The sequence below is a fragment of the Microbacterium sp. GXF6406 genome (genome assembly GCF_054798215.1).
Map to the genome: position 1 here is coordinate 1 of NZ_JBSJZH010000017.1, position 56,330 is coordinate 56,330.

Consider the following 56,330-nt stretch of genomic DNA (forward strand, 5'->3'; position numbering starts at 1 on the left):
AGTTCGAGGCGAAACTAACCGAGCCGCTCACCCTCGCGGCCTAAACCCAACCTGTCACCGATCCGTTCCTCACGCCCTCTCGATCAGATGGCGCGCAGTCGTGGTGCCGTCGACTCGCCCGCATACAGGGCGTCGAGGCGTGCGGCGATGATCTGATCGGAGTCATCTGCGGCGTGCGCGTAGGTCTGCGCTGCGCGCATGGTGGTGTGGCCGAGGCGGCGTTGGACCTCGGGGACGGATGCGCCGGCGCGGTAGGCGAGGGTAGCGCCAGTGTGGCGCAGGTCGTGCCAGGTGAGATCCTCGCGGCCGGCGGCGGCGCGAGCTTTGCCGAATATCGCGGTACGGCGCGAGGCGGATAGCGGGCGCCCGGTGGAGGCCGTGAACACGAGCGCGTCAAGCTCGTCGGGGACGAACTCATCAAGGTGCGTGCGCAGCTCGGCCATCACGAATGCGGGCAGGGACACCTTGCGCCGGCTCTTTGCGGTCTTGGGAGTGCCGAACGTGATGGGCTGTCCGGGGAGGTCGACGAGGGCGCGCTCGACGGTTACTGTCTCGGCGGTGAAGTCGATATGACGGCGAGCGAGCGCGAACAGCTCCCCGGCGCGCAGACCAGACCACGCGGCCAGCAGGACGGCGACACGCAACCGGCGCGGCATATGCGCGGCGATGGTGGCGACCTCGGCGGGCGTGGCAGTGTTGCGCTCGGCGCCCTTGGACTCACCGGCGCCCTTGATCTGGCAGGGGTTGCGCTCGAGCATGCCGTCTGTGACTGCGACGTTCAGCAGAGTGCGCAGCAGTCGGTAGGCGCTCGTGACAGCCGCGCGGCCGGCATTCTCGGGCAGTGGTGTCGCCGGGGTCGGCAGCATCGGCGATCCGGCGCGCTCCCACTCGGCGACGATGCGCGGCGACAGGCGCCCGGTGTCCGCGACGGCGAGCCCCTGTGAACGGGCCCAGGCGCGGACGGGATCGCGCCGGCGTGAGGCGTCGGCGGCGTGCCGCTCGGCGAGGCGCGCTCGGGCGCTGGTGAGCGCTGCGGCGTACCAGGTGCGGACTGTAGCTGGCGTGATGTCGGCAACGTCCATGGTGCCCAGCTCGACACCGCGCGAGGTATCACCGGCGCCAATGCGGGGGAGAACCCAACGCGAGAGGGCGTGCTCGTAATGCGAGAGTGTCACCGGGGACAGGTCCGCGCGTGTCGCGAGCCAGTCGCGGGCGAACGTCCCGAGGTCGACGCGCCCGGCTGACGGATCGCGCCAAACACCGCGGGCGCGGTCGGCGAACTCGGCAGCGAGCCAGGCATCACCCTCGGCACGCGCGGCGAAGGTGGTCGGCGCGCTGAATTTGCGACCGTCGCGGCGATAGAACGCGCGCCAGCGGCCCGAGGGTAGCTGCTCGACGGTTCCCCATGCACCCGGCGTGCGTCGGGACACAGCAGCGGCGCGGCGCGTCATCGTCCGGCCTCGTCGTCGCGGCGCATGTCTTGGCACTCGGGACAGGTGCCATCCCAGCGCGAGTGCGTCTCGGGCCCGAACTCGTCGAGGTCGTCGGATTCCGCGGGGTTCCATCGGTCGTTGCAATGTCCGCAACGGTGATCGCCAGGGTGATCGGCCTCGAGCCGGCACCAGTGCTCGTAGTCCTCACCGGGGGAGAGGACGTCGTCACAGCGGACGGCGAGGGATGCGACCGAACGGCCAGAAAGGGATGCGGAGAGCGTAAGGGATGCCATCAGATGGTCTCTCATTTAGCCCGTGAGTCCACGGGAGTCCATGAGAGGGTCTGAACTCGCTCTCTACAGCTTCCACCTATTCGCCTGCGATCCCTTACGGGAGTAGGGCAATTAAATGGAGGGGCTGACGAGAATCGAACTCGCATCATCTGTTTGGAAGACAGAGGCTTTACCACTAAGCTACAGCCCCGAATCACACGCACAAGCGTTGATATCGGATGTTCAGTTGTCTGGAATTCCGGCTCAGGAACCCCGCTTGTAAAAGCATAGCGGACGTTTGGAGTGCTCCTGTCCGTTAGACTCGACGAGGCCGTTCCCGTGCGCGGGATTACGGGGCGTAGCTCAGCTTGGTAGAGCGCCCGCTTTGGGAGCGGGAAGTCGCAGGTTCAAATCCTGTCGCCCCGACCAGGGCCCTCAGACCTCAGGCCGCGCCGGAGCGCGGAAACCCAAAGGAGAACACAGAAGCATGGCGAACAGCACCGTTGAGAAGCTGACCCCGACCCGGGTCAAGCTCACCATCACGGTCACCCCGGAAGACCTCAAGCCGAGCATCGAGCACGCCTACGAGCACATCGCTCAGGACGTTCAGATCCCTGGTTTCCGCAAGGGCAAGGTCCCGGCTCCCATCATCGACCAGCGTATGGGCCGCGGCGCTGTCATCGAGCACGCCGTCAACGAGGCGCTCGACAAGTTCTTCCGCGAGGCGGCTGCTGAGCAGAAGATCCGCATCGTCGGCCGCCCGGCTGCTGACATCACGCAGTGGCCCAACGAGAAGGACTTCTCCGGCGACCTGATCGTCGACGTCGAGGTCGACGTGCGGCCCGAGATCGAGATTCCGGCCTTCGACACCGTCACGCTGACCGTCGACGCGCTCGAGGTCGATGAGGCCGCTGTCGACGCTGAGCTCGACAAGCTCCGCGCTCGTTTCGGCACGCTGATCCCCGTTGACCGTCCGGCCGCGAAGGGCGACTTCGTCGAACTCGACCTCGTCGCGACCATCGATGGTGCAGAGATCGACCGCGCCGAGGGCGTCTCCTACGAGCTCGGCTCGGGCGAGCTGCTCGAGGGCATCGACGACGCCGTCGAGTCGCTCACCGCCGGTGAAGACACCACGTTCCGCTCGAAGCTCGTCGGTGGCGACCACGCCGGTTCCGAGGCAGAGGTCGCGGTCAGCGTCAAGGGCGTCAAGGAGCGCGAGCTCCCCGAGGCCGACGACGACTTCGCGCAGATCGCCAGCGAGTTCGACACGATCGCCGAGCTGCGCGCCAGCCTGACCGAGCGCGTCAACGAGCAGGGCGTCTTCGCCCAGGGCTCGGCCGCACGCGACCAGCTCATCGAGACGCTGCTCGAGAAGATCGAGATCCCCGTCCCGCCGCAGCTGATCGAGGACGAGGTGAACAACCACCTCGAGGGCGAGAACCGCCTCGAGGATGACGAGCACCGCGCCGAGGTGACCGAGGCGAGCGAGAAGCAGTTCCGCACGCAGGTCCTCCTCGACACGATCGCCGAGCAGGCCGACGTCCAGGTCTCGCAGGAGGAGCTCTCGCAGTACCTCATCCAGTCGGCTGCGCAGTACGGCATGGCTCCGCAGGAGTTCGTCCAGGCGCTGCAGTCCTCCAACCAGCTCCCCGCTCTCGTCGGCGAGGTCGCCCGCAACAAGGCTCTGGCCATCGCGCTGGGCAAGGTCTCGGTCGTCGACTCGAAGGGTGCGGCCGTCGACCTGTCGAGCCTGCTCGCCGTCGAGGGCGACGAGACCGAGGCTCCGGCCGAGGAGAAGCCCGCGAAGAAGGCTCCCGCGAAGAAGGCCGCCGCCAAGAAGGCGGATGCCGACGAGAAGCCCGCTGCGAAGAAGGCTCCCGCCAAGAAGGCGGACGCTGACGAGAAGCCGGCCGCCAAGAAGCCCGCTGCCAAGAAGGCTCCGGCCAAGAAGGTAGCCGACTCGGCTGAGTGATCGCCCAGCGATACTGATCAAGAAGGCGGATGCTTCGGCATCCGCCTTCTTGCATATGCGGCATTCGATATGCCGACGGCGAACACGGCCGAGGCGCCGCGTGCGCGCCGGTAGATTCGAATCACCGAACACGGAAACAGGAGCGTGAAATGGCTGAACCGCTTGTCGCGACCAGCGTCTTCGACAGACTGCTGAAGGACCGCATCATCTGGCTGGGGTCAGAGGTGCGTGACGAGAACGCCAATGAGATCTGCGCGAAGATTCTTCTTCTCGCCGCAGAGGACTCTGAGAAGGACATCTACCTCTACATCAACTCGCCCGGTGGTTCTATCACCGCAGGCATGGCGATCTACGACACGATGCAGTTCGTCCCGAACGACATCGTCACGGTCGGCATCGGCATGGCGGCTTCCATGGGGCAGCTTCTGCTCACGGCCGGCACCAAGGGCAAGCGCTACATCACGCCGAACGCGCGCGTGCTGCTGCACCAGCCGCACGGCGGCTTCGGCGGAACGTCGAGCGACATCCAGACGCAGGCGCAGCTCATCGTCTCGATGAAGAACCGCCTCGCCCAGATCACCGCTGCACAGACGGGCAAGTCCGTCGAGCAGATCAACGAGGACGGCGACCGTGACCGCTGGTTCACGGCTGAGCAGGCACTCGAATACGGCTTCGTCGATCACATCCGCGAGTCCGCCACCGACGTCATTGGCGGCGGCGGCACCGACCAGGACAGCAAGTAAGCGGAAAGCGAGAGCACTCGAATGTACACACCCACCTTCCGCGCTGCCGGCGACATGCCTTCCAGCCGCTACATCCTGCCCCAGTTCGAAGAGCGCACGGCCTACGGGCTCAAGCGCCAGGACCCGTACAACAAGCTGTTCGAAGACCGTGTGATCTTCCTCGGCGTGCAGGTCGATGACGCATCCGCTGATGACGTCATGGCCCAGCTGTTGGTTCTCGAGAGCCAGGATGCCGAGCGCGACATCACCATGTACATCAACTCGCCCGGTGGCTCGTTCACGGCTATGACGGCGATCTACGACACGATGCAGTACGTCGCGCCGCAGATCCAGACCGTCGTGCTCGGTCAGGCGGCGTCCGCTGCCTCCGTGCTTCTCGCGGCCGGCGCCCCCGGCAAGCGTCTGGCGCTGCCGAACGCGCGTGTGCTGATCCACCAGCCCGCGGTCGGCGAGTCCGGTCACGGTCAGGCATCGGACATCGAGATCCAGGCGGCGGAGATCCTCCGTATGCGCACCTGGCTCGAGGAGACGATGGCGAAGCACACCGGCCGCCCGGTCGAGCAGATCAACAAGGACATCGATCGCGACAAGATCCTCTCGGCCGCTGAGGCGCTCGAGTACGGCCTCGTCGATCAGGTGCTCACCACGCGCAAGCGCGCCTGAGCATCTCGTGGGGCGTCGGCATCCACCGACGCCCCGCGATCCCGCATCCAGCACATTCCAGGAAGAACAGCCATGACCCAGAACCTCGCCCGTTACGCCGACCACACGCTCCTCAAGCCCGAGGCCACGCAGGAAGATGTGCGTGCGACGATCGCCGAAGCCGCGTCGCTGGGTGCGTACAGTGTGTGCCTGTCGCCGTCTGTTCTCCCCGTCGAGGTTCCTGACGCTCTCAAGCTCGCGGTCGTCATCGGCTTCCCCAGCGGAAAGCACCACTCGGCGATCAAGGCTGCCGAGGCGAAGCTCGCGGTCGAACAGGGCGCTGACGAACTCGACATGGTGATCGACATCGGCGCGGCCGTTGCGGGGGAGTACTCGCGAGTCGAGGATGACATCCGCGCGGTGCGTGAAGCAGCCCCGGCGCCGACCGTTCTCAAGGTGATCATCGAGTCCGCCGCGCTCAGCGACGAGGCGATCGTCGCCGTCAGCCGTGCGGCTGAGGCCGCCGGTGCCGACTTCGTCAAGACGTCGACCGGTTTCCACCCTGCGGGCGGCGCGACCGAGCACGCCGTCGAGCTCATGAAGCAGACCGTCGGCGACCGCCTCGAGGTCAAGGCTTCTGGAGGCATCCGCACGCGCGAGACCGCGGAGCAGATGATCGCGGCCGGTGCCACGCGACTGGGCGTCTCGAGCACGCGATCGATCGTCGAGGATGCCGAGCCGGCTGGCGATTACTGAGCGCCGGGCAGCGTGTCACGACCGCGCAATGCGGCGCAGTGTCCGCGGCCTCGGTTAGGCTCGAAGCAGTCTCTCAGACTCTTCAAGGAGGATGCGCATGGCCCGAATCGGTGAAAGCGCTGACCTGTTCAAGTGCTCTTTCTGCGGAAAGAGCCAGAAGCAGGTGCAGCAGCTGATCGCTGGACCCGGCGTCTACATCTGCGACGAGTGCGTCGAGTTGTGCAACGAGATCATCGAAGAGCGCATGGCGGAGTCGTCCGCCGAGGGAACGGCGGATTTCGAGCTGCCGAAGCCGCGTGAGATCTACGCCTTCCTTGAGGAGTACGTCGTCGGCCAGGAGCAGGCCAAGCGTTCGCTCTCGGTCGCCGTCTACAACCACTACAAGCGCGTTCGCGCACATGGAACGCTTCAGCTGGCCGAGCAGAAGGCCGAAGACGTCGAGATCGCCAAGAGCAACATCCTGATGATCGGTCCGACCGGTTGCGGCAAGACTTACCTGGCGCAGACTCTCGCCAAGCGGCTGAACGTGCCGTTCGCGGTCGCCGACGCCACAGCGCTGACCGAGGCCGGCTATGTCGGCGAAGACGTGGAGAACATTCTCCTCAAGCTCATCCAGGCCGCCGACTACGACGTCAAGCGCGCCGAGCAGGGCATCATATACATCGATGAGATCGACAAGATCGCGCGTAAGGCCGAGAACCCCTCGATCACCCGCGACGTCTCCGGCGAGGGCGTTCAGCAGGCGCTGCTGAAGATCCTCGAGGGAACGGTCGCCTCGGTGCCTCCGCAGGGCGGGCGCAAGCATCCGCACCAGGAGCTCCTGCAGATCGACACCACCAACGTGCTCTTCATCGTCGCCGGTGCATTCGCCGGCCTGGAAGAGATCGTTTCGGCCCGCGTCGGAAAGCACGGGGTCGGTTTCGGCGCCCCGCTGCATGACAAGTCGAAGGACCTCGATCTGTTCAGTGAGGTTCTTCCCGAAGACCTGCACAAGTTCGGTCTGATCCCGGAGTTCATCGGCCGGCTGCCGGTCGTGGCATCCGTCACCCCGCTCGACCAGGACGCCCTGATCGACATCCTCACGGGGCCGCGCAACGCGCTGGTCAAGCAGTATCAGCGCATGTTCGAGCTCGACGGCGTCGAACTCGAGTTCGACGACGATGCGCTGCGCTCTATCGCTGACCTCGCGGTCGAGCGCAAGACGGGAGCACGCGGTCTGCGCGCCATTCTCGAAGACGTACTCGGGCCGATCATGTTCGAGATCCCTTCCGCCGATGACGTGAAGAAGGTCGTTGTCACCCGTGCGTCTGTGGAAGAGGGTGCCGCCCCCACGGTGGTGATGGAGCGCAAACGCAAGAGCGCCTGATGAAAGGAGACTCCGATGACAGAGACGTCTTCGGGGAGCCGGGTGCGCGGATTGCGGCGGGCGGCGATCATCACAGCGATCGTCTCGCTCTCAGCGGCAGCACTGCTCGGGATCGCGATGATCCTCACGGGCGACTGGGCCGACATCAGCTGGCGTGTGATGTCCACAACCGCAGTCGTGGGAGCGTTCAGCATCCTGGTCCTCGCAGATTTGGCGATCGTCGACCGTGAGGTCGGAGGGATCGGATGGACGGGTGCGGGCGTTGCCACGGTCGCAGCGGTGCTCTCGGTCATCGCGATCTGGATCGATACGGGAATCCCCTCATGGATGCTGCGCATCATTCTCGTGACGGCGATCGTTGGCGTCGCCACCGCGGTCGCTTCCCTTCTCCTGCTGCTGGCGAGACGTCGACACAGCGCCGTACGGGTGCTGTTGCCGATAGAACTCGTTCTGATCGGCATCTCCACGCTGATGCTGGTGCTTCCGGCAGCGACAGATGGCGACATCCCGGGGTATCCCGCAGATGGCTATTGGCGGCTGTTCGCGGTGATCATGATCCTTGCGGTGCTCGGTGCCGTCGTACTCCCGGTCGTGGGGCTCATTCTGAAAGCGGGTGAGCCGATTGCCGAGGGCGGGCCGTCACCTCTGTCTCTGGACGTGCCCGGGGACCTCGCGGATCGACTGCGCGCTGAAGCCGCAGCGACCGGCCGCACCGTCGAGGACCTGGCCCTGGAGGCGTTGGCGGAACGATTCCGCTGAGCGTGTGGCAGACGGCTTGAGCCCGCTCAGCCGAGTCCGCGCCGGGCAAGCAGTGGGGCGATGCGCGCATCGCGCCCGCGGAAGTCTCGGTAGGCCTGGAGCGGATCCTTCGAACCGCCGACACCGAGCAATCGGGCACGGAAGCGGTCACCGTTCTCCCGCGTGAGGCCGCCGTTCTCACGGAACCATTCCACGGTGTCCGCATCGAGCACTTCGCTCCAGATGTACGAGTAGTACCCGGCGCTGTATCCGCCGGAGAACACGTGCGCGAAGTACGTCGATGCGTAGCGGGGCGGAACCGCGGGGTTGTCGAGTCCGATCTCGGCGAGCGCCGACGCCTCGAACGCCGCGACGTCATCTGGAGCCGCAGTCACGCGATGCCACGCCTGATCGAGCCAGGCGGCCGCCAGGTATTCGCTCGTCGCATGCCCCTGGTTGAAGGTCGCCGTCGAGCGCAGCCGGTCGAGGGTCGCCGCATCCAGCGATTCGCCGGTTTCTTGGTGCCGTGCGTACTCGTCGAGGACCTCGGGCCACAGGATCCACATCTCGTTGACCTGGCTGGGGAACTCGACGAAGTCGCGGAAGACATTGGTGCCGGCGAAGTGGGGGTAGTTCACGGTGGCGAACAGCCCGTGCAGGGCATGACCGAACTCGTGGAAGAGGGTGGTTACCTCGTCCAGCGTGAGCAGTGTCGGTTCGCCGTCGCCGGGACGCGCGACGTTGAGGTTGTTGACGACGACCGGCGCGGTCCCGCGCAGGGCGGACTGACTGACGATCGGGTTCATCCATGCCCCGCCGCGCTTGGAATCACGGGTGTACAGATCGAGGATGAAGAGGCCCAATGCTGAGCTGTCGGGATTGAATACTTCGAAGACGCGGGCGCCCGGGTGATAGGCGAGGAGGTCCTCGCGCTCGGTGAAGGTCACACCGTACAGCTTCGTCGCGGCCGCGAAGACTCCGTCGCGAAGAACGCGCTCGGCCTCGAACCAGGGGCGCAGCGCGGCCGTGTCGATGTCGTACTCGGCAGCACGGACCTTCTCGGTGTAGAAGGCCCAGTCGTGCGCTTCGAGAGGGAAGGGCTCGGTCTCGGTCTTGTCGATGATCGCCTGCAACGCCCGCTGCTCGGCGCGTGCGTTCGCTGCGGCGGCCGGGGCGAGTCGGCGCAGCAGATCGGCGACGGCCTCCGGTGTGCCCGCGGTCTCATCAGCCGTGATGTAGGCCGCGTGCGATTCATAGCCCAGCAGGGCCGCCCTCTCGGCGCGCAGCGCGACGATCTCGGTGAGCACGGGGCGATTGTCGTTGGCGCCGTCGCGGGCGCCGCGCGCCCGGGAGGCCTCCAAGATGCGCCGACGGCTTTCGCGAACGGTCAGCGAGGCGAGATACGGATGCCCCGTGAACAGGGGGAGGGTGATCAGGTATCCCGACTCGTGCCCGCGGTCGCGCGCGGCGCGGGCCGCGGCGGACAGCTCACCCGACCCGAGCCCGTCGAGCTCCTCCGCGGTCTCGAAGAGCACCGCGAGATCGTTCGTGTCGGCGAGGAGGTTCTTCTCGAACGTCGTGGTCAGGGCTGACAGGCGCTGATTCAGAGCTGTCAGGGACTCCTTCGCTTCAGCATCCAGTGCGGCGCCGGCATGCGTCATCTCACGGAAATGCCGTTCTACAAGATAACGGCTCTCGGGATCGAGACCGAGGGCATCGAGCTGGTCATGCAGGGTCTTCACCCGCCAGTACAGCTGCGCGTCCAGACGAATCGCATCGTCATGAGCGGCCATGAGAGGAGCGAGCTCCTCATCGATGGCCTGGATCTCTGCCGTGGCATCCGCGGAGCTCACCGTGTAAAAGGTGTGGGCGACCGATTCGAGCAGGGCGCCGGACTGCTCGAGCGGGATCATCGTGTTCTCGAAGGTCGGCATCGAGCGCACCCGGGTGATCGCCTGGATCTCGGCGAGATGACGGGTGAACGCCTCCTGGAAAGCCGGGAGGTAGTGTTCGGGCTCGATCGCCGCATAGTCCGGAAGGGCGTACGGCAGCTCAGACGGCGCGAGCAGCGGGTTCACAGCATCGGTCATGATCTGAGCCTACGGCGGTGAGAGGATCAGTCCTCGAACTCGCGGGCGATGATCTCGCCTGAGGCGTCTTGGAAGACTTCCCAACCGGCGTCGAGCTCGGCTATGGGGCGGCCCTCCAGCCACGTGAGGGTCCAATACCCCGACATGCCCCGCGCCTCGACCTCAGAGATCGCCGGGCGCAGGGCCGCGGGGACGGATGCCGGAGCATCCGTTCCCGCGGCCCAACGCGTACCGAGCTGCATCAGCCCTCCTCGACCTCGGCGAGTTCGATCTCGGTGACGGCGAGCTCGTCGCCGGTCACGATCTCGAGCTCGGCGATGCGGCCGACGGCGCTGAGGTCGCCGGCCGCAGCGCGGAGAGCCTCGATCGCGTCAGCCGGAGCGGCGATCACGGCGCGAGCGACAGGCGTCTTCTGCGAGGCCTTGGCCTCGGTCTTCGCCCGGCGGATGCCGATGAGGGCTGCGCTGGCGGCGGTGAGCACCGAGGCGTCGCCACCGGCGAGGTCTCCCGCGGTCGGCCATGCGGCAGTGTGCACGGAGCCCTCTTCGAACCAGCTCCACGCCTCTTCCGTGGCGAAGGAGACGACCGGGGCCAGAAGGCGCAGCAGCGTCGACAGGGCGATGCGCAGAGCCAGGGCGGCGGAGGGCTGTCCGACGTCGGTCTGGTCGTAGGCGCGCTCCTTGACGAGCTCGAGGTAGTCGTCGCAGAACGTCCAGAAGAACGACTCGGTGATCTCCAGTGCCCGTGCGTGGTCGAAAGCGTCGAAAGCGGCGGTCGCATCGGCGACGACCGTGTCGAGCGCCGCGAGCATCGAGGCGTCCAGCGCGTGGGTGACTTCTGCGTTCTCCGGAACGGGGAACGAGAGAACGAACTTCGCAGCATTGAGGATCTTGATCGCCAGGCGGCGGCCGATCTTCATCTGCGTCGGGTTCTGCGGGTCGAATGCGGCGTCGACGCCGAGGCGGCTGGAGGCCGCCCAGTAGCGCACAGCATCCGAACCGTGCTTGTCGAGAATGTCGGCCGGGGTGACGACATTGCCCTTCGACTTCGACATCTTCTTGCGGTCGGGGTCGACGATGAAGCCGGAGATCGACGTGTGCTTCCACGGCGAGCGCGCATCCTCGAGGGTCGAGCGCAGCATGGTCGAGAACAGCCAGGTGCGGATGATGTCCTGGCCCTGCGGGCGCACATCGAACGGGGCGACGAGGTTCCACAGCTCCTCATCGCGCTGCCAGCCGCCGGCCAGCTGCGGCGTCAGAGAAGACGTCGCCCAGGTGTCGAGGATGTCGACCTCGGCCTCGAAGCCGCCGGCCTGTCCGCGCTGCTCGGCCGTGTACCCGGCGGGGACGTCGATCGTCGGGTCGACGGGAAGCTGCTCGGGGGAGGCGACGATGACCCGGTCGTAGTCGCGTTCACCGTTCTCGTCGAGGCCGTACCAGACGGGCAGCGGCACGCCGAAGAAGCGCTGGCGCGAGACGAGCCAGTCGCCGGTGAGGCCACCGACCCAGTTCTCGTAGCGCACCCGCATGAAGTCGGGGTGCCACTGCAGCTCCTTGCCGTGGGCGATGAGCTGCTCGCGCAGCTCTGCGTCACGGGCGCCGTTGCGGATGTACCACTGGCGGGTCGAGACGATCTCGAGCGGGCGGTCGCCCTTCTCGAAGTACTTCACGGCGTGGCTGAACGGCTTGGAGACCTCCAGCAGCTCGCCGGACTCCTCGAGCAGCTCGGCGATGCGCTTCTTGGCGCTGAAGACGGTCTTGCCGGCGAGCTCGGCGTAGGCGGCCTTCCCGGCATCCGACACGATCGCCTCGGGGGCCTCGGCCATCACCCGGCCGTCGAGGCCGAGGATCGTGCGGTTGGGCAGGTCGAGCTCGCGCCACCAGACCATGTCGGTCACGTCGCCGAAGGTGCAGACCATCGCGATTCCGGAGCCCTTGTCCTGCTGGGCGAGGTGGTGGGCGAGCACCGGGACCTCGACGTCGAACAGCGGCGAGCGCACGGTCGAGCCGAAGTAGGGCTGGTAGCGCTCGTCGTCGGGGTGGGCGACGAGGGCGACGCAGGCGGGGAGGAGCTCGGGGCGGGTCGTCTCGATGAGGATGTCGCCGGAGCCGTCGGTCTTGTGGAAGGCGAGGCGGTGGTACGCGGCCTGCTGCTCACGGTCCTCGAGCTCGGCCTGCGCGATGGCGGAGCGGAAGTCGACGTCCCACAGGGTGGGGGCGAGGGCCTGGTAGGCCTCGCCGCGCTCGTGGTTGCGGACGAAGCCGAGCTGGCTCTGGCGCATCGACTCGTCGGAGATGGTGCGGTAGGTCTGGGTCCAATCGACGCTGAGGCCGAGCTGGCGGAAGACGTCCTCGAACTGCTTCTCGTCCTCGACGGTGAGACGCTCGCACAGCTCGATGAAGTTGCGGCGGCTGATGGGCTGCTGGTCCGCGGCCTTCAGGCTCTTCGCGTTGCCCTCGAACGGGGGGACGAAGTCGGCGTCGTAGGGGAGGGCCGGGTCGACGCGCACGCCGTAGAAGTTCTGCACGCGCCGCTCGGTGGGCAGGCCGTTGTCGTCCCACCCGATCGGGTAGAAGACGTTCTTGCCGCGCATGCGCTCGTAGCGGGCCTTGACGTCGGTGTGCGTGTACGAGAACACGTGACCGATGTGGAGGGAGCCGGATGCTGTGGGCGGGGGCGTGTCGATCGAGTAGACGCCGGCACGGCCGAGCTCAGCGGCGCGGATCCGGTCGAACAGGTACGTGCCGTGCTCGCTCCAGACGCCGTCCCACTTGGCTTCGAGACCTTCGAGTGCGGGCTTGTCGGGGATTGCTGACATGGAGGTCTCCTTGCGCGATGTATGCGGCACTGTGTGAGCGTGCCTGAGTGTGGGATGTCGGGCCAGTCTACCCGGGCGCCCCGGAGAACGTGGCATGTTAGATTGCTAGCATGCAAGCATCGGATGCCGCGGACAAGAAGGTGCAGTTCAACGTCTACCTGCCACCGGATCTCGTCCGCGCCGTCAAGCACCGCGCGATCGATGAGGGCACGAGCCTGTCCGCACTCGTCGAGAGTGCTCTGCGTCACCACCTGGAGAAATGAACATGACCGTCGTGCAGCAGATCCTGTACACCGGCGAGCCCAGAAGCTGGTGGCGTCTCGCTGATGCCCTCGGCTTGGTCGCCCCCGTCGAACCGGATGCCGAATGGGCCGAGTTCCACGGCGACGGTGTGCTCGCCATCCACCCCGTCACGCCGGAGCACGCCGCCGGCGATGTCGACATCCACCTCATCGTCGCCGATCTGGATGCCGCGGCATCCGCTCTTGACGCCTTCGACACCGAGACGCTCACGATGGACGGCATCGGAGAGATGATCGTCGTCCACGCGGCATCAGGCATCTCGATCTCCGTCTCCGACGGTGCAGCCCAGCGCGGGGTCGGCCGAATCGCCGTGCAGCCCCTGTGGTTCCAACAAGACCTGACCGAACCGCGGGCGATCCTCGAAGCCCTCGGGTTCCGCACCGGTATCCAGGCCGATAGCGGCGGATGGGCCGAGATGCTCTGCGACGGGGGAGTCATCGGCCTGCACATGGGAGAGCCGAGAATCGGACTGTCCTTCGAAGCCCGCGGAGACCTCGACGCGCTCGCCGCATCACTGCGGGGAGCCGGGATCGCGGCATCCATCGTCGACGAGGCGTTCACCCGCACGATCCGACTTCCCGACCCCGACGGCGGCGACGACGTCTGGATCAACGGCGTCCAGCACGACCTGCACGGCTACCACCGCTGATGGTCTTCGAACGCGACCTCGGGGACGGCCTCACCCTCGCGCTGAGAACACCTGTCCTCGCGCACACGGTGCACGCACTCGCCGCGGCGAACCTCGACCGGCTCAAGCTCTGGGAACCGTGGGCGCATGCCTTCGACCCCTCAGGGCCCGACGAGACCTGGGACCGGATGCAACTGCAGGAGTACATCGACAAGACCGCCATCCCCACCGTCGTCATGCGCAACGGGCGTCCCCTCGGAGCGGTTTCCGCGCGCATAGACCGCTACACCGGGACGGGCAGCATCGGATACTGGCTCGACGCCGCAGCCGAGGGGCAGGGCATCGCGCAGAGGGCCTGCCGCACGCTCATCGACGACATGCTCTCCGACGGCATCGCCCGTGTCGAGATCCGCACCGCAGCGCACAACGCCCGCAGCATCCGCCTCGCCGAACGCCTCGGCTTCGAGCGCGAGGGAACCCTCCGCAGCGCCCTGCCGGTGGGCGACGAGCGTCACGACCTCGCGGTGTACGGACTGGTCGCGTAGCCGCTTCCCGCGCTCGGAGATCGGAGATCGGAGATCGGAGCGATTCTCTCCAGGATGTCCGCACCGTACGCCATGATGTGTGCGGTGCGATGAGACGGAGGCCCCGTGGCGAGAAGGACCGATTCGACGATGACCGGGTGGGTGCTCTGGTTCGTGATCGTGGTGATGATCGCGATCCCGAGGCTGCTGTTCCGTCACGTCGCGCGACCGCTCTGGCGCGCCTGGAGCCGAATCTGGGACTGCCAGTCGCCCGCGGCCGCACGCTCGGCGCTGCTCATGCGCGTGCGGGATCTCCTCGCGATCGTGGCGCTGCTCGCCGCACACGGCATCTGGCGCTGGGGGTCGATCTCCGTGACCGACGAGATCAATGCGGGAGTCTCCGACCGCCTGCGGACCTTCGGGCTGCTGCTGATGGTCGTGTGCATCGTCGCCACCGTGTTCATCGCCATGGCCCGGCGCGGGCACCGGCTGGAGACGGCTGCGCTCATGCTCATCCCGCTGTGGATCATCATCACGCTGGCACTGGTCGTGATCCTCGCCCTCGTCCTGTTCCTTCCGCAGGGGCCGGGGGCGGCGCTCGTCGGCTGGCTGGACGGAACGCTGATCTGGACAGAGGGTGGATCGTCCTCGCTCAACATCCTGTACGCGCTGTGGCAGGCGGTGAAGGTGATCGGCGGGGTGCTGATCGTCGTATCGCTGGCGACCACCGCCGTCGCCGCCCTCGTGATGTGCGTGAGATCAATGTTCCGGGCGCGGGACGCGCATCCGCTCATGGAACCGGTCGTCGCCATCGCGCTCGCGATCATCGTCCTTGCCTTCGGCGTGACCGAATGGACCTCCGTCGACCCGGCCTTCCCCTGGTGGGTGGCGATCATCCTCACCTTCGTCGGTCCCCTCGTCGTCATCGCCCTGAGCGCGCTGCAGATCGCCGAACTCCGCGAAGCCGGTCATCGATTCCGGTCGCCCACTGCCCGCGCGTGCGACGACGTGATCTCCGCACGCGCGCTGCAGCTGTTCGAAGGCGTCGCAGGGCTGGGGTCCCGCGCGTTCCCTCAGCGCAGGAGCGCGGGGTAGAATCAACCCACACGCATCGATCCGGCATCACCGGGGAGCACTCGGAAGAACAGCCCTCGGGCCCAGTAGAACCGAGCGGGGCAGGCCCGTCATCGCCGCAGTGAGAGTGGATGCTCCCTCGACAGGGGAGGATCACGCGAGGTGGTACCGCGGCCCGGGAGGGTCGTCCTCGCAAGACGCCCACGACGACCACTGCGAGATGCGATGACCTACCCCCGCGAATCAGCCTTCGGCCCCGCCGCCTCCGTTCCCGCGAGCCCGCGCTTCCCCCAGATCGAGCAGGAGATCCTCGAGTTCTGGAAGAGCGACGACACCTTCCGCGCGTCGATCGACCAGCGCGAGGGCTCGGACGAGTGGGTCTTCTACGACGGCCCGCCGTTCGCCAACGGCCTGCCGCACTACGGGCACCTCCTCACCGGCTACGCGAAGGACCTGTTCCCGCGCTTCCAGACCATGCGCGGCAAGAAGGTCGACCGCGTGTTCGGCTGGGACACCCACGGCCTGCCCGCGGAGCTCGAGGCGATGAAGCAGCTCGGCATCACCGAGAAGGCCGAGATCGAGTCGATGGGCATCGACGTCTTCAACGACAAGGCCCGCAGCTCCGTCCTCGCCTACACCGAGGAGTGGAAGGCGTACGTCACCCGCCAAGCCCGCTGGGTCGACTTCGACCGCGGATACAAGACGCTCGACCTCGGCTACATGGAGAGCGTCCTGTGGGCGTTCAAAACCCTCTACGACAAGGGCCTCGCCTACGAGGGCCACCGCGTTCTGCCGTACTGCTGGCGCGACGAGACCCCGCTGAGCGCGCACGAGCTGCGCATGGACGACGACGTGTACCAGATGCGTCAGGACCCGTCCGTGACCGTCACGTTCCCGCTGACCGGCGCGAAGGCCGAGGCCCTCGGCCTCACCGGCGTGCGCGCCCTCGCCTGGACGACCACCCCGTGGACGCTGCCCACGAACCTCGCCCTCGCCGTCGGACCCGAGATCGCCTACGCCGTGCTGCCCGCGGGCCCGAACGGCGCCGCCGATGTGCACAACGCCGGTGAGACCGTTGAAGCATCCTCGCACCGCTACCTGCTCGCGCAGGACCTCGTGGCCGCGCACGCGAAGGAGCTCGGCTACGAATCGGCCGAGGATGCGCTCGCCGCAGTGGAGCGCGCCGTCGCCGGTGCGGAGCTCGCGGACGTCACCTACGACCGTCTCTTCGACTACTACGCGGATGCCGAGACCTACGGCACCGAGAACGCCTGGCGCATCCTCGTCGACGCCTACGTCACCACCACCGACGGCACCGGAATCGTGCACCAGGCCCCGGCATACGGTGAGGACGACCAGCGCGTGGCCGGTGCCGCCGGCATCCCGACGATCCTCTCGCTCGACGAGGGCGGCAAGTTCCTGCCGAACGTCACCGATGTCGCGGGCGAGCTGTGGATGGACGCGAACCGTCCGCTCATCCGCCTGCTCAAGGAACAGGGGCGCCTCCTGCGCGAGGCCAGCTACGAGCACAGCTACCCGCACTGCTGGCGGTGCCGCAACCCCCTGATCTACAAGGCCGTGTCGAGCTGGTTCATCCGCGTGACCGACATCAAGGACGACATGCTCGCGAACAACGAGCAGATCACCTGGGTGCCCGAGAACGTCAAGGACGGCCAGTTCGGCAAGTGGCTCGAGGGCGCCCGCGACTGGTCGATCAGCCGCAACCGCTACTGGGGGTCGCCGATCCCGGTGTGGAAGAGCGACGACCCCGAGTACCCGCGCGTCGACACCTACGGCTCGCTCGAGGAGATGGAGCGCGACTTCGGCACGCTGCCGCGCAACCCCGAGGGCGAGATCGACCTGCACCGCCCGTACATCGACGATCTGACGCGCCCGAACCCGGACGACCCCACGGGCAAGAGCACCATGCGCCGCATCGAGGACGTCTTCGACGTCTGGTTCGACTCCGGCTCGATGCCCTACGCGCAGGTGCACTACCCGTTCGAGAATCAGGAGTGGTTCGACTCGCACGCGCCGGCGGACTTCATCGTCGAGTACATCGGTCAGACCCGCGGCTGGTTCTACGTGATGCACGTGCTCTCGACCGCGCTGTTCGACCGCCCGGCGTTCACCGGCGTCAGCTGCCACGGCATCGTGCTCGGCAACGACGGCTACAAGATGTCGAAGTCGCTGCGCAACTACCCCGATGTCTCCGAGGTGCTCGACCGCGACGGTTCCGACGCGATGCGCTGGTTCCTCATGTCGAGCTCGGTGCTGCGCGGCGGCAACCTCGCCGTCACCGAGGAGGGCATCCGCTCGGGCGTGCGCGAGTTCCTGCTGCCGCTGTGGAGCTCGTGGTACTTCTTCTCGACCTACGCCAACGCGTCGGGGGAGAACGGCTACACCGCCACCTGGCGCACCGACTCCACCGATGTGCTCGACCGCTACATCCTGGCCCGCCTCGGCGAGCTCGTGCGGGATGTGGCATCCGACCTCGAGGGACTCGACTCGACCACGGCATCCGCTCGTCTGCGCGACTTCGCCGAGGTGCTGACCAACTGGTACATCCGTCGTTCGCGCGACCGCTTCTGGGGCGACGTGACCGACGATGCGAAGAGCGCCGAGGCGTTCGACACGCTCTACACGGTGCTCGAGACGCTCACGCGCGTCGCGGCGCCGCTGGTGCCGCTCGTCAGCGAGCGCATCTGGCAGGGCCTCACCGGCGGACGCAGCGTGCACCTGACCGACTGGCCGGATGCTGCGGCGTTCCCCGCCGCGGAGGACATCCGCGAGGCGATGGATGCCGTGCGCGAGCTCTCCAGCGTCGGCAACGCGCTGCGCAAGAAGGAGAAGCTGCGCGTGCGCCTGCCACTGCAGCGCTTCAGCGTCGTCTCGCCGCTGGCGGATTCGCTCGGCCAGTTCGAGGACATCCTCCGCGAGGAGCTCAACGTCAAGCAGGTCGAGCTCGTGGCGCTCACCGACTCGGCCGCCGCCGAATACGGCATCAGCCACCGCCTGAGCGTCAACGCCCGCGCCGCGGGCCCGCGCCTGGGCAAGAACGTGCAGACCGTCATCAAGGCCGCGAAGTCCGGCGACTGGTCCGAGACCGACGGCGTCGTCACCGCCGGTGGCATCGCTCTCGAGTCGCACGAGTACGAGCTGGCGCTGGAGACCTCGGGCCGTCCCGAGGGCGAGGCGCTCGCGATCGTCCCGTCCGGCGGCTTCGTGCTGCTCGACACCGCAACGACGCCCGAGCTCGAGGCCGAGGGCATGGCGCGCGACGCGATCCGCGTCGTGCAGGAAGCGCGCAAGAACGCCGATCTCGATGTCAGCGATCGGATCGTCCTCACGCTCGAGGTGTCCGCGGAGAACGCCGAGGCACTCCTCCCGCACGGTGACTTCATCGCCGCCGAGACTCTGGCCACCAGCTGGGCGGTGGGTGTCGCGGAAGACATCGAGGCGCTCGTCGACACCGCAGCGGGCAATGGAAGCACCTTCCGCAGCGGAGCGCGCGCGCTCGGCTCGGACAAGTCGCCCATCGTGGTGTCCTTCGAGAGCAAGGGGGCGGCAAATGTCTGATCTCGAACGCGCCGATGCCGTCTACGAGGCGTTGCTCGCCCGGGCGGGGGAGGGATGGGTGCAGCCCCGCAAGGAGCGCACCGCGCGGATCCTCGAGTTCCTCGGCGACCCGCAGAAGAACTACCGGGTCGTGCACATCACCGGCACGAACGGCAAGACATCCACGGCACGGATGATCGAGAGCCTGCTGCGCGCCCACGGTCTGCGCACCGGTTTGTTCACGAGCCCGCACCTCGAGCGCTTCACCGAGCGGATCATGATCGATGGCGAGCCCATCGCGGATGCCGCGATCGCCGACGCGTGGGACGAGATCTCGCCGTTCGTGACGATCGTGGATGCGGAGCTGGAGGCTGCGGGCGAGGCTCCGCTGACTTTCTTCGAACTGCTCACGGTGCTCGCCTTCGTGGGGGCTTCGGATGCTCCCGTCGACGTGCTCGTGCTCGAGGTCGGGATGGGCGGCGAGTGGGACTCGACGAACACCGCCGATGGTGATGTGGCCGTGTTCGCCCCGATCGCGATCGATCATGCTGATCGTCTCGGCGACACGCTGGAGAAGATCGCCACCGTCAAGGCGGGCATCATCAAGGAGGGCGCTGCCGTCGTCTCCGCCCAGCAGTCGGCCGAGGTCGCCGAGGTGCTGCGCCGGGTCGCCGCCGAGAAGGCCGCGACGATCGCTTTCGAGGGCGAGGAGTTCGGGCTCGCCGAGCAGAAGCTCGCCGTGGGCGGTCAGCTGTTGACGATCCGAGGGATCGCCGGTCACTACGTCGAGGAATATCTGCCGCTGTACGGCGCGCACCAGGGGCACAACGCGGCTCTCGCCGTCGCCGCGGTCGAGTCGCTCATCGGCGCCGGGTCCCAGGCGATCTCCGGCGAGATCATCACCGACGGCCTGCAGGGGGCGACCTCGCCCGGACGTCTGCAGCTGCTCGGCATCGCGCCGACCGTCGTCGTCGACGCCGCGCACAACCCGCACGGCGCGAAGGCGCTCGCCCAGTCTTTGGACGATAGCTTCGACTTCGATGAGTGGGGCCTCGTGCTCGGTGTGCTCTCCGACAAGGATGGTGTGGGCATCGTCGCCGAGCTCGCTCCGGCATCCGCCCACATCTTCGCCACCGAGCCGACATCCGAGCGTGCAGGCGATGCCGATGCGCTGGCCGACATCATCGAAGCGGCGGGTCACCGGGTGACGGTTCTTCCCGCGCTGGCGGATGCTGCGGACGCGGCGCGCGAGTGGGCGGCGTCGTCGGATCGCCGCGCCGTCGTCATCGCCGGTTCCATCGTGCTTGCCGGTGAGGCCATCGCCCTTGCAGAGGAAGAGGACTGGAAATCGGGGTGGCGCGCATGAGCCGTCCGCAGCGCACCCTCGTGCAGAAGCTCGCTCCCATCGTGCTCGGCTTCGAAGCGGTGGTCGTCATTCTCGTCGGCTTCACGATCTTCGGCCTGGGTCGCCTGCCCGGCGATATCCCGCAGTGGTGGGCGATCGTCGGCGGAGCCGTCGTCGCGATCCTCATGATCGCGCTCGCGGGCATGATCACCAAGCCGTGGGCGATCGGCGCCGGATGGGCTCTGCAGGCGGTCGTCGCACTGTCGGCGATCCTCGTGCCCGCCATCCTGCTCGTCGTCGTGGTTTTCGGCGGCATGTGGGGATATGCGACGATCATGGGGGCCCGGTTGGACGCACGACGTCCCGCCGCCACGGACCAGATTCCTTCCGATAACGACACTCACACAGAGAGCGACTGACATGGCCACCGAAGAAACCCTCGTCCTCGTCAAGCCCGACGGCGTCGCCCGCGGCCTCACCGGCAGCATCCTCGCCCGCATCGAGGCGAAGGGCTACTCGCTCGTCGACCTGCGTCTCGTCGAGCCCGACCGCGACCGCCTCGCCGCCCACTACGCCGAGCACGAGGGCAAGCCCTTCTACGAGCCGCTCATGGAGTTCATGATGTCCGGCCCGTCCGTGGCGATCCGCCTGGCCGGCAACCGCGTCATCGAGGGCTTCCGCTCGCTGGCCGGCACGACCGACCCGACGACAGCGGCTCCGGGAACCATCCGTGGCGACCTCGGCCGCGACTGGGGACTGGCCGTTCAGCAGAACCTCGTGCACGGCTCCGACAGCACCGAGTCCGCTCAGCGCGAGCTCTCGATCTGGTTCTGACACGAAACGGATCCGAATACGGCGAAGCCCGCCGGCCTCCTCTCCAGGAGCCGGCGGGCTTCGCCGTTCATGTCGTGAGGTCTGGCTCAGAAGAGGATTCGGGCCATCTCGCCGAGGAAGTCGATGCCCTTGAGGTGGGCCATCATGATGATGACGGCGTAGGCGAGGATCGTCGCGAGCGGCACCCAGGCCATCAGAGCGGATCCTGCTGCCCGGGCCTTCGCGGACCGCGTGAATGTTCCGTTGCGCAGCAGGTGCAGCATCGTGGCGAAGAACGTCGGGATGGTCACGGCCCACGTCACCATGCACCATGGGCAGAGCACGATCAGCTCGTAGATGCTCTGCGAGATGAGCCAGCACACGAAGCCGAAGGCGAACGTGATGCCCGCACCGAAGGCGGCCCAGAACCAGCGCGGGAAGCGAGCGCCCGAGAGCAGGGCAACACCGACGACGAGCACGGTCATCCAGCCGGTCAGCCCGATCAGCGGGTTGGGGAAGCCGAAGGCCGAGCCCTGCCAGGAGTTGAGGTTCACACCGCACTGGATGAATGCGCTCAGGTCGCAGCTGAGCGAGGCATCCGGGTTCTCCAGGAGGTGAAACTTCTCGACGGTGAGCTGGAAAGCAGCCCACCAGCCGACGACGCTCGCGATGATCAGCCAGACGGCGTAGATGACGGGGCGGGTGCGCTGCTCGCTCATGCAGCGATTATCGCAGTGAGCGCTATGGATGCGGCGTGAACAGGACCGGGAAAACGCGAGACGGTCACGAGAATGCCGCGAACCCGGGCACATGGTGCGATAATGACCTGTGATGCACTGCGCGGCACTTTCGCGCAACGCATCGTCGCAGACTTCGGGGCCCATGCCCCTCGTGACCAGAGCCATGAGCCGGTCGCACACCGAGTGAGTTCGCGGCACCTGCGGGTGTCGCATGAGATTTCGCGGCGCACCAGGTGCCCGCGCAGGGAGCTAGCCAGAGATGGCCTCAGAGAACAATGACACCAACACCCCCACTCCCGATGCCGTCTCGGAGGCGCCGCTGAACGCGGACGTCGCCGAGATCGAGACGGAGCAGACAGTCACCGAGGCGATGGACGCCCCGGAATCGGATGTTCCGGCGGAGGCGCGGGTCGAGGAATCCGCCGAGGCCGAGCAGGAGGCGCCGGCGCCGGTCGTGGATGAGCGCCCCGAGACGACTCCCGCCTCCGAGACTCAGGTCGCGGTGCCGTTGACGGCGGTCGGTCTGGGACTGCTTCCCGAGGTTTTCGTCTCGCAGGTCTCGACGCAACTGCACTTCTATGCTCCGGAGCTCGAGCTGCTCCCGGCTCGTCCGGGGCGCGCTCGCGACGACTCCCACGACGCGGAGGACGACTCCTCGTCGTCGCGTCGGGGGCGGCGTCGTCGCGGGGGGAGCGACGACAGCGACGGCCAGCGCGAAGAGCCGCGCCAGCGCCAGCGCGTCGTCGAGTACATCACCGAGCCGAAGGCCATCAAGGGTTCGACGCGTCTCGAGGCGAAGAAGCAGCGTCGCCGCGACGGCCGTGACGCCGGTCGCCGTCGTCCCGTCGTCACCGAGGCGGAGTTCCTCGCACGCCGCGAGTCCGTCGACCGCAAGATGGTCGTCCGCTCGAAGAACGGTCGTACGCAGATCGGTGTCCTCGAGGATGCCGTGCTCGTCGAGCACTACGTCGCCCGCAATCAGGATGCCTCGCTCATCGGCAACGTCTACCTCGGGCGCGTGCAGAACGTGCTACCGAGCATGGAGGCGGCCTTCGTCGACATCGGCCGCGGACGCAACGCCGTCCTGTACTCGGGCGAGGTCGACTGGGACGGCGTCGAGACCGGCAACCAGCCCCGCCGCATCGAGCTGGCCCTCAAGCCCGGCGACCGCGTTCTCGTGCAGGTCACCAAGGACCCGGTCGGACACAAGGGTGCCCGCCTCACGAGCCAGATCTCGCTTCCGGGGCGCTACCTCGTTTATGTGCCCGGCGGATCCATGAACGGCATCAGCCGCAAGCTCCCCGATAACGAGCGCGCGCGACTCAAGCGCATCCTCAAGGAAGTGCTTCCCGAGTCCAGCGGCGTCATCGTCCGCACGGCGGCCGAGGGGGCCACCGAGGAGCAGCTGACGCGCGATGTGCAGCGCCTGACCTCGCAGTGGGAGCACATCCAGAAGCAGGTCGAGAGCCAGCAGGCCCCCGCTCTGCTGCATGCCGAACCCGACCTCCTGGTCAAGATCGTCCGTGATGTCTTCAACGAGGACTTCACGAAGATGCTCATCCAGGGCGAGGAATCGCAGCGCACGATCCGGGCCTACCTCGAGAGCGTCGCCCCCGATCTCCTCGAGCGTGTCGAGTCCTACGAGGACGACGTCGACCCGTTCGACGCCTTCCGCATCACGGAGCAGATCGAGAAGGCTCTCGACCGTAAGGTCTGGCTGCCCTCCGGCGGTTCTCTCGTCATCGACCGCACCGAGGCGATGACCGTCGTCGATGTCAACACCGGCAAGTTCGTCGGCTCTGGCGGCAACCTCGAAGAGACGGTCACGAAGAACAACCTCGAGGCTGCCGAGGAGATCGTCCGCCAGCTGCGCCTGCGCGACATCGGCGGCATCATCGTCGTGGACTTCATCGACATGGTGCTCGAGTCCAACCGCGATCTCGTGTTGCGCCGTCTGATCGAATGCCTCAGCCGTGACCGCACGAAGCACCAGGTCGCCGAGGTGACCTCGCTCGGCCTCGTGCAGATGACCCGCAAGAAGCTGGGACTCGGCCTGCTCGAGACGTTCAGCGAAGCGTGCGAGGTCTGCGCCGGGCGCGGCGTCATCGTGCACCACGATCCGGTCGTCAAGCACCGTTCGAACACGAACAGCGGCGGTCAGTCGAACAACCGCCGTCAGCGCGGCGGGAACGGCAACAACAACGGCGGCAGCGGCAACTCCGGAAACAGCGCTCAGAACACCGCCGCACCGGCCGCAGCGCCGGTGGCCCACAGCATCCCGGAGGGGGCGAAGTCGGCGCTCGCGCAGATCGCGGCCTCGACGCTCGTGCCCACCGGGGATGAAGCGACCCTCCTCCCGATCGAGGTCGATGCACCGGTTGCACCGGAGCGCCCCAAGAAGCAGCGCAAGAAGCGGTCTTCCGATCGCAACAAGGCGCCGAAGACGCCTGCGGAGCAGATGCTCGACTCCGTCCTCGATGCACTGCCGGAGCCGAAGGCTCCCGGTCAGGGGCGCAACCGTCGCCGGGTCACGACAGCCGCTCTCACCGGAACGCCGGTGTCCGTGAACTCGTCAACGGCGCCGGTCGCGGGCGGGGACGCGCAGTCCTGACGCGATCAGACGACGCGTGAGCTCCTTGCCGCCGACGTGCACAGCGCCGGCGGCGAGGAGGCGGGGGAGCGCGTCTTCCGGTGCGTCGTAATGGTCGAGGTCGAATGCGCGCCGCGGCAGGCCCGTGGCGTGTGCGAATGCATGCAGCTCCTCCAGGGAGCTGTCGCTGACCACGTGGGCCCACAGGCGCCCGTGAGCGGGCCAGATGGGGTCATCGATCAGAATGGTCACCCCCAGATCCTACGATCGCGCGACACGGCTCCGGCTCGCTTTGCGAGACGGCTTCCGATCCGGTAAAGTTGTCCCTTGGTGCGTGAGCTGAGTCGTCCCCACAGGTCGATGGGCTGAAGCCTTCTGCTCCCATCCGTCTGACTTGCGACGAACGCAGGCACAGTCTTCCCGTGAGATTTTCGGAGCCCTCAGCTCCCCAACGAAACAGGTATCAAGTGGTTTACGCAGTAGTGCGCGCCGGCGGACGGCAGGAGAAGGTCGAGGTCGGCACGATCGTTCAGCTCGACCGTGTTCAGGCGGCTGAGGGCGAGAAGATCGAACTTCCCGCCGTTCTCTTCGTCGACGGCGCCACGGTGACCACCGACGCTGACAAGCTCGCGAAGGTCAAGGTCACCGCTGAGGTCATCGGCAACCTCCGTGGCCCGAAGATCGTCATCCAGAAGTACAAGAACAAGACCGGTTACAAGAAGCGCCAGGGCCACCGTCAGGAGCTCACGCGCGTCAAGATCACCGGCATCAAGTAAGCGGAAGAGGCTTAGGACATGGCACATAAGAAGGGCGCAAGCTCCACCCGCAACGGTCGTGATTCCAACGCCCAGCGACTGGGTGTTAAGCGTTTCGGCGGTCAGCAGGTCAACGCAGGCGAGATCATCGTCCGCCAGCGCGGCACGCACTTCCACCCCGGCGTGAACGTCGGACGCGGTGGCGATGACACGCTGTTCGCTCTGGAAGCGGGCGCGGTCGAGTTCGGCGCGAAGGGCGGCCGCAAGGTCGTCAACATCGTCGCCGCTGCTCAGTAATCGCAGCACAGCAGACATTCCGGTTCGGGGCGGGCTTCGGCTCGCCCCGTCCGCGTATCCGCGCATGTCGCGCGGGTGCATTGATTGAGAGGGACACATGGTCACGTTTGTCGACACGGTGACGCTTCATCTGCGCGCCGGCAAGGGCGGCAACGGCTGTGTGTCCGTTCTGCGCGAGAAGTTCAAGCCCCTGGGCGGGCCCGATGGTGGCAAGGGCGGGGACGGCGGCGACATCGTTCTCGTCGCCGACACCCAGACCGGCACGCTGCTGCCGTACCACCACGCTCCGCACCGCTCATCCGGCAACGGCGGCTTCGGCATGGGCGACCACCGCTCGGGTTACGACGGCGAGACTCTTGAGCTCCCCGTTCCGGTCGGCACCGTCGTCAAGACACCAGAGGGCGAGATCATCGCCGATATGGTGACTCCGGGGGAACGCGTCGTGGTCGCGGAGGGCGGCCAGGGCGGGCTCGGAAATGCAGCGCTCTCCGGTCCAAAGCGCAAGGCTCCGGGCTTCGCGCTCCTCGGAACTCCTGGGTTCGAGGGCGATGTCATCCTCGAGCTCAAGACCGTCGCCGACGTCGCGCTGGTCGGCTACCCCTCGGCGGGCAAGTCGAGCCTGATCGCCGCGATCTCCGCTGCACGGCCGAAGATCGCCGATTACCCCTTCACCACGCTGCACCCGAACCTCGGGGTCGTGCAGGCGGGCGATGCCCGTTACACGGTCGCCGATGTCCCGGGCCTCATCGAGGGCGCGAGCGCAGGCCGCGGCCTCGGTCTCGAGTTCCTCCGGCACGTCGAACGCTGCTCGGCGCTGCTGCACGTCCTCGACTGCGCGACGCTCGAGCCGAACCGGGACCCGATCTCCGACCTCGACGTCATCCTCGCCGAACTCGAGGCGTATGAGGTGCCCGAGGGGCAGACCCCGCTCCTGGAGCGCCCGCAGCTCATCGCGCTGAACAAGATCGATGTCCCGGAAGCACGTGATCTCGCGGATCTCGTGCGTCCGGAGCTCGAAGCGCGCGGTTTCCGCGTCTTCGATATCTCCACGGCCTCCCACGAGGGCCTGCGTCCGCTGACATTCGCGCTCGGCGAGATCGTCGAGCAGCACCGTGCTGAGACGGCCGTCGAAGTGCCGGCTGAGCGCGTCGTCATCCGTCCCCAGGGAGCGGAGAAGGGCTTCAGCGTTCGCCTGGAGGGCGGTTCCTACGGGAACTATTACCGAATCCTCGGCGAGAAGCCCGTGCGCTGGGTTCAGCAGACGGACTTCCAGAACGAGGAAGCTGTCGGCTACCTGGCGGATCGCCTCGAGCGGCTCGGCGTCGAGACCGAGCTCTTCCGCCTCGGCGCGACTCCGGGCGCGACCGTCGTGATCGGTGAGGGCGACGGACTCGTCTTCGACTGGGAGCCGGCGATGACCTCCGCCGCGGAGATGATGACCGCTCCGCGTGGAACGGACCCTCGCTTGGCGCCGAACAGTCGCCGGACCACGAACGAGCGGCGCGAGCAGTATCGCGAGCGCATGGACGCTCGAGCGGCATTCCGTGCCGAGCAGGACCACAAGCGCCGGGTCACGGCAGACGAGGACACCGACGGAGCCGTCGAATGACCGCACGCTCCCGTGCGGATCTCGGTGCAGCTCGTCGAGTCGTCGTCAAAGTCGGATCCTCCTCGATCAGCGGTGAGGCATCCTGGCGAATCCCGATGATCGTGCACGCCCTGGCGGCTGCGCACGGGCGGGGGTGCGAGGTGATCCTCGTCTCGTCAGGAGCGATCGCCACCGGCATCCCCTTCCTCGACCTCGAGTCGCGCCCGACGGATCTCGCCACGCAGCAGGCGGCTGCCGCCGTCGGGCAGAACATCCTCGTCTACCGGTATCAGGAGGCGCTCCGGCCCTTCCGGATCGTCGCGGGCCAGGTCCTGTTGACGACCGTCGACCTGGAGACCGCTACCTCCCGGAGCAACGCCAAGCGGGCGATGGAACGTCTGATCGGTCTGCGGATCCTCCCGATCGTGAACGAGAACGACACGGTCGCCACGCAGGAGATTCGCTTCGGCGACAACGACCGCTTGGCTGCGCTCGTCGCCCAGCTGGTCGATGCCGATGCGCTTGTACTGCTCAGCGATGTCGAGGCGCTCTACACGAAGCCGCCTACCGAGCCCGGCGCGGAGCCGATCGACACGATCCCCGCCGACGCCGACCTCTCGGACCTTGAATTCGGTGCGACGGTCGTGAACAGCGTCGGCACCGGTGGGGCGGCCACGAAGGCCTCGGCAGCGCGTCTGGCGGCTGCCGCGGGCATCGGCGTGCTCGTGACCAGCGCCGACCTCATCGACCGTGCGCTCCGCGGGGAGGAGCTCGGAACGTGGTTCGAACCAGCAGAGCCCGAGCACTTCGCGACGATCTGATCGTCATCTCGGCGGCGCTGCCCGCGGCTCTGGGTACACTGACCGAATGAGCGAAGCGTCCCTCACCGTCTCCCTGCACGACCGTCTCGCGTTGGCCAAAGAAGCCTCACGCGCCACGGCACAGCTCACGAGCGCCGAGAAGGCGGATGCGCTGGAGTCGATCGCTGCGGCGATCGAGTCGAGCGCGGCGGAGATCATCGCCGCGAATGAACGCGATATTGCCCGTGGCCGCGCATCGGGCATCGCCGAATCCCTGGTCGATCGCCTCCGCCTCGATGAAATCCGGGTGGCGTCGTTGGCGTCGGCAGTGCGGGAAGTCGCGGCACTCGGTGATCCCGTCGGCCAGGTGGTCGGCGGTCACCGGTTGCCGAACGGCGTGTCCCTCGAGCAGGTTCGCGTGCCCTTCGGAGTCGTCGGGGCGATCTACGAGGCCCGTCCGAACGTAACCGTCGATATCGCTGCTCTCGCACTGCGCTCGGGCAACGCGGCGGTGCTCCGCGGCGGGAGCGCGGCGGAGGAATCGAATACCGTGCTCGTCCGGGTGATGCGCGAGGCCCTGGCATCGGCCGGGATCACCTCCGAAGCGATTCAGACCGTTGACGACTTCGGACGCGAGGGGGCCCGTGCGCTCATGCAGGGGCGAGGATTCATCGATGTGCTGATCCCGCGGGGCAGCGCGTCGCTGATCGAAACGGTCGTCACCGAATCCACGGTTCCGGTCATCGAGACCGGGGCGGGCAACGTGCACATCGTGCTCGATTCCACCGCGCCCGAAGACTGGTCGCGCGAGATCGTTGTGAACGCCAAGACGCAGCGTCCGAGTGTGTGCAACGCGGTCGAGACGGTGCTGGTGCTACGTGATGCCGCAACGCGGCTCGTGCCGCTCGTCGCGGATGCCCTCCAGAGTGAAGGCGTTGCGATCCACGGTGATGATGTCGTCGCCGGCATGGTGGCCGGCGTGATCCCGGCCACGGATGAGGATTGGGAAACCGAATACCTCGGGCTCGAGATCGCGATGAAGGTCGTCGACAGCCTCGATGACGCGCTGGCGCACATCCGGCAGTACAGCACGGGCCACACTGAGTCGATCATCACGACCGATACCCGCAACGCAGACCGGTTCCTCGCCGAAGTGGATTCCGCTGTCGTGATGGCAAACGCCTCCACGCGCTTCACCGACGGCAGCGAGTTCGGCTTCGGCGCCGAGGTCGGGATCTCCACCCAGAAGCTTCATGCCCGCGGTCCGATGGGGCTCGCCGAGCTGACCAGTACGAAGTGGTTGGCGCGTGGGTCCGGTCAGACCCGCGCGTGAGAGATAGGATGGGGGAGCGTCTTTTCGCACCCGGACAGGAAACGGAGTCAGGATGAACCTCGTCGCACACATCGCGATGGCAGCCGCTGAGACGGAGCACCACGGAAACGTGCAGCTGGAGACTTTCATCTTCGGCGTCATCGCGGCGGTGATCTTCGCCCTGTTCGCCCTGGTGACCTTCTCGTATCGCCACGTCTCGAACCGTCAGGCGGCCACTGACGACGCTTCGCACGGCGCCGACAGTCACGGGGCAGGGCACAACCACTAGGGCCTATGGAGAACACGACCACGCGCCCTCCCCGCATCGGGGTGATGGGCGGAACGTTCGATCCGATTCACCACGGCCACCTGGTCGCGGCGAGCGAGGTCGCGCATTCGTTCGACCTCGACGAGGTCGTGTTCGTCCCCACCGGCCACCCGTGGCAGAAGTCGAAGGTGAGCCCGAGCGAGCACCGTTATCTCATGACGGTGATCGCAACGGCATCCAACCCTCAGTTCACGGTCAGCCGTGTCGATATCGATCGCGAGGGCCCGACCTACACGATCGATACTCTGCGTGATCTACAAGCAGAACGACCAGACGCGGAGCTCTTCTTCATCACGGGCGCTGATGCCGTAGCGCAAATTCTCAGTTGGAGAGACCATGATGAGTTGTGGAAGCTGGCTCATTTCGTTGCCGTGTCTCGCCCGGGGCACGTGCTCAGTATCGATGGCCTGCCGAGTGGAAACGTCAGTCAGCTGGAAGTTCCGGCCCTTTCGATCTCTTCGACGGCATGTCGTGAGCGTGTGAAGGAAGACCAGCCTGTCTGGTACCTCGTTCCTGACGGGGTCGTTCAGTACATCGCGAAGCATCATCTGTATCGGAGCAAGTCATGACTACACCGGATCAGCCGGGCAATCAGCCCCTGACCCGCAAGCAGTTGCGGGAGATGCGTCTGACGGGCGCGACGCCCGTGATCAGTGATGCGATGGCAGCGCCGCCAGTCACACCCGCGCCCGTGGTGCAGACTCCCGTCGAGGCCGCTCCGGTGGCGCCGGCAGTGCAAGCGACGGTACGCGAAGCACCGGCGGAGGCCGCCAGCCGCAACCCGTTCAGCCGGCGCCGCCCCCGCATCGAGGACTCCTATTCGTCGCCGATCACCCAGGACAACCTCCCCAGCAGAGTCGCTGATGAGAACGAGGGTGTCGATGACTCGGCCACGGCCGTGAATCCGCGTAGCGCTGCCTTCGCCGTCGATGTGCCGACGGGCAACTACTTCGAGACGCCGACGACTGCTCCGCAGCAGGTTCCTCTTCAGCAGCCCTATGTGCCGGAGACGCCGGAGACACCGACGGCGACGGCGCCGCAGCACGTCGACGATTCCTTCGGCGCGAGCACCGCCACCCCCCGTTTCGAGGATGCAGTGGCGCGTCCGACCGTGAACCCGGCGTTCGGACAGGACATCCTCGACGAGAACCCTCCGGTAGCCCCGGCGGCTTCGTCGTTCGACGAGCTCATCACCACGGATTCGGGCGGCTCGCACCGTGCGCCGAACACTCTGATCTTCACCCCGTCGGCGAACGAGGGCTCGCTGTCTGGGCCCGTCGCGTCAACCGGCGAGGTCCTCGTCACCGGGAGCTACGACCTGCCGGCCGGCATCGGGTCCCACGGGCATGCTCATGGAACCACCGACGGCAAAGATGTGGATGCCGTACTCATCGATGGCGAGTTGCCTCCGGCATCCTCGCCGACCCCGATCGCGGCCAGCGCCGCGGTCAGCACCATCAAGCCTGCCGGTGAGGTCATCCGACCGCCGGCGCCTGAAAAGGGCAACAAGCTCATGCTGATTTTGGCGATCACGGCGGGCGGGCTCGCGCTTGCCCTCGCTGTGGCGCTGATCTTCGCCTTTACTACGAATGTGATCTAATGCAGTCTCCCGAAAACGCCGTTCAGATGCTGCAGCTGGCAGTGGATGCCGCTGTGTCGAAGGGCGGCGAGGATCTCGTCGCGCTCAACGTCTCTGAACCGCTCCCGCTCGTCGATGTCTTCCTCATCGTGACCGGTAACAGCGAACGCAATGTCGCTGCTATCGCCGATGAGATCGAAGACAAGCTCATCGAGGCGGGCCACAAGCGCGTACGTCGCGAGGGCCGTCAGGAGTCGCGCTGGGTTCTTCTCGACTTCGGCGACCTCATCGTTCACATCTTCCACGGTGAAGAGCGTTCGTACTACGACCTCGAGCGCCTGTGGAAGGACTGCCCGACCGTGCCGTTCGAGATCGCTGAGCCGAGCACCGAGCAGGTCTGAGATGGCTGTGCACCTGATCACGGGCGCCGGGTCAGGAATCGGCGCTGCTCTTGCGCAACGCCTTCACGATCGCGGTGATGATCTGGTGCTCCTGGCGCGTGACGCGGGGCGTGCTCGTGAGCTCGCTTCGCGTTCTCCACGCGCTGCGACACTGGTCGGCGATCTCGCCCAGCCGGGGCGCCTGTCGTGGGCGTTCTCCAAGCAGCCTCTGCCGGAGCGCATCGATTCGTTGGTGCATGTCGCGGGCGTTGTGGATCTCGGTCCGGTCGCCGATCTGCCCTCCTCCCTCTGGGAGCAGCAGCTCGCCGTGAACCTCGTGGCGCCGGCAGAGCTCACACGTTTGATGTTGCCTGTGCTGCGCGTGTCACGAGGCCAGGTGCTCTTCGTGAACTCCGGGGCGGGCCTGCGGGCGAACGCCGACTGGGGTGCGTACGCGGCGTCCAAGCATGGGCTCAAGGCCCTGGCCGACGCCCTGCGCGCTGAGGAGGCCGAGCATGGTGTGCGGGTCACTACGGTGTATCCGGGGCGCACAGCGACGCCGATGCAGGAGAAGGTGCACCGTCAGGAGGGCGCCGACTACGTCGCGGAGCGGTTCATCGACCCCGAGTCGGTGGCGACCTCGATTCTCACCGCGCTGGATCTTCCGCGCGACGCGCAGATCACGGATCTGTCGATCCGTCCGGGCATCTGACCGATAGACGAAGGGGCGGTGCCGGATTCGATCAGGCACCGCCCCTTCGCCGTTCGCGCGATCAGATGATCGAACGGCCTTCCTGCTTCGCCTCGCGGGCGTCCTTCGCGAACGCGCGAATGATCACGGCGAGCACGCCGATGACGACGACCGGCCAGACCAGGACGTACGCGGTGAGAATGATGATCTCCATCAGTGATCCTTTCCACTCAGACGGTTGGCGGCATCAGCATCCGTCAGCACGCCCTCCGCCTCGGTGATGACGTCGTTCTCCGCGGTGTCGAAGTCGCCCGTGCGGTGACGGATGACCGAGAAGTCGAACCTCTTGGTCTTGTTCATCATGGTGAGGGCGACGCAGACGATCGTGCTGACCGCGTATGCGACGAGCGAGCCCGACAGCACCGGATAGGTGTGCAGGAACCCGATCGCGAACGGGGCGGATGCCACCGTGGCGATCGACCCGACGATGACAGCGATGCGCAGCCCGAAGAACCCGAACGCCATCAGTGCGAGCACGATGCCGATGCCGATGACCGAGAGGACATCGCTGGCGATTCCGAGTCCGCCGGAGAGATCGATCCACTCGAACCGCACGGGCAGGAATGCGGCCAGAGCCGTGACGACCGCGACGCTGAACGCGACGTTGGTGACGCGGTTCCAGTAGAAGCTCGCGATGACGGGGAACACGAGAGCGCCCCACATAGCGCCGACGAAGACCAGGAGATCGAGGATGTTGAACTGCATGGTAGCGAAGCACAGGGCGGCCGCGGTCGCGCCCACCATGGTGAGCCGGCCGACCAGCAGCATCGTCTTCGGGTTGGCGTTCTTCTTGCCGGCGATGTTCTGGCCGTAGATGTCGGCCATCATGATCGACGAGAGCGCCGTCATATCGGCGTCGGCCGTCGACGACAGCGAACCGATGATCATGACGAAGAACACGCAGATCAGGATGGGCGGCAGGTAGGTGGCGGCCATCTGCGGGATGAGGTTGTTGACGTCGCCGCCCATGGGCTCGATGCCTGCGTACAGGGCGAGGACGCCGAGCATGCCGATGCCGATGATGGATGCGCCGTAGCCGAACGTCGCGGTGACGAACGTCTTCTTGATGAGGTCCTCGCGAACAGCGAACAGGCGCTGAGCGATCGTCTGGTTTCCGATCGCGTAGGCGAGCACAGCCGCGATGTACGGTGCGCCCTGGCTGAAGAACGCGTCAGAAGAGAAGAAGTCCCCCTGCTGCGGGGTGAGGTTCTTCGCGCCCGTGACGAACAGGTCTGGGCCACCGGCGGCGAAGAAGATCACGGGAACGATGATCGCCACCGCCCCCAGGATCGCGATGACCTGCATGAAGTCGGTGAGCACCGATGCGCGGAATCCCGACCACAGAGTGTACGCAAGGACACCGATCGCAATCGTGACGATGCCTTGCGTGAAGGTGAACGGCGACAGCATCGATACGAGCGCGCCACCGGCGATGAGATTCGAGGTGAGGCTGATCACGCTGCCGAGGACGTTGGATCCGGCGAGCATGAGCTGGCTGGAGCGGCCGTGCCTGACGAACATGACCTCGGCGATCGTATGCGCCTTGGGCGCGACCTTGCGGATGCGGCGACCGAACGGGTAGATGAGCAGGATCATCAGGGCGCCCCAGAGGCCGTAGTGGATGGGGCCTGAGATGCCATACGTGTAGCCGGACGTGGCCGAGGCGTACATCGATGACGCCCAGATCCAGGTCGCGGTCATCGAGGCGGCCGAGATGCCGAAGCCGATCTTTCCGCCGGCTGTCATATAGCCGTCGGCGTTCTCCTTCTTCTTGGAGATGCGTATCGACATGTAGAGGCTGCCGCCGAAGAACAGCAGCATGAGCAGGACGACAATCGGTCCTGAAAGGGTTTGGAGGTCTCCCACCGGTGGTTCTCACTTTCTCGTCGTGGTGCGGCTTGGCCGCTTGGCGAAGAAAGGAACGCGCTAAATCGGGGTGAAGACGAAGGTGTTGCAGCGGGAAAGGGGGGCGAGTCTCAAGACTTTCTGCATGGCGATGAACGAACCTGGACCACTGAGGCGCATGGCAGCGCACAGACGAGAAGTCCGGGGTGCGGCTCCTTTCAGGGGGAATCGTGCGTGAGAAGACGGTCGTCGCCTCGGGCGGAACGGGCTGAGTGCAGTGCGCGCACCGGGTGGTCGCAGGGAGCGCTTGGCCTTCCTGCTCACGCGGGTGCGAGCATCCTTTCCACCATAGCAAGTTCCCAGCTAGCCTGATCCGCCGGGCGGTTCCCGCTCCTGGTCAGCGGATTCAGCTGAACAGCACGACACCGTATACGCCGAAGAGCGCGAGGTGCGCGGCGCCGTGCATGGCCGTGATCCGCTGGGACGCGAAGGTCGCGAGGGTGAGCAGGAGCGTCGTGCCGAGCAGCAGCAAGTCCGCAGGAGTTTCGGCGAGGATGACTTGCTGCCCGGTGGCCATGCCGATCACGAGCACCGCGGGGATCGTCAGCCCGACGGTCGAGACGAGCGCGCCGTGGCAGAGGTTGATGACGCGCTGAGGTTCCGCGGCGAGCGCCGCGCGGACGGCGGTGATGGATTCCGGGAGGAAGACGATCATGGCGATGAGGACTCCGGCGAGCGCGACGGGCGCGCCGAGGCGCCCGAGCCCGTCATCGAGCTGCGAGGCCATGTCGTGGGAGAGGAGCACGATCGGCACGACCGTCACGACCAGTAGGCCCAGGCGGATGATCACTTCGGTGCGGTGCTCGCGAAGAGTCTGGGCGATCGGCGGGCGGGGCTGCTCCTGCTGCGGGCGCGCCGGCGTGGACCGGGGGAGAGCCTCCATGAAGTCCGCGGCCTGGCCGCCCATCTGACGGGCGAGGAAGAAGGCGTAGAGTCCGATGGTCAGGATGATGATCGGAATCTCCTGCGCGACCGTGTACGCACCATCCTTGCCGATCAGCGTCGGCAGGCCGAAGGCCAGGGCGATGAGCACGACGAGCATCGCGAGGTATGCCGACGAGCCGGTGCGGTTGTGGGCGAGCCCGCCGTGGCGCATGCCGCCGACGAGCAGTGCTATGCCGATCACGAGGTTGAGGATGATCATCGACACGGCCATCACGGAGTCGCGGGCGATCGTCGCGTGCTCGCCGGGGCCGAGCATCACGGCCGAGATCAGGATGACCTCGATCAGCACGATGGACAACGTCAGCACGAGTGAGCCGTAGGGATCGCCGAGCCGATGGGCGAGCGCCTCGGCCTGTTTGACAACGCCGAAGGCGCAGACGAGGATCACCCCGATGATGATGCCGAGTGCGATGACGAGCACCGGTCCGGACGGTGTCGCGAGCAGAGGAGCGGCGATGAGGAGTGCGATGAACGCACCCCACCCGAGAATGATGCGGGTGATGTCGGATGCGGTGACGAAACGGTTCAGCGTGAGAGGGGACACGATCTGCTCCTGAGAGTGGGGCCGTCCCCGGAAGAATGTCACCGGCGCGGGTCGTCCCACGCGGTCGCCTGTCGTCGAGGATAGCAAATCCCGGCTGAACTGCCCCCGACGCCACTCCCGTCAGCGCGGGCCGAGGACGGAGAGCACCGCTGTGGTCGCCAGCTGCACGCCGGCCTCCAGCGTCGCTTCCATGGTCGGGGCGAATCGGGGAGCGTTCGACTGGACCGTGAGCACACTGAGCCGTGCGCAGATCGAGCGCTTGCGCACGATCGCGGGTCCGCGTCGGCATTCGCCGGCCCCGCTTCCCGAGAGCTTCGCCGACATCCTGCAGGTGCTGTGCCGTGACGGCCGCGCATCCGCTGCGGAGGTCGCAGCTGCGACGGGTCTGGCGCCGACGACCGCGCGGCGGCGATTGCAACGAATCTTCGACAGCGGCGCACTCGTCTTCCGATGCGATGTGGCGCAGGCTGCTGCGGGCTTCCCCCTCGCATGCCAATGGCATGCGAGGCTGCCCGTCGAGAAGCATCGCGAGGTGGCGCGGATACTGCGCGATTGCGGCGCACTGCGCTTGTGCGCGTCGATCACCGGGCCGTCGAATTTCATGTTCATGTTCTGGCTGCAAAATCCGGCGGAGGTCATGGATCTAGAGCGTCAATTGGCCTCACGTCTGCCCGAGCTGCGTGTCACGGAGTCGACGATGATCTCCCACATCGCGAAGCGGATGGGCTGGCGCCTGGGGGCGATGGGCGTGCGACGGGCGAGGTGCAGGCGCCGGGATTGGCGTGGAGTGTGCCGCGGCTCAGCTGACGGGTTCGAACGGCCGACGCAAAAGCAGAAGTCCCGCGGATTTCTCCGCGGGACTTCGTTTCGGTGGACCTGAGGGGACTCGAACCCCTGACCCCCTGCATGCCATGCAGGTGCGCTACCAGCTGCGCCACAGGCCCATCTTGTTTTGTTTCCCCGTTCCCGGGGCAACAAGAAAAGCTTACAACAGGAGTCGTCGGCCGCGCGAATCGAGCGCGGCGCCCGGGTGTTTCGTTTTGGGATGCGGGAACACCCGGGCTGTGATCGACGTTGTGACGGGCATGGATATCTGGGAGAGCGTCGTCATCGGGGCGGGCCAGGCGGGGCTGTCAGCGTCGTACCACCTGCAGCGTCTGGGAATCCGTCACGTCGTGCTCGACGCGAACGCATCGGCGGGTGGCGCCTGGCAGCACCGGTGGGATGCGCTGACGATGAGCGACGTCCACGGCGTCGCCGAACTCCCGGATGCCGCGGCGCCGGTGCGCGACGCCCAGCGCGCGAACATCGTCGTACCGGCATCCTTCGCCGCCTATGAGACGGAGCACGATCTCCCGGTGATCCGTCCCGTCCAGGTCGACAGCGTGACGGATGATGACGGCATTCTCGTCGTGCGGGCGGGGGAGCGCACCTGGCGCACTCGAACAGTCGTCAACGCGACCGGAACCTGGACGCAGCCGTTCCTTCCGCGTTATCCGGGAATGGTGACGTTCCTGGGCGAGCACCTGCACACCATCGACTATCCGGGGCCGGAGCATTTCCGGGGGCAGCGGGTGCTGGTCGTCGGCGGGGGAGCCTCTGCCGTGCAGTTCCTCGGGGCGCTCGCCCCGATCACGGAGACGCTGTGGGTGACGCGGCGGGAGCCGATCTGGCGGGATGACGAGTTCACGCCGGAGGCCGGCGCCGCAGCGGTCGCGCTGGTGGAGAAGCGCGTCGCGGAGGGGCTCCCGCCGCAGAGCGTGGTGGGTGTGACCGGCCTCATGCTCCGGCCGCAGGAGCATGAGGCCTGGGGCCTGGGCGCCTACGCCGACCGTCGCCCGATGTTCCAGCGGGTCGAGCCCGACGGCGTGCGCTGGGCAGATGGCTCCTTCGAACCCGTCGATGCAATCCTCTGGGCGACCGGATTCCGACCGGCCATCGCGCATCTCTCACCGTTGAAGCTGCGGAGCGCCGCCGGGGGCATCCAGCTCGACCGGCGCGGCCGCGGAACCCGAGCTGTCGCGGATCCTCGTGTGCAGATGGTCGGTTATGGCCCTTCCGCGAGCACGATCGGTGCGAATCGTGCCGGACGCACGGCGGCGCTCGGGGTGCGCACCGCGCTCGGTGCGCCGGTCACCACCGGTTGAGCACGTCCTCCGCCCAGCCCTCGATGCCATCCACGCAAACGCAATTTCCGCGGCATCCAGAGCCCACCCGGTCCAGACTCCGAACAGTTGATCCGTGCGGGTCGTGATCACGAGAGCATTGGTTCTCGAGTGCCGGTTGAAGAACGGCGTGAATGTCAGGTCAGCGCTCCGACCGGTGATGCGAGGTCCTTCACCGTGTCTTGGAATCGTCGGGTGCTGCGGCCGCCAGCGACCTCATCGAAGTCGAGGGTGAGCTACGTGGTCAGCTCGCGTTCGTTCATGGCTCGATTATCCCGGCCCGGGATGCCGCTGGGGAGACTAGCCTGGACGCATGTCTCGGGTCATCGTCTTCGGCGGTCACGGCCGCATCGCCCTGCTGCTCGCCCCGCTCCTCGTGGGGCGCGGCGATGAGGTCACGGCGGTGATCCGCAATCCGGATCATCGTGCGGAGGTCGAGGCTACCGGAGCCGCCGCGCTCGTCGTCGATGTCGAGCAGACCGACACCACGGGTCTCGCGGGGATCATCCGCGGGCACGAAGCGGTCGTCTGGGCCGCCGGCGCGGGCGGTGGCGACCCGGAGCGCACCTATGCGGTCGACCGGGATGCCGCGATGCGGTCGATGGATGCCGCCTCCGCCGCCGGAGTGGCGAGATACGTCATGGTCTCCTGGATCGGCTCGACCGCCGAACACGGCGTTCCCGAGGGCGACTCGTTCTTCCCCTATGCGGATGCGAAGTGGGCCGCGGACGAGCACCTGCGCGGCACGGATCTCGAGGGCACGATCCTGGGCCCCGGTGGCCTCACCTTCGACGAGCCGACCGGACGGATCGAGCGCGACCCCGAGGGGCGCGGCGAGGTCGCCCGTGCCGACGTCGCCGCGGTCATCGCCGCGACGCTGCACGAGCCGCTGACGATCGGGCGCACCATCCGCTTCGGCAACGGCACGGCAGATTCCGCCGAGCCGATCCGCACGGCCCTGCGCCGCTGAGCGCGATGGCGAAGATTGCAGTTCGCGCTGCCGCCGCCCTTGTGATCGCTCTGGGCCTCATCGGCATGCCGGCGGCCTCTGCAGCGCCTGTCCCCGCGATGGTGCAGCGCGCCGAGAAGACGGCCCCGGCGCAGCACGCGACGCGCCTGGTCGAGGCGATGACCACCGAGGAACGAGCGGCGAGCATCGTCATGGGGCACATCCCTTCGACGGATCCCGCGGTGCTCGCGCAGTACATGGCCGATACCGGGATCGGCGGCTTCATCCTCATGGGCGCGAACATCCCAGACGACGAAGGCCGGCTTCAGCAGATCACGGCCGCGCTCAGCACCGATCCCGCTGTTCCGGCGCTCATCGCGATCGACCAGGAGGGCGGGTTGGTCTCCCGCCTGCCGTGGGACGACTTCGCCGCCTCGACGACGCTGAAGAACGCACCGGTCGATCAGACGCAGGTCGCTTTCGCCGGGCGTGCGGCCCTGGTCGCCCGCGCGGGGGCCACGGTGAATTTCGGAGTGGTGGCGGATACGACGGCCGATACGGGGTCGTTCATCTACGGGCGGGCACTGGGAGCCGACCCCGACACAGCGGCAGCGCGGGTCGCCGCGGCGGTGGCTGCGGAGGACCCGCTCGCCGCCTCGACGCTCAAGCATTTCCCCGGGCACGGTGCGACACCGGGTGATTCCCACGAGCTGATCCCGTCGACGTCGAAGTCCCGTGCGCAGTGGGAGAAGATGGATGCCGTGCCCTTCGTCGCGGGGATCGAAGCCGGAGCTTCGCTTCTGATGTTCGGTCATCTGGCCTACACCGCGGTCGACGAGCTCCCGGCATCGATGTCGGCGACGTGGCACGACATCGCCCGGGACGACCTCGGGTTCGACGGGGTCATCGTGACGGATGATCTCGGCATGCTCCAGTCGAGTGGAATCGCGGCCTATGCCGATCCGGTCGCCAACGCGGTCGCCGCGGTCGCCGCGGGAAACGACCTCGTGCTGACGATTGCGCACTCGACGCCGCAGACCGTTGTCGACATCACGCAGGGGATCGTCGCGGCCGTGGAGAGCGGGACGATTGACGAAGCGCGACTTCAGGATGCCGCGGAGCGCGTCATGACGCTGCGGCTGGAGCGTGCAGCATCCGCCGCCGTCTGGTCGCCCGCCGACTGATCCTGTCCGAGCCAGGCCTCCAGGATCCGGACCCGCAGCGCATTGCCTCGCTCGGCGAATCCGCGCTGGCGGCGCACGTACTCGGCCTTGCCCTCGCCCGTCTCGATCGGCACGGGTACGACTCCCCAGTCAGACAGATCGTAGGGCGCGGCCTCCATGTCGAGCAGACGGATATCTCGCGCCAGCTCGAAGGAATCGAGGAGGATCTCCCCGGGGATCAGCGGTCCGAGCTTCATGGCCCACTTGTATATGTCCATGCCGGCATGAAGGCAGCCGGGCTGTTCGAGCACAGGCTGCTCGGCGCGCGTCAGCGCCTGTCGGTTGCGCGGAATCGCGTCGGGCGTGAAGAAGCGGAACGCGTCGAAGTGCGTGCAGCGCAGGTCGTGCGCTTCGACGAGCGCATCGGTTCCGGCCTGTCCGAGCCGGAGAGGGGCGCTGTGCCGGTGCTCGTCGTCGCGGTAGACCATCGCCCACTCGTGCAGGCCGAAGCATCCGAACTGCCCCGGGCGGGAGGCCGTGCGACGCAGGATGGACTCGATGAGGCCGGCCAGAGGGGCCTTCTGCTCCGCGAAGTCAGCGGCGTCCGCGAAGACGGACCCGGCTTCGGCCCCCGGCGAATACCAGCGCCAGTCGGCGCGCTCGTCCGCATCGTTCAGTTGAATGCCCGCTCCGGCATGCCAGCGTCGCAATTGCGCGGGGGAGTAGGAGTAGTAGGTGAACAGGAAGTCCCAGACGGGATGCTTCTCCCCGCGGGCGGACCGTTCCCGATGATCCGCGGTGAGCGCGTCGGCGCGCTCCTGGTGGGCGCTCTCGCGTTCCCGCCACGCCGCGCGATCGAGCGGGCCGACCGGGATCATGACTGCAGGATGCCGACGTCGGTGAGTCGTTCGCGCAGACCCGCGCCATCGGATGCCGCGACCCAGGGCGTCGCACCATCGGAATGGTCGTCGGAGACCGCACGGCCGCCGGCGAGCATCGCCTCGGCGGTCGAGAGGCGCCGGATGGCGACGCCGGCGACGAGCTCGGGGTGCTCCTGCATGAACTCGCTGTAGATGGCCTCGTCATGCTGACCGTCGTCGCCGATGAGGAGCCACTTCATGTGGGGGAACTCGGTGGCGATGCGACGCAGGTTGGTGAGCTTGTGCTCGCGCCCGCTGCGGAACCACCGATCGTGCGTGGGGCCCCAGTCGGTCAGCAGCATGGCGCCGGAGGGGAAGAGGTGGCGGCTCATGAACCGGGTCAGCGTCGGTGCCACGTTCCAGGCACCGGTCGAGAGGTAGATGATCGGCGAGCCGGGATTCTGTTGGATGAGCTGGTCGAGCAGGACGGCCATTCCCGGGACGGGCTGACGGGCATGCTCGTCGATCACGAAGGAGTTCCACGCGGCGACGAAAGGACGCGGCAGCGCCGTCACCATGACGGTGTCGTCGATGTCGGACAGCACCCCGAACTCGACGTCGTCGGCGACGATGTAGGCGGTCGCCTCGACCGGCTCCTGGCCCTCGACGCTCATGGTGAACCCCTGCCACCCGGGTGCGAGTTCGGCGGGGATCACGGCATCGATCACGCCGCCACGATCGGCGATGACCTCGTGCGTCTGCCCGCAGATCGTGACGTGAGCTCTGGCGAAGCCGATCGGGATGCCGACGAAGCTGCGCCACCCGCGCACACTCGCGTACTCGCCGTTCTCCGTGCGCCGGCGCGGCGGCACGATGAGCACGCGGCCCACCACTCGCACCCAGCCGGTTCCGCCGTAGCCGGGGAAAGGGAGAACGGTCGCCGAACGCCCCCGGCGTCGCGCCCATCGCTCCCGCCAGGCGTGCAGGCGGTGCTCGAGGCGCGCGAACCAGTGGATCCGGGGCTGGGCTGCGCTGTCTTCGGACATCCCCTTCAGTCTTTCATGCTCGGAGCGGCGCTCTCCGCCGAGTCCTCGGTGTGCATGTGCCGGGCCTCCCACCGGGTGAGGAGCTTCTTGCCGAGCCAGATCACGAGGAGGAAGACGATGATGACGGCGACGAAGATGTAGCCGGCGAAGTGCACGCGGTCGACGAGCTCACGGAATCCGCCGGCGGCGAGGGACGTGATGCTCACATATGCTCCGGCCCACAGCAGGCAGGCAGGGGCGGTCCAGGCGAGGAACCGCCGATAGGAGTAGGCGCTCATTCCGACGGTCAGCGGAACGAGCGAGTGCAGGACGGGAAGGAATCGCGAGAGGAAGATCGCGACCCCACCACGGCGTTGCAGATAGTTCTCAGCACGCTGCCAGTTGCCCTCGCCGATCCGGCGGCCGATCCAGGAGTGCCGGATGCGCGGGCCGAGCCAGTGGCCGAGCCAGAAGCCGATGCTCTCGCCGATGAGCGCGCCGATCACGACAGCGATGATCATGGCGATCGCCTGGGGTACTCCCTCGACGCCGAGGGAGGCGATGATGACAATGGTGTCCCCGGGCACGATGAGCCCGATGAGGATGCTCGTCTCCAGCATCACCGCGACCCCGGCGATCAGGGTGCGGGTGAGCGGGCCGACAGCCTGCACGAGGTCGAACAGCCAGAGAAGGAAGTCATCCACCTGCCCGAGAATACGGCGTCGTCCGAGCTTTACGCTGAGAGGGTGCCGCACTCCGCCTCTGTGATCCGCCTCGCTAGCGACCCGCCGCTGGACCTCGAAGCGCTGTTCCTCCTCCTCGTCGACGGGGACGAGGATGTGTTCTGGCTGGATGCCGGGACGGAGGCGGCGGACGGATGGAGCTTCCTCGGGGTCGGTGTTGCCGACGAGGACGGGCCCGCTGAGGTTGTGCTGGGGGACCCGGACGAGACGGACGGCCCGCCGCTGCGCGATGGCTGGGTCGGCTGGCTGGATTACGAGAGTGGTGCCGCGTCCGCCGGCGCGCCGGTTTCCGAGAGCGCGGATGCACCGTCATGGCTGCGGCTGAGAGCTTCGATCGCGGTCGATCACGCATCCGATGAGGTATGGGCGCTCGGAGACCGGGAATCGGTCGACGGGTGGGTATCGGCATCCGCTCGGCGATCGCCGGCGGAAGCACCGATGCGCCCGCTGCTGCGCATCGCCGATGCGCGGCACGACCCCGGTGATTATGCCGGGTTGATCGAGCGCTGCCGCGATGCGATTCGGGCGGGCGACGCCTACCAGCTGTGTCTGACGACACGATTCTCGGTCTCCGGAGTGCACGATCCCGCCGCCGTTTACCGCCGGCTCCGCGCGGCGAGCCCGAGTCATCACGGCGGGTTCCTGCGCATCGGCGGGCGCGCTCTGCTCAGCGCCAGCCCGGAGACGTTCCTGCGCACTCAGGGAAACCGCATCCTCACCCGCCCGATCAAGGGCACCCGGCCGAGGGGCGAAGACGAAGCATCCGACATCGCCTTCGCCGACGAGCTGCTCGCCAGTGAGAAGGAACGCGCGGAGAACGTCATGATCGTCGACCTCATGCGCAACGACCTTTCACGGATCTGCGAGCCGGGAACGGTCCGCGTCGACGGACTCTGGCAGATCGAGTCGTATCCGGCCGTGCACCAGCTCGTGAGCACGGTGAGCGGCCAGCTGGCTCCGGGCACCACGGTGCGGCGTCTGCATCAGGCGGTTTTCCCCGCCGGCAGCATGACGGGAGCCCCGAAGCTGTCGGCCATGACGATCCTGAACCGGCTCGAGCGCGCACCTCGCGGGGTGTACAGCGGATGCTTCGGCTACATCGGCAGCGACGGGGCGATCGATCTGGCGATGGTGATCCGCAGCATCCTCATCGACTCCGAAGGCGCCGCCATCGGCGCCGGGGGAGGCATCACCTGGGGCTCGCGCGCCGCCGAGGAAGTGGCCGAGGTCGCGACGAAGGCGCGCGCACCGCTGGCGGCGCTCGGAGCCGAGCTGCCCGAGACCTGGCGCGGATAGTCATCGGATATCCTGGAAGCGCCCGACTTTTGTGCAGTCCGCTTCCTGAGATTGGCCGTTCGTTGTCTGAAAACCTGCCCACCCCCACCGACGCCGCCGACGAGACCTCCTCGGTGCATGACATCCAGGCCAAGTGGCAGCAGTACTGGGCAGAGAACGACACGTTCGTCGCCGGCGGCGACGATGACGCCCGTCCGCGCAAGTACGTGCTCGCGATGTTCCCGTACCCGTCGGGAGACCTGCACATGGGGCACGCCGAGAACTACCTCTACTCGGACATCGTCGCCCGCTACTGGCGTCACCGTGGGCACAACGTGCTCAACCCGATCGGCTGGGACTCCTTCGGCCTGCCCGCCGAGAACGCGGCCATCCGCCGCGGCGCCGACCCGCGTGAGTGGACGTACCAGAACATCGACCAGCAGAAGGTCGGATTCCAGGCCTACGGCGTCTCCTTCGACTGGACGCGCGAGCTGCACACCTCCGACCCCGAGTACTACCACTGGAACCAGTGGCTGTTCCTGCAGATGCACGAGCGCGGCCTCGCCTACCGCAAGAAGAGCCCGGTCAACTGGTGCCCCAATGACCAGACGGTGCTCGCCAACGAACAGGTCGTCGACGGGCGTTGCGACCGCTGCGGCGCCGAGGTCATCAAGAAGAAGCTCACCCAGTGGTACTTCAAGATCACCGACTACGCCGATCGCCTTCTCGACGACCTCGACCAGCTCGAGGGCCACTGGCCGCACAAGGTGCTGCAGATGCAGCGCAACTGGATCGGCCGCTCCATCGGCGCCGACGTCGACTTCCGCATCGAGGGTCGCGACGAGCCGGTCACGGTCTTCTCGACGCGTCCCGACACCCTCCACGGCGCGACGTTCTTCGTCGTCGCCCCCGATGCCGACCTCGCCGCAGAGCTCGTCGCCGAAGCATCCGATGAGGTCCGCGACGAGTTCCGCACCTACCTCGAGAACGTCCAGAAGACCACCGACATCGACCGTCAGGCCTCCGACCGCCCGAAGACCGGTGTGTTCCTGGAGCGCTACGCCATCAACCCCGTCAATGGCGAGAAGCTGCCCGTCTGGGCGGCCGACTACGTGCTCGCCGACTACGGCCACGGCGCCGTCATGGCGGTCCCCGCGCACGACCAGCGCGACCTCGATTTCGCCCGCGCCTTCGACCTGCCCGTCACGATCGTCGTCGACACTCGCGCGGCCGACGCCGAAGAGACCCTCGACGACCTCGACCCGGCGAAGACCGGAGTGGCGCTGACCGGCGAGGGCGTGCTCATCAACTCCGGCGACCTCGACGGTCTCCCCAAGACCGAGGCGATCGCCCGCGCCATCGAGCAGCTCGAAGAGCGCGGCACCGGGCGCGCGGCGAAGAACTACCGTCTGCGCGATTGGCTGATCTCGCGGCAGCGCTTCTGGGGCACGCCGATCCCGATGCTGCACCACGAGGACGGCTCGGTCAGCCCAGTGCCCGCCGAGCAGCTCCCCGTCAAGCTCCCCAGCGTTGAGGGCCTCGACCTCAAGCCCAAGGGCTCTTCGCCCCTCGGCGCGGCCGAGTCGTGGGTGCGCACGGTCGACCCCGTTTCGGGCGACCCCGTGCTGCGCGACCCCGACACGATGGACACGTTCGTCGACAGCTCCTGGTACTTCCTGCGCTTCCTCTCCCCGAACAGCGACCAGGTCGCATTCGACACCGACGAGGCCAAGCGCTGGGCGCCGGTCGACTCGTACATCGGCGGTGTCGAGCACGCGATCCTGCACCTGCTGTACGCGCGCTTCATCACGAAGGTGCTGTTCGACATGGGACTGGTCGAGTTCACCGAGCCCTTCTCGAGCCTCATCAACCAGGGCATGATCATCCTCGACGGCTCGAAGATGTCGAAGAGCAAGGGCAACCTCGTGCTGTTCCAGGAGGAGCTCGACAAGCACGGCGCCGATGCACTGCGCACCGGCCTCGCCTTCGCCGGCCCCGTGGAGGATGACAAGGACTGGGCCGATGTCTCCACGACGGGCGCTCAGAAGTTCCTGTCCCGTGCGATGCGTCTGAGCCATGAGGTCGCCTCGCCCGTGGGGACCGACGGCACCGGCGGCGCGGCAGCGCTGCGCCGCGTGACGCACCGTCTGCTGGCGGATGCCCCGGGCCTCGTCGAGCAGACGAAGTTCAACGTGCTCGTCGCCCGTCTCATGGACCTCGTCAACACGACGCGCAAGACGGTCGATTCGGATGCCGGCGCTGCCGACCCCGCGGTGCGCGAGGCCGTCGAGACCGTCGCGATGATGCTCGACCTGATCGCCCCGCACACGGCGGAGGAAATGTGGGAGGCGCTCGGCCACGAGCCGTCCGTCGGGCTGGTCACCTGGCCCGAGGCAGACCCGGCGCTCATGGTCGCGGACACCATCACGGCGGTCGCGCAGGTCAACGGCAAGGTCCGCGCGCAGCTCGAGGTCCCGGCCACCATCTCCGCGGAGGAGCTCGAAGCCCTCGCCCGCGCCGATGAGCGGGTGATCCGTGCGATCGGCGACAAGGAGATCGTCAAGGTGATCGTCCGTGAGCCGAAGCTGGTGAACTTCGCCGTCAAGGGCTGAGCCTCTTCTTCTGCACAGGGCGCCCGGTCGCCCGCTTCTCAACAGAGGCGGACGACCGGGCGCTTTCGTCTCGGTCGCGGCGGCCTAGCGTGGCGGGGTGACAGCGAGCGATTCTGAATCTGAGCGTCCGGATGGGCGGGCGCGCCTCCGGCTGAGCATCGGTGCCGCAGTGGTGCTGGGGCTCGTCGTGCTCTCGGGCGCAGTGGGGCTCGGGATCATGCGTGGGCAGACTGCGCCGATGCAGGCGATCGCCTTCGACGAGGACCCGGAAATTTCCGAGCGGGATGCCGTCAGCGGCGGCGAGCTGTATGTTCACGTGCTCGGGCAGGTCGCGGCACCGGGGCTCTACGTGCTGGACCGCGATGCTCGCGTCGTCGATGCGCTGGCGGCTGCGGGTGGCACCCTCGATGACGCCGATCTGCAGGCGGTGAATCTGGCGCGTGAGCTCAGCGATGGAGAGCAGCTCATCGTGCCGGTGATTGGCGCGGTAGAGACCACCGCAGCTGGAGGGGGAGCCGCGCCGATCGGTGATGGGCGCGTCGATCTCAACAACGCCGACAGCGCAGCCCTGGAGACACTGCCGCGCATCGGTCCTGCGCTTGCCCAGCGGATCATCGACTGGCGGGAGAAGAACGGACGCTTCCGTTCGGTCGAGGACCTGCTGGCCGTCTCGGGCATCGGGGAGAAGATGCTCGAGGGGCTGCGCGACCTGGTGCGGGTATGACCGGCACGACGCGGGTGCGCGACTTTCGTCTCGTGCCGCTCGCTCTGCTCGTCTGGGCGACGGCGCTGCTGTGCGTCTATGTTCCGGGCGCTGCGGGATGCTGCGCCGCGGTGCTCCTGCTCGCCGCGTTGGCGTCATTCGGGATGCTGATCGCGGGCACTCGTCGCCACGGCGGTTCGCGGGGAGGACTTCCCGCGGTCATCGCGGTGACGATGGCAGCTGCGGCGCTGTCCGTCGTGTTCGCGACTCCTGCCCGCGAGCAGACCGTCGAGCTCGACGGACGAAACATCGAGGTGACGGGAACGGTCTCCTCATCCTCCTCGACGGGCAGCGACGGGCGGGCTTGGTTCGATGCGCAGACGCTCGCCGGGACACCCTCTGACGGGGACGTTCCCGCGGGAGTTCCGGTGCGCATCGGCGTCGACCGCATCCCGGGCCTCGAGCTCGGTGCGGTGATCCGCGTGCGGGGTCAGGCGATGGTGACCGAGGCCGGTGAGCGGGCTGCGCTCGTCGTCTTCGGGACCGAGGTGGAGATCCTGCGCCCCGCCGAGGGCATCTTCGGGATCGCCGCCGGCGTCCGCGAGGACTTCGTCGCGCGTGCGCTCCGGCTCCCCGAACCCGGTGCTGGCCTGCTCCCCGGCCTCGCTGTCGGCGATACACGGGCCGTCTCGGACGAGCTGAACGAGGCGATGCTCCTGTCCGGGCTGAGCCATCTGACCGCGGTGTCCGGAGCGAACTGCGCCATCGTCTGCGGCGCGGTCTTCTGGTTCGTCTCGATTTGCGGGGGTGGGCGCGGACTCCGCGTTGTGCTCGCCCTCGGTTCGCTGGCCGCCTTCGTCGTGCTCGTGACGCCGGAGCCGAGTGTGATCCGCGCGAGCGTCATGGCGGGGCTCGCCATGACGTCGTTGCTGTGCGGGCGTCCCGGCGCGGGCGTCGGAGTGCTGTGCCTGGCGGTCGTGGGCATCCTCGTCGCGGACCCCTGGCTCGCGACGACACCGGGGTTTGCGCTGTCAGCCGCGGCGACAGCGGCATTGATCGTCCTCGCGCCTCCGCTCGCGCGAGGAATGGCCCGGTGGATGCCGCCGCCGATCGCCCTGGCACTGGCGATCCCGCTCGCCGCACAGCTCGCCTGCGGGCCGATCATCGCCCTGTTCGCCGAACAGCAGTCGCTGATCGGGATCCCGGCGAACATGCTCGCCGAGCCTGCTGCCCCGATCGCCACGGTCGTGGGGCTGCTCGCCTGCCTCGCCGCGCCCATACCGCTGCTCGCCGACCTCCTGGCCGCCTCGGCGTGGCTGCCCGCCGCCTGGATCGCCACGACCGCGCACGTCTCGGCGGCGGTCCCGGGTGGCATCATCGCGGTCGTCCCCGGGGTGCTCGCGGCTTCGGCGGTCGCTCTGCTCAGCACTGCGGTCGGGGTTGTGCTGAGCGTTGACGGGCTGGCGCGCTCGCGTCTCATCCGCCGCCTTTCTCACGCGACGCTCGTCATCGCCGCGGCGCTTCTCGGTGGCCGGATGCTCCTCGGCGGTCCTCTCGCGCCTCTCACCGTGCCGGGCACGTGGTCCATCGCCGCCTGCGACGTCGGCCAGGGAGATGCGCTGCTGGTTCGTTCGCAGCATCAGATCGCCCTGATCGATACGGGCATCGAGGATGAACCGATCGCCGACTGCCTGAACGCGCTGAGCATCTCGCGCATCGACCTGCTCGTCATCACGCACTTCGATGCCGATCATGCCGGTGCAGCCGCAAGCCTCGCCGGTCGCATCGGAACCGTGCTGCACGGGCCTGCCCGCACCGATGAGGAGGCGAGACTGCTGCAGGCGTTGGAGGCAGGCGGTTCTCGTGTCGTGGAAGCATCCGCCGGCATGCGCGGCGCGCTGGGAGACGCGCGCTGGGAGGTCCTGTGGCCGCGAGCCGGCTCAGCGGCGTTTCCCGGAGGAAACGACGGCAGCGTGGTGGTGGAATTCAGCGGGGGAGAGGTGCCCCGCTCGCTCTTCCTCGGCGACCTCGGAGCGCTGCCGCAGCGCATGCTCGCCACTGACCTGCGCGGACAATACGCGGTGGTCAAGGTCGCCCATCACGGCAGCGCCGATCAGCATCCGGATTTGTATGCGCAGATCTCTCCCCGGGTCGCCCTCTACAGCGCCGGCATCGAGAACACCTACGGGCATCCGCGCCGGGAGATCATCGAGGTCACCGAATCAGTTGGAGCCGTCACTCTGCGCACCGATCTGCAGGGCCGGATCCTGCTCGCGCAGGAGGACGGCGAGCTTCTCGTCTGGACGGAACGCGTGCGCGACACGGCCGATGGCGACGAGCCCGAGTAGGCTCGTAGTCATGGCCGCACCCCGTTCCTCCGCCCGTGGCGGCGCGAAGGCGACGAAGATCCCCCAGGTCTCGTGGCGTGAACCGCGACCGGCACCGATCGTGCTCGTCTCCGGTCCCGAAGAGGTCTGCGCGGAGCGCGCGATCGCCGGTGTGCGCGACTATTTGCGTGCCGAGGACCCGGCCCTCGAAGTCAGCGACGTGCGTGCCGACGACTACGCTCCCGGAACCCTTCTGTCGCTGACCTCCCCGTCGCTCTTCGGAGAACCCCGACTCGTCCGGGTCGCCGGCGTTGAGAAATGCTCCGATGCGTTCCTGAAGGAGGCCGTCGCCTACCTGGACAACCCCCAGGAGGGTGCCACGGTCCTGATGCGTCATACCGGGGCCAGCGTCCGCGGCAAGAAGCTGCTCGACGGCATCCGCGCAGGAACCGGTGGTGGCATCGAGATCGCCTGCCCGACAGTCAAACGCGATAGCGACCGGGTCGACTTCGCTGCGGGAGAATTCACCGCGGCTCGGCGACGCATCGCCCCGGCGGCGCTGCGCGCGCTGGTCTCGGCCTTCGCCGACGACCTGACCGAACTCGCGGCGGCCTGCCAGCAGCTCATCCGCGACGTCGAGGGCGACATCGCGGAAGAAACCGTCACGAAGTATTACGGTGGCCGCGTCGAGGTCTCGGCATTCGTCGTCGCCGATACGGCGATCTCCGGGCGATACGGAGAAGCGCTCATCGCGCTGCGTCACGCGCTCGACTCCGGTGCCGACCCCGTGCCGATGGTGGCGGCCTTCGCGATGAAGCTGCGCACGATGGCGCGCGTCGCCGGCCAGCGGGAGCCGAGCCGCAGCCTCGCGCAACGACTGGGCATGAAGGACTGGCAGGTCGACCGTGCGCGTCGCGACCTCAGCGACTGGAACGAGAAGTCTCTCGGATTGGCGATTCAAGCCACTGCGCGTGCCGACGCCGAGGTCAAGGGTGCCGCGCGCGATCCGATCTTCGCGCTTGAGCGCATGGTCACGGTCGTAGCCACACGCGCTCCATTCGGAGAGTAAACACAACGGGCTGGCCTAGGGTGGATCCCGATGAGACTTCTGCTGATCAGACACGGACAGACCCCCAATAACGTCGCCGGCGCGCTCGACACCGCTTTCCCCGGCGCGGGCCTCACGCCCCTCGGCTCGGTGCAGGCAGCAGCAATCCCCGGCGTCCTCGCCGACGAGAAGATCCGCGGTGTCTACGCATCGCGGCTGACACGCACCCAGCTCACCGGAACACCGCTCGCACGTGCCACCGGTCACGACATCGAGGTGCTCGACGGCCTGGAGGAGATCCAGGCCGGAGACTTCGAGATGCGCACCGATGAGGAGGCCGTCGCCGGCTACGTCGGAACGCTCACCCGCTGGGCGCAGAGCGATCTGGGATACGCGATGCCGGGATCGGAGAGCGGCGAGGACTTCCTCGAACGATACGACCGCGCTATCGCATCCATCGTCGACAACCACGCCGGAGAAACGGCAGCCGTCGTCAGCCATGGTGCGGCGATTCGCATGTGGGCGGCGCACCGTTCACGCAACGTCGACACCGTGCAGGCGGTGCAGCGCTGGTTGCACAACACGGGCATGTGCGCACTGGAAGGCGATCCGCGCTCCGGGTGGGATCTCGTCACCTGGCACGGCGACCCACTGGGCGGACACGCGCTCGAAGACCCCGCGGCGAAGGACATCACCGGCGATACGGCGGCTGAAGCGACGGCTTGAGAGCCGACGCTGAACAAGCGCTCGGAAATGTGAAAGGGCCCGTCCGAATCGGACGGGCCCTTTCACTCAGCGGTTGGCTCAGAGAGCGGCAACCTGCTTGGCGATCGAGGACTTGCGGTTCGCAGCCTGGTTCTCGTGGATAACGCCCTTGCTGACGGCCTTGTCGAGCTTCTTCGACGCAACCTTCAGGGTCGCCTCGGCGGCAACCTTGTCACCGGCGGCGATGGCCTCACGGGTCTTGCGAACAGCGGTCTTGAGCTCGGACTTGACGGCCTTGTTGCGGACCGTTGCCTTCTCGTTGGTCTTGATGCGCTTGATCTGCGACTTGATGTTTGCCACGCGTGGAAACTTTCGTTCAGTGATGGATGGGATGTTGTCGTGAGCAGGAAGAGGGCTGCTTTCCGACGTTCGTGAGGGAAGAACCCACACGCAAGCCAAGAACCGAGTCTACCAGGTGTTCGACGGTTAACACGATTCGACGACACGGGAAAGGCGGGGCCGCAGGAAGAACCTGCGACCCCGCCTCGCGGAGAGCGAAGTGCTTACTTCTCCCAGCCGACGTTCTCGACGGGCTGGACGCCGAAGCCGTCCATGCCGACGTAGGACTCCGGCGTGAGGTTGGCCAGGCCCGTCTTCGCGGCCGTGATGATCGGTCCGTTGTAGAGCGGGATGATGCCCCAGTCCTGGAAGATCTCCGCCTCGAGCTTCATGGCCGCAGCCGTCTGCTCGTCGGAGGTCGCGAGCGACTCGACCTCATCGTGGATGCGCTGGTCCATCTCAGCGTTCTGGACGCCGGAGAGGTTCAGGCCCATGTCCATGCAGTACAGCTGGCAGAACCAGGCGGCACCGAACGGGTCGGACGAGGTGAAGCGCAGCGACGAGACGTCCCAGTTCTTCGAGTTGTAGTCATCGGAGAAGTCGGACGGCGGGCGGATGTCGATCTGGAGGTCGATGCCGACCTCCTTCATCTGCGCCTGCAGTGCCTTGGCGAGAGCCTCGTTGGTGGGGCTGTCGTTCCAGACGGGGTAGACGACCGTAAGGGTCTCGCCGTCCTTCTCGCGGATGCCGTCGGCGTTCTCGGTCCAGCCGGCTTCCTCGAGGAGCTCCTTCGAAGCGTCCGGGTTGTACTCCCAGCCGGCCTCGGCAAGGGCGTTGGAGTAACCGGGCTGGAACGGGAAGAGCGTCAGCGAACCGGCCGGCTCCTCTTCGTAGTCCAGGCCGTTCCAGGCGATCTCCTTCTGCTGGTCGATGTTGATCGCCTTGAAGAACGCCTCGCGGACCTTGACGTCCTCGAACTGCGGCTTCTCGGCGTCGACCTGGATCAGCGTGCTGGCGGTCTGGGTAGCGCGGTACAGCTCGATGCCGTCCATGCCCTTGACCTGCTCAAGACGGTCCTTGCTGGTGACCTCGACGGTGTCGATCTCGTCAGCCTTGAACGCGTTGATCGATGCGGAGGAATCGAGGCCCTGGAAGGAGACCTTCTCCAGCAGCGGCTCGTCGCCCCACCACTCGGGGTTGGGAACGTAAGAGACGTAGTCGGAGTTCGGGTCGAACTCGTCGATCGTGTACGGACCCGCACCCCACTCGGCGTGCGGGTCGTCGATCATCGCGGTGTTGAACGTCTCGGCGTCGGCCAGCGCGGGGTGGATGATGCCCGTGAGGAACGGCATCTCGGGCCAGGCGAACTCGCCGTCGAAGGTGACGATCGCCGTCTTCGCGGTGTCGCCCTGCTCGACCGAGGCGATCTGCTTGTAGCCGTCGGTAGCGTTCGGGTTGAAGGCTTCGTCCTTGCCGCTGTTCGCCTTCCACGTGGCGTCGATGGCGGTCCAATCCATGTCGGTGCCGTCGTTCCAGTGCGCGTCGTCCGTGAAGGTGAACGTGATCTGGGTGTTGCCGTCGACCGTGTCGATGTCCCACGCGTCGAGGTACGCATCGTGCTTGTACGGGGTGCCGTCGTCCTTCTGGAGGAGGATCTGCGGCATGTACCACGCAGCGACGCGGGCGGTGTCAGCCGAAGCATCGCCGTTGAAGCTGTTCAGCTGCTCGGGGATCTCGTTGATCGGAAAACGGACCTCACCGCCGACCTGGAGGTTCTCACGGGGCTGCGGGTTGTAATCCGAGGCCTTGGTCTCGGTGGGCGTGGTGTTGCCGTCGTTCGAGCCGGTGTCGGCTGCACAGCCGGCAAGGGCCAGTGCGAGGACTCCGCTGAACGCGATAGCCCCCATCAGCTTCTGCTGCTTCATGGTGCTCCTTTCGCCTTTCGGCGTTTCATAAGCACGAGAATAGTAGCGATGCGGGGCTATCGCGCCGACGTACGGTGAATCATGGCTAACTGTTATCGGACGGTGATCGAGTGTTACCGGCCCTTAACAAACTCAGCTGCGGACGGACTCCGTCTGCCCGGTCTCCGGGTTGAAGATCAGGCGGCTGCGGGTGCGTTCGATGTCGGGATCCGGCACCGGAATCGCCGAGAGAAGCGCCTGGGTGTACGGATGCTTCGGGTTCTCGAAGATCTCGTCGACATCACCGTGCTCGACGAAATCGCCGAGGTACATCACGGCCACGCGATCGGCGATGTGCCGGATGACCGACAGATCGTGCGCGACGAAGAGGTACGACAGGCCGAGCTTCACCTTGAGCTCGTCGAGCAGGTTGATGACACCGGCCTGGATCGATACGTCGAGGGCCGAGACCGGCTCATCGAGGACGATGATCTTCGGGTTGGTCGACAGAGCCCGGGCGATGCCGATGCGCTGACGCTGACCACCCGAGAACGCTCCGGGGAAGCGGTCGATGTGCGCGGGGTTGAGTCCCACGAGGTCCATGAGCTCTCGCACGCGGGGGAAGACTTCGTCGGCCGGAGTGCCGATCGCGCGCAGCGGCTCGGCGATGACATCGGCCACCGTCATGCGCGGGTCGAGCGCGCCCATCGGATCCTGGAAAACGATCTGGATGTCGCGCCGCACCTGCCGTTCGATCTTGCGGCTGGTGATGTCGTTGACGCTCGTGCCGTTGATGACGATGTCGCCGTCGTTCTGCTTGACGAGATCCATGATCTGCAGCAGCGTCGTCGTCTTGCCGGAGCCCGACTCGCCGACGATCGCCATCGTCTCGCCCTCTCGCACGTCGAAGGTGACGTTCTTGACGGCGTGAACTTCGCCGACCTTGCGCTTGAGGAAGGCTCCCTTCATGAGGGGGAAGCTCTTATTGAGGTTGCGTACGTCCAGTGTGATGGGACGTTCTTCGCGGGGAGAGCGGGTGAGGTCGCTCTCCGGGGCCGCGGGAACCGGGTAGACCGGGAGGCCGCCGAGGAGACCGCCGTCGGTGATCTCACCCGCACGGATGCACGCGGCCGTGTGCTCGGCGCCCGTGCCCGTGGCGACCGGTGCGAGGTCGGGCTCGCGCGTGAGGCAGGCGTCCTGCACGATGGGGCAGCGGTTGGCGAAGGGGCACGCGTCGGGCAGATCGATCAGCAGAGGCGGGTTGCCCTTGATCGGGACCAGGGGCTCCTTCTCGGCCTTGTCGACGCGCGGGATCGCTCCCAGCAGACCGATCGAGTACGGCATGCGCGTGTGGTGGAAGAGTTCCCCGACCGGTGCGTGCTCGATCGGGCGCCCCGCGTACATGACCATGACATCGTCGGCCATGCGGGCGACGACTCCCATGTCGTGGGTGATCATGATGGTCGCGGCGCCCGTCTCCTGCTGCGCCTTCTCGATGAGGTCGAGGATCTGCGCCTGGATCGTGACGTCGAGCGCGGTGGTCGGCTCATCGGCGATGATCAGCTTCGGGCTGTTGGCCATCGCGATCGCGATCACGACGCGCTGGCGCATGCCGCCCGAGAACTCGTGCGGGAAGCCCTTCATGCGCTTCTCGGGCTGGGTGATTCCGACGAGCGTGAGCAGCTCGACTGCCCGGTCCCATGCCTGTTTGTGGCTCATGCCGCGGTGGATCGTCAGAGCTTCGATCAGCTGATCGCCGATCGTGTATACCGGGGTGAGGGAGGTCAGCGGATCCTGGAAGATCATCGCGAGGCCGTTGCCACGGATGACTGACATCTGCTTATCTGTCTTGCCGAGCAACTCCTGCCCGCCGTAGACGATCGAGCCGGACACCTTGGCATTCTCATCGAGCAGACCCATGATCGCCAGGGATGTCACGGACTTGCCGGAGCCGGATTCACCGACGATGCCGAGGGTCTTCCCAGCTTCGAGGTCGAAGGAGACGCCGCGCACGGCATCCACCCGGCCGGCCTCGGAGGCGAAGCTGACCTTCAGATCGCGGACGGAGATGATGTTGCTCATGCGCGACCTCCAGCCGCCGAGGTGGGATCGAGGGCATCGCGCAGACCGTCGGCGACGAGTGCCATCGACACCGTGAGCAGCGTCAGGGCTGCAGCGGGGAAGTAGAACAGCCAAGGTGCGCTGGTGATGATGTTCGCGCCGGAACCGATCAGGGAGCCGAGAGAGACATCGGGGATCTTCACGCCGAAGCCGATGAACGACAGTCCGGTTTCCGCCATCACTGCGTTGACGATGCCGAGCGTGAAGTTGATGATGAGCAGCGAGCCGATGTTCGGGATGAGGTGGCGCAGGACGATACGGAAACCGCCCACGCCCATGTAGCGAGCGGCGTGCACGTATTCGCGCTCGCGCAGGGAGAGGGCTGTTGTCCAGACGACACGGGCGGGGAAGTACCAGCCGGTCACGAAGATCATGATCAGCGCGATCACACGCCAGTCGCCGCCGGACTTGTTCGAAAGCAGCGAGAGGATCAGGAAGCTGGGGATCACCATCATGAAGTGGATCACCATGAGTGTGATCTTTTCGGTCATGCCGCCGAAGTAGGCTGCGGCCGTGCCGATGATCGCGGAGAGGACCGTCGTGCCGAGCGAGACGCTGACAGCGATCATGAGAGAGCGCTGCAGGCCTATCGCGACTTGCGCAAACGCATCATTTCCGGACGGCGTGGTGCCGAACCAGTGTTCCGGAGAAGGCGGGCTGCTCAGAGCGAGGAAGTCGAGCTCGATGTGGTCATACTTCGCGACGAGCGGCGCAATGATGGCGAAAAGCACCAGCAGAACGAAGATCACGATGCCGCCGACTGCGGGCTTGTTCCGCAAGAAACGGCGCGAGTACAGCGTCC

General features: G+C 67.0%; 51 protein-coding genes, 3 tRNA genes and 2 pseudogenes (1 of these 56 running past the window's edge). 36 read left to right on the forward strand and 20 right to left on the reverse strand.

The features are described 5' to 3' along the window. Positions 1–83: 83 nt before the first annotated feature. The 3 genes from ACWAUG_RS10145 to ACWAUG_RS10155 all read right to left on the reverse strand — a co-directional run bounded on the left by ACWAUG_RS10145 (position 84) and on the right by ACWAUG_RS10155 (position 1,916). Positions 84–1,451 (reverse strand): tyrosine-type recombinase/integrase, encoded by a 1,368-nt coding sequence (locus ACWAUG_RS10145; protein WP_460802335.1) that lies wholly within the window; start codon positions 1,449–1,451, stop codon positions 84–86. Continuing rightward, entirely contained in the window at positions 1,448–1,726 is a 279-nt protein-coding gene (locus ACWAUG_RS10150) for a hypothetical protein (protein ID WP_460802336.1), read from the reverse strand. Before ACWAUG_RS10150 ends, ACWAUG_RS10145 begins: the two co-directional genes overlap by 4 nt. A 116-nt stretch (positions 1,727–1,842) precedes the next feature. Next, positions 1,843–1,916: transfer RNA gene (locus ACWAUG_RS10155), tRNA-Gly, on the reverse strand. A 141-nt stretch (positions 1,917–2,057) separates the two neighbouring features. Between ACWAUG_RS10155 and ACWAUG_RS10160 the strand changes: the two genes are divergently transcribed. The 7 genes and pseudogenes from ACWAUG_RS10160 to ACWAUG_RS10190 all read left to right on the forward strand — a co-directional run bounded on the left by ACWAUG_RS10160 (position 2,058) and on the right by ACWAUG_RS10190 (position 7,943). Further along, positions 2,058–2,134 (forward strand) — tRNA-Pro (locus ACWAUG_RS10160). Positions 2,135–2,192: 58 nt separating this feature from the next. Then, positions 2,193–3,677: a trigger factor gene (gene tig, locus ACWAUG_RS10165; RefSeq protein WP_460802337.1), complete on the forward strand. Its 1,485-nt coding sequence runs from the start codon at positions 2,193–2,195 to the stop codon at positions 3,675–3,677. A gap of 143 nt (positions 3,678–3,820) precedes the next feature. Beyond that, positions 3,821–4,420: pseudogene (locus tag ACWAUG_RS10170) on the forward strand (ATP-dependent Clp protease proteolytic subunit); the annotation flags it as partial. A 21-nt stretch (positions 4,421–4,441) separates the two neighbouring features. Then, on the forward strand, positions 4,442–5,083 hold the full coding sequence (locus ACWAUG_RS10175; RefSeq protein ID WP_460802338.1) for an ATP-dependent Clp protease proteolytic subunit: 642 nt from the start codon (positions 4,442–4,444) through the stop codon (positions 5,081–5,083). A 72-nt stretch (positions 5,084–5,155) separates the two neighbouring features. Further along, positions 5,156–5,818: a deoxyribose-phosphate aldolase gene (gene deoC, locus ACWAUG_RS10180; protein WP_460802339.1), complete on the forward strand. Its 663-nt coding sequence runs from the start codon at positions 5,156–5,158 to the stop codon at positions 5,816–5,818. Positions 5,819–5,915: 97 nt separating this feature from the next. Continuing rightward, positions 5,916–7,184 (forward strand): ATP-dependent Clp protease ATP-binding subunit ClpX, encoded by a 1,269-nt coding sequence (clpX, locus tag ACWAUG_RS10185; protein WP_460802340.1) that lies wholly within the window; start codon positions 5,916–5,918, stop codon positions 7,182–7,184. A 15-nt stretch (positions 7,185–7,199) separates the two neighbouring features. Next, positions 7,200–7,943: a hypothetical protein gene (locus ACWAUG_RS10190; RefSeq protein ID WP_298039998.1), complete on the forward strand. Its 744-nt coding sequence runs from the start codon at positions 7,200–7,202 to the stop codon at positions 7,941–7,943. A gap of 26 nt (positions 7,944–7,969) precedes the next feature. Here the strand turns inward: ACWAUG_RS10190 and ACWAUG_RS10195 are convergent, their stop codons facing one another. Genes ACWAUG_RS10195 through valS form a run of 3 tightly spaced genes read right to left on the reverse strand, consistent with a single transcriptional unit; the run spans position 7,970 to position 12,830 of the window. Continuing rightward, positions 7,970–10,012: a M3 family metallopeptidase gene (locus tag ACWAUG_RS10195; RefSeq protein ID WP_460802341.1), complete on the reverse strand. Its 2,043-nt coding sequence runs from the start codon at positions 10,010–10,012 to the stop codon at positions 7,970–7,972. Positions 10,013–10,038: 26 nt separating this feature from the next. Continuing rightward, positions 10,039–10,254 (reverse strand): hypothetical protein, encoded by a 216-nt coding sequence (locus ACWAUG_RS10200; RefSeq protein WP_298039994.1) that lies wholly within the window; start codon positions 10,252–10,254, stop codon positions 10,039–10,041. After that, positions 10,254–12,830, reverse strand: a complete 2,577-nt coding sequence (valS, locus tag ACWAUG_RS10205; protein WP_460802342.1) for a valine--tRNA ligase — start codon at positions 12,828–12,830, stop codon at positions 10,254–10,256. The genes ACWAUG_RS10200 and valS overlap by 1 nt, the downstream gene beginning before the upstream one ends. A gap of 110 nt (positions 12,831–12,940) precedes the next feature. Between valS and ACWAUG_RS10210 the strand changes: the two genes are divergently transcribed. From ACWAUG_RS10210 to ndk, 8 genes are all read left to right on the forward strand, one after another. After that, complete coding sequence (locus ACWAUG_RS10210; protein ID WP_298039989.1) at positions 12,941–13,093, forward strand: ribbon-helix-helix domain-containing protein; 153 nt, start codon at positions 12,941–12,943, stop codon at positions 13,091–13,093. A 2-nt stretch (positions 13,094–13,095) separates the two neighbouring features. Then, positions 13,096–13,782 (forward strand): hypothetical protein, encoded by a 687-nt coding sequence (locus ACWAUG_RS10215; RefSeq protein ID WP_298039987.1) that lies wholly within the window; start codon positions 13,096–13,098, stop codon positions 13,780–13,782. Continuing rightward, positions 13,782–14,306 (forward strand): GNAT family N-acetyltransferase, encoded by a 525-nt coding sequence (locus ACWAUG_RS10220; protein ID WP_298039983.1) that lies wholly within the window; start codon positions 13,782–13,784, stop codon positions 14,304–14,306. The genes ACWAUG_RS10215 and ACWAUG_RS10220 overlap by 1 nt, the downstream gene beginning before the upstream one ends. Before the next feature lie 105 nt (positions 14,307–14,411). Then, positions 14,412–15,380: a hypothetical protein gene (locus ACWAUG_RS10225; RefSeq protein ID WP_460802343.1), complete on the forward strand. Its 969-nt coding sequence runs from the start codon at positions 14,412–14,414 to the stop codon at positions 15,378–15,380. 204 nt (positions 15,381–15,584) lie between these two features. Further along, positions 15,585–18,938, forward strand: a complete 3,354-nt coding sequence (gene ileS / locus ACWAUG_RS10230) for an isoleucine--tRNA ligase (RefSeq protein WP_460802344.1) — start codon at positions 15,585–15,587, stop codon at positions 18,936–18,938. Then, a complete protein-coding gene (locus ACWAUG_RS10235; RefSeq protein ID WP_460802345.1) occupies positions 18,931–20,283 on the forward strand; it encodes a bifunctional folylpolyglutamate synthase/dihydrofolate synthase in 1,353 nt (450 codons plus the stop codon). Before ileS ends, ACWAUG_RS10235 begins: the two co-directional genes overlap by 8 nt. Further along, positions 20,280–20,681: a DUF4233 domain-containing protein gene (locus ACWAUG_RS10240; protein ID WP_298039972.1), complete on the forward strand. Its 402-nt coding sequence runs from the start codon at positions 20,280–20,282 to the stop codon at positions 20,679–20,681. The genes ACWAUG_RS10235 and ACWAUG_RS10240 overlap by 4 nt, the downstream gene beginning before the upstream one ends. Before the next feature lies 1 nt (position 20,682). Then, positions 20,683–21,096, forward strand: coding sequence for a nucleoside-diphosphate kinase (gene ndk / locus ACWAUG_RS10245; RefSeq protein ID WP_298039969.1), 414 nt, complete (start codon positions 20,683–20,685; stop codon positions 21,094–21,096). A gap of 86 nt (positions 21,097–21,182) precedes the next feature. Here the strand turns inward: ndk and ACWAUG_RS10250 are convergent, their stop codons facing one another. Continuing rightward, a complete protein-coding gene (locus ACWAUG_RS10250) occupies positions 21,183–21,794 on the reverse strand; it encodes a vitamin K epoxide reductase family protein (protein WP_460802346.1) in 612 nt (203 codons plus the stop codon). 280 nt (positions 21,795–22,074) lie between these two features. On the opposite strand from ACWAUG_RS10250, the gene ACWAUG_RS10255 reads away from it, so the two are divergent. Next, entirely contained in the window at positions 22,075–24,426 is a 2,352-nt protein-coding gene (locus ACWAUG_RS10255) for an Rne/Rng family ribonuclease (RefSeq protein WP_460802347.1), read from the forward strand. Here ACWAUG_RS10255 and ACWAUG_RS10260 read toward each other — a convergent pair. Then, positions 24,388–24,657, reverse strand: a complete 270-nt coding sequence (locus tag ACWAUG_RS10260; RefSeq protein ID WP_460802348.1) for a DUF4031 domain-containing protein — start codon at positions 24,655–24,657, stop codon at positions 24,388–24,390. The two genes, ACWAUG_RS10255 and ACWAUG_RS10260, sit on opposite strands and share 39 nt — an antisense overlap. Positions 24,658–24,872: 215 nt before the next feature. Here ACWAUG_RS10260 and rplU point away from each other — a divergent pair, with 215 nt between their 5' ends. The 10 genes from rplU to ACWAUG_RS10310 all read left to right on the forward strand — a co-directional run bounded on the left by rplU (position 24,873) and on the right by ACWAUG_RS10310 (position 32,156). After that, positions 24,873–25,181, forward strand: coding sequence for a 50S ribosomal protein L21 (gene rplU / locus ACWAUG_RS10265; protein ID WP_298039955.1), 309 nt, complete (start codon positions 24,873–24,875; stop codon positions 25,179–25,181). 18 nt (positions 25,182–25,199) lie between these two features. Beyond that, positions 25,200–25,457, forward strand: coding sequence for a 50S ribosomal protein L27 (rpmA, locus tag ACWAUG_RS10270; RefSeq protein WP_144796514.1), 258 nt, complete (start codon positions 25,200–25,202; stop codon positions 25,455–25,457). A gap of 97 nt (positions 25,458–25,554) precedes the next feature. Further along, on the forward strand, positions 25,555–27,066 hold the full coding sequence (obgE, locus tag ACWAUG_RS10275; protein ID WP_298039951.1) for a GTPase ObgE: 1,512 nt from the start codon (positions 25,555–25,557) through the stop codon (positions 27,064–27,066). Then, entirely contained in the window at positions 27,063–27,866 is an 804-nt protein-coding gene (gene proB / locus ACWAUG_RS10280; RefSeq protein WP_298039949.1) for a glutamate 5-kinase, read from the forward strand. Before obgE ends, proB begins: the two co-directional genes overlap by 4 nt. 46 nt (positions 27,867–27,912) lie before the next feature. Then, a complete protein-coding gene (locus tag ACWAUG_RS10285) occupies positions 27,913–29,178 on the forward strand; it encodes a glutamate-5-semialdehyde dehydrogenase (RefSeq protein ID WP_460802349.1) in 1,266 nt (421 codons plus the stop codon). Between the two features lie 52 nt (positions 29,179–29,230). Continuing rightward, complete coding sequence (locus ACWAUG_RS10290) at positions 29,231–29,446, forward strand: hypothetical protein (RefSeq protein WP_298039945.1); 216 nt, start codon at positions 29,231–29,233, stop codon at positions 29,444–29,446. Between the two features lie 5 nt (positions 29,447–29,451). Further along, positions 29,452–30,054, forward strand: a complete 603-nt coding sequence (gene nadD, locus ACWAUG_RS10295) for a nicotinate-nucleotide adenylyltransferase (RefSeq protein ID WP_298039943.1) — start codon at positions 29,452–29,454, stop codon at positions 30,052–30,054. Next, positions 30,051–31,085 carry a hypothetical protein gene (locus tag ACWAUG_RS10300; protein ID WP_460802350.1) on the forward strand — a complete coding sequence of 345 codons (1,035 nt, stop codon included), beginning with the start codon at positions 30,051–30,053 and terminating at the stop codon, positions 31,083–31,085. Before nadD ends, ACWAUG_RS10300 begins: the two co-directional genes overlap by 4 nt. Continuing rightward, positions 31,085–31,465: a ribosome silencing factor gene (rsfS, locus tag ACWAUG_RS10305; protein ID WP_298039938.1), complete on the forward strand. Its 381-nt coding sequence runs from the start codon at positions 31,085–31,087 to the stop codon at positions 31,463–31,465. Before ACWAUG_RS10300 ends, rsfS begins: the two co-directional genes overlap by 1 nt. Before the next feature lies 1 nt (position 31,466). After that, on the forward strand, positions 31,467–32,156 hold the full coding sequence (locus ACWAUG_RS10310; protein WP_460802351.1) for an SDR family oxidoreductase: 690 nt from the start codon (positions 31,467–31,469) through the stop codon (positions 32,154–32,156). Between the two features lie 61 nt (positions 32,157–32,217). Here ACWAUG_RS10310 and ACWAUG_RS10315 read toward each other — a convergent pair whose 3' ends face one another. From ACWAUG_RS10315 to ACWAUG_RS10325, 3 genes are all read right to left on the reverse strand, one after another. Beyond that, positions 32,218–32,349 carry a putative transporter small subunit gene (locus tag ACWAUG_RS10315; protein ID WP_298039933.1) on the reverse strand — a complete coding sequence of 44 codons (132 nt, stop codon included), beginning with the start codon at positions 32,347–32,349 and terminating at the stop codon, positions 32,218–32,220. Continuing rightward, on the reverse strand, positions 32,349–34,016 hold the full coding sequence (locus ACWAUG_RS10320) for a sodium:solute symporter family protein (protein WP_298040007.1): 1,668 nt from the start codon (positions 34,014–34,016) through the stop codon (positions 32,349–32,351). Before ACWAUG_RS10320 ends, ACWAUG_RS10315 begins: the two co-directional genes overlap by 1 nt. Positions 34,017–34,446: 430 nt before the next feature. Then, positions 34,447–35,589, reverse strand: coding sequence for a calcium:cation antiporter (locus ACWAUG_RS10325; protein ID WP_298039931.1), 1,143 nt, complete (start codon positions 35,587–35,589; stop codon positions 34,447–34,449). Between the two features lie 226 nt (positions 35,590–35,815). Here ACWAUG_RS10325 and ACWAUG_RS10330 point away from each other — a divergent pair, with 226 nt between their 5' ends. After that, a complete protein-coding gene (locus tag ACWAUG_RS10330; protein ID WP_460802352.1) occupies positions 35,816–36,469 on the forward strand; it encodes an Lrp/AsnC family transcriptional regulator in 654 nt (217 codons plus the stop codon). Here the strand turns inward: ACWAUG_RS10330 and ACWAUG_RS10335 are convergent. Continuing rightward, positions 36,461–36,533: transfer RNA gene (locus ACWAUG_RS10335), tRNA-Ala, on the reverse strand. The genes ACWAUG_RS10330 and ACWAUG_RS10335 overlap by 9 nt on opposite strands. A gap of 120 nt (positions 36,534–36,653) precedes the next feature. Here ACWAUG_RS10335 and ACWAUG_RS10340 point away from each other — a divergent pair. Beyond that, positions 36,654–37,736: a flavin-containing monooxygenase gene (locus ACWAUG_RS10340; protein WP_460802353.1), complete on the forward strand. Its 1,083-nt coding sequence runs from the start codon at positions 36,654–36,656 to the stop codon at positions 37,734–37,736. 108 nt (positions 37,737–37,844) lie between these two features. Here the strand turns inward: ACWAUG_RS10340 and ACWAUG_RS10345 are convergent. After that, positions 37,845–37,943 (reverse strand): annotated as a pseudogene (locus tag ACWAUG_RS10345) (hypothetical protein); the annotation flags it as partial. A gap of 124 nt (positions 37,944–38,067) precedes the next feature. On the opposite strand from ACWAUG_RS10345, the gene ACWAUG_RS10350 reads away from it, so the two are divergent. Together ACWAUG_RS10350 and ACWAUG_RS10355 are read left to right on the forward strand one after the other, a co-directional pair. Then, positions 38,068–38,724, forward strand: a complete 657-nt coding sequence (locus ACWAUG_RS10350) for an SDR family oxidoreductase (protein ID WP_460802354.1) — start codon at positions 38,068–38,070, stop codon at positions 38,722–38,724. A 5-nt stretch (positions 38,725–38,729) separates the two neighbouring features. Beyond that, complete coding sequence (locus tag ACWAUG_RS10355; protein ID WP_460802355.1) at positions 38,730–39,887, forward strand: glycoside hydrolase family 3 N-terminal domain-containing protein; 1,158 nt, start codon at positions 38,730–38,732, stop codon at positions 39,885–39,887. Here ACWAUG_RS10355 and ACWAUG_RS10360 read toward each other — a convergent pair. From ACWAUG_RS10360 to ACWAUG_RS10370, 3 genes are read right to left on the reverse strand one after another with little or no spacing between them, the layout of a single operon-like run. Further along, positions 39,809–40,744, reverse strand: coding sequence for a 3-methyladenine DNA glycosylase (locus ACWAUG_RS10360; protein ID WP_460802356.1), 936 nt, complete (start codon positions 40,742–40,744; stop codon positions 39,809–39,811). The genes ACWAUG_RS10355 and ACWAUG_RS10360 overlap by 79 nt on opposite strands. Next, positions 40,741–41,772 carry an App1 family protein gene (locus tag ACWAUG_RS10365; RefSeq protein WP_460802357.1) on the reverse strand — a complete coding sequence of 344 codons (1,032 nt, stop codon included), beginning with the start codon at positions 41,770–41,772 and terminating at the stop codon, positions 40,741–40,743. The genes ACWAUG_RS10360 and ACWAUG_RS10365 overlap by 4 nt, the downstream gene beginning before the upstream one ends. A gap of 5 nt (positions 41,773–41,777) precedes the next feature. Continuing rightward, the gene (locus ACWAUG_RS10370; RefSeq protein ID WP_460802358.1) at positions 41,778–42,455 is read right to left on the reverse strand and encodes a DedA family protein; all 678 of its coding nucleotides are present in this window, start codon (positions 42,453–42,455) and stop codon (positions 41,778–41,780) included. 42 nt (positions 42,456–42,497) lie between these two features. On the opposite strand from ACWAUG_RS10370, the gene ACWAUG_RS10375 reads away from it, so the two are divergent. From ACWAUG_RS10375 to ACWAUG_RS10400, 6 genes are all read left to right on the forward strand, one after another. Continuing rightward, positions 42,498–43,790 carry an anthranilate synthase component I family protein gene (locus ACWAUG_RS10375; RefSeq protein ID WP_460802359.1) on the forward strand — a complete coding sequence of 431 codons (1,293 nt, stop codon included), beginning with the start codon at positions 42,498–42,500 and terminating at the stop codon, positions 43,788–43,790. Positions 43,791–43,852: 62 nt separating this feature from the next. Then, entirely contained in the window at positions 43,853–46,381 is a 2,529-nt protein-coding gene (gene leuS, locus ACWAUG_RS10380) for a leucine--tRNA ligase (protein ID WP_460802360.1), read from the forward strand. Between the two features lie 97 nt (positions 46,382–46,478). After that, on the forward strand, positions 46,479–47,105 hold the full coding sequence (locus ACWAUG_RS10385) for a ComEA family DNA-binding protein (RefSeq protein ID WP_460802361.1): 627 nt from the start codon (positions 46,479–46,481) through the stop codon (positions 47,103–47,105). Then, the gene (locus tag ACWAUG_RS10390) at positions 47,102–49,432 is read left to right on the forward strand and encodes a ComEC/Rec2 family competence protein (RefSeq protein ID WP_460802362.1); all 2,331 of its coding nucleotides are present in this window, start codon (positions 47,102–47,104) and stop codon (positions 49,430–49,432) included. The genes ACWAUG_RS10385 and ACWAUG_RS10390 overlap by 4 nt, the downstream gene beginning before the upstream one ends. Before the next feature lie 10 nt (positions 49,433–49,442). Beyond that, on the forward strand, positions 49,443–50,480 hold the full coding sequence (holA, locus tag ACWAUG_RS10395) for a DNA polymerase III subunit delta (RefSeq protein ID WP_460802363.1): 1,038 nt from the start codon (positions 49,443–49,445) through the stop codon (positions 50,478–50,480). A gap of 30 nt (positions 50,481–50,510) precedes the next feature. Then, positions 50,511–51,185 (forward strand): histidine phosphatase family protein, encoded by a 675-nt coding sequence (locus ACWAUG_RS10400; protein ID WP_460802364.1) that lies wholly within the window; start codon positions 50,511–50,513, stop codon positions 51,183–51,185. Positions 51,186–51,263: 78 nt separating this feature from the next. Here the strand turns inward: ACWAUG_RS10400 and rpsT are convergent, their stop codons facing one another. The 4 genes from rpsT to ACWAUG_RS10420 all read right to left on the reverse strand — a co-directional run. Further along, entirely contained in the window at positions 51,264–51,524 is a 261-nt protein-coding gene (gene rpsT, locus ACWAUG_RS10405; RefSeq protein WP_298038419.1) for a 30S ribosomal protein S20, read from the reverse strand. Positions 51,525–51,727: 203 nt separating this feature from the next. Next, positions 51,728–53,428, reverse strand: a complete 1,701-nt coding sequence (locus ACWAUG_RS10410; protein WP_460802365.1) for an ABC transporter family substrate-binding protein — start codon at positions 53,426–53,428, stop codon at positions 51,728–51,730. 132 nt (positions 53,429–53,560) lie between these two features. Next, positions 53,561–55,489 carry an ABC transporter ATP-binding protein gene (locus ACWAUG_RS10415; RefSeq protein WP_460802366.1) on the reverse strand — a complete coding sequence of 643 codons (1,929 nt, stop codon included), beginning with the start codon at positions 55,487–55,489 and terminating at the stop codon, positions 53,561–53,563. Beyond that, a protein-coding gene (locus tag ACWAUG_RS10420; protein WP_298038413.1) for an ABC transporter permease crosses the window boundary here: on the reverse strand, positions 55,486–56,330 show its 3' portion. It continues 97 nt past the right edge of the window; 845 of the gene's 942 nt are visible here — the last part of the coding sequence; its start codon lies off the right edge, out of view — the gene reads right to left on this strand; its stop codon occupies positions 55,486–55,488. The genes ACWAUG_RS10415 and ACWAUG_RS10420 overlap by 4 nt, the downstream gene beginning before the upstream one ends.

What these genes read in the sequence shown, in the direction of transcription:
- ACWAUG_RS10350 (WP_460802354.1), top strand. Translation starts at nt 38,068, where the DNA reads ATGTCTCGGGTCATCGTCTTCGGCGGTCACGGCCGCATCGCCCTGCTG.
- ACWAUG_RS10320 (WP_298040007.1), bottom strand. Translation starts at nt 34,016, where the DNA reads ATGCTGCTGTTCTTCGGCGGCAGCCTCTACATGTCGATACGCATCTCC.
- nadD (WP_298039943.1), top strand. Translation starts at nt 29,452, where the DNA reads ATGGAGAACACGACCACGCGCCCTCCCCGCATCGGGGTGATGGGCGGA.
- ileS (WP_460802344.1), top strand. Translation starts at nt 15,585, where the DNA reads ATGACCTACCCCCGCGAATCAGCCTTCGGCCCCGCCGCCTCCGTTCCC.
- ACWAUG_RS10195 (WP_460802341.1), bottom strand. Translation starts at nt 10,012, where the DNA reads ATGACCGATGCTGTGAACCCGCTGCTCGCGCCGTCTGAGCTGCCGTAC.
- ACWAUG_RS10310 (WP_460802351.1), top strand. Translation starts at nt 31,467, where the DNA reads ATGGCTGTGCACCTGATCACGGGCGCCGGGTCAGGAATCGGCGCTGCT.
- ACWAUG_RS10150 (WP_460802336.1), bottom strand. Translation starts at nt 1,726, where the DNA reads ATGGCATCCCTTACGCTCTCCGCATCCCTTTCTGGCCGTTCGGTCGCA.
- ndk (WP_298039969.1), top strand. Translation starts at nt 20,683, where the DNA reads ATGGCCACCGAAGAAACCCTCGTCCTCGTCAAGCCCGACGGCGTCGCC.
- ACWAUG_RS10220 (WP_298039983.1), top strand. Translation starts at nt 13,782, where the DNA reads ATGGTCTTCGAACGCGACCTCGGGGACGGCCTCACCCTCGCGCTGAGA.
- valS (WP_460802342.1), bottom strand. Translation starts at nt 12,830, where the DNA reads ATGTCAGCAATCCCCGACAAGCCCGCACTCGAAGGTCTCGAAGCCAAG.
- clpX (WP_460802340.1), top strand. Translation starts at nt 5,916, where the DNA reads ATGGCCCGAATCGGTGAAAGCGCTGACCTGTTCAAGTGCTCTTTCTGC.
- rsfS (WP_298039938.1), top strand. Translation starts at nt 31,085, where the DNA reads ATGCAGTCTCCCGAAAACGCCGTTCAGATGCTGCAGCTGGCAGTGGAT.
- ACWAUG_RS10315 (WP_298039933.1), bottom strand. Translation starts at nt 32,349, where the DNA reads ATGGAGATCATCATTCTCACCGCGTACGTCCTGGTCTGGCCGGTCGTC.
- proB (WP_298039949.1), top strand. Translation starts at nt 27,063, where the DNA reads ATGACCGCACGCTCCCGTGCGGATCTCGGTGCAGCTCGTCGAGTCGTC.
- ACWAUG_RS10190 (WP_298039998.1), top strand. Translation starts at nt 7,200, where the DNA reads ATGACAGAGACGTCTTCGGGGAGCCGGGTGCGCGGATTGCGGCGGGCG.
- ACWAUG_RS10390 (WP_460802362.1), top strand. Translation starts at nt 47,102, where the DNA reads ATGACCGGCACGACGCGGGTGCGCGACTTTCGTCTCGTGCCGCTCGCT.
- ACWAUG_RS10235 (WP_460802345.1), top strand. Translation starts at nt 18,931, where the DNA reads ATGTCTGATCTCGAACGCGCCGATGCCGTCTACGAGGCGTTGCTCGCC.
- ACWAUG_RS10415 (WP_460802366.1), bottom strand. Translation starts at nt 55,489, where the DNA reads ATGAGCAACATCATCTCCGTCCGCGATCTGAAGGTCAGCTTCGCCTCC.
- ACWAUG_RS10200 (WP_298039994.1), bottom strand. Translation starts at nt 10,254, where the DNA reads ATGCAGCTCGGTACGCGTTGGGCCGCGGGAACGGATGCTCCGGCATCC.
- ACWAUG_RS10300 (WP_460802350.1), top strand. Translation starts at nt 30,051, where the DNA reads ATGACTACACCGGATCAGCCGGGCAATCAGCCCCTGACCCGCAAGCAG.
- deoC (WP_460802339.1), top strand. Translation starts at nt 5,156, where the DNA reads ATGACCCAGAACCTCGCCCGTTACGCCGACCACACGCTCCTCAAGCCC.
- ACWAUG_RS10240 (WP_298039972.1), top strand. Translation starts at nt 20,280, where the DNA reads ATGAGCCGTCCGCAGCGCACCCTCGTGCAGAAGCTCGCTCCCATCGTG.
- ACWAUG_RS10400 (WP_460802364.1), top strand. Translation starts at nt 50,511, where the DNA reads ATGAGACTTCTGCTGATCAGACACGGACAGACCCCCAATAACGTCGCC.
- ACWAUG_RS10410 (WP_460802365.1), bottom strand. Translation starts at nt 53,428, where the DNA reads ATGAAGCAGCAGAAGCTGATGGGGGCTATCGCGTTCAGCGGAGTCCTC.
- ACWAUG_RS10290 (WP_298039945.1), top strand. Translation starts at nt 29,231, where the DNA reads ATGAACCTCGTCGCACACATCGCGATGGCAGCCGCTGAGACGGAGCAC.
- ACWAUG_RS10215 (WP_298039987.1), top strand. Translation starts at nt 13,096, where the DNA reads ATGACCGTCGTGCAGCAGATCCTGTACACCGGCGAGCCCAGAAGCTGG.
- rpmA (WP_144796514.1), top strand. Translation starts at nt 25,200, where the DNA reads ATGGCACATAAGAAGGGCGCAAGCTCCACCCGCAACGGTCGTGATTCC.
- ACWAUG_RS10365 (WP_460802357.1), bottom strand. Translation starts at nt 41,772, where the DNA reads ATGTCCGAAGACAGCGCAGCCCAGCCCCGGATCCACTGGTTCGCGCGC.
- ACWAUG_RS10355 (WP_460802355.1), top strand. Translation starts at nt 38,730, where the DNA reads ATGGCGAAGATTGCAGTTCGCGCTGCCGCCGCCCTTGTGATCGCTCTG.
- obgE (WP_298039951.1), top strand. Translation starts at nt 25,555, where the DNA reads ATGGTCACGTTTGTCGACACGGTGACGCTTCATCTGCGCGCCGGCAAG.
- ACWAUG_RS10285 (WP_460802349.1), top strand. Translation starts at nt 27,913, where the DNA reads ATGAGCGAAGCGTCCCTCACCGTCTCCCTGCACGACCGTCTCGCGTTG.
- ACWAUG_RS10145 (WP_460802335.1), bottom strand. Translation starts at nt 1,451, where the DNA reads ATGACGCGCCGCGCCGCTGCTGTGTCCCGACGCACGCCGGGTGCATGG.
- tig (WP_460802337.1), top strand. Translation starts at nt 2,193, where the DNA reads ATGGCGAACAGCACCGTTGAGAAGCTGACCCCGACCCGGGTCAAGCTC.
- ACWAUG_RS10360 (WP_460802356.1), bottom strand. Translation starts at nt 40,744, where the DNA reads ATGATCCCGGTCGGCCCGCTCGATCGCGCGGCGTGGCGGGAACGCGAG.
- ACWAUG_RS10250 (WP_460802346.1), bottom strand. Translation starts at nt 21,794, where the DNA reads ATGAGCGAGCAGCGCACCCGCCCCGTCATCTACGCCGTCTGGCTGATC.
- ACWAUG_RS10210 (WP_298039989.1), top strand. Translation starts at nt 12,941, where the DNA reads ATGCAAGCATCGGATGCCGCGGACAAGAAGGTGCAGTTCAACGTCTAC.
- ACWAUG_RS10175 (WP_460802338.1), top strand. Translation starts at nt 4,442, where the DNA reads ATGTACACACCCACCTTCCGCGCTGCCGGCGACATGCCTTCCAGCCGC.
- ACWAUG_RS10255 (WP_460802347.1), top strand. Translation starts at nt 22,075, where the DNA reads ATGGCCTCAGAGAACAATGACACCAACACCCCCACTCCCGATGCCGTC.
- holA (WP_460802363.1), top strand. Translation starts at nt 49,443, where the DNA reads ATGGCCGCACCCCGTTCCTCCGCCCGTGGCGGCGCGAAGGCGACGAAG.